The following is a 55,095-nucleotide window of genomic DNA, read 5'->3' as shown; positions in this document are numbered from 1 at the left end:
CACGACGACGGCGCCAGCGGCTTCCGCGTGGTCTACGCGTTCGCCGACCCGGCCACCGACCGGCGCACCGAGCTGACCGTCGCCGTGCCCCGCGACGACGCGTGGGTCCCATCCCTGTCCACGATCTCGTTCCCGGCCGGCCGGTTCGAGCGCGCCATCCGCGACGGCTTCGGCATCGAGCCCCGCGACCACGTCCGTCCCCGGCGCCTGACCCGGCACGCCCACTGGCCCGCCGGCTGGTACCCCATGCGTCGCGACGCCGCGACCGACCCGGCGTTCGGACCAGACGAGAGCGGCTTCGCCTTCGTGCCGGTCGAGGGCCAGGGCGTCTACGAGATCCCGGTGGGCCCCGTGCACGCCGGGATGATCGAGCCGGGTCATTTCAGGTTCTCGGTGGTCGGGGAGACCATCGTCCGGATGAAGGCCCGCCTGTGGTTCGTCCACCGCGGCCTGGAGAAGCACCTGCAGGGACGGACGCCGGAGCAGGCGCTGCCCCTGGCCGAGCGGATCAGCGGGGACACCGCCGTGGGGCACGCGGTGACGTTCGCGATGGCGGTGGAGGACGCGCTCGGCATCGAGGTCGGTGAGCAGGACCGGCTGGTGCGCGCGCTGCTGCTCGAGCTCGAGCGGCTGCACTGCCACGTCGCCGACCTCGGCGCGATGGCCAACGACGTCGGCCTCGGCATCCTGCAGACGCACACGCTGCGGCTGCGCGAGCAGCTGCTCCGGTCGAACGCCCTGGTCACCGGGCACCGGCTGCTGCGCGGCGGCATCGGGATCGGCTCGGCGCGACTGCGCGCCCTGCCGGACGTCGAGCTGGTCGGCTCCGTCGCCGCCGAGGTGGCCGAGCTGGTCCGCATCGCCCAGGGCACTGCCGTGCTGGTGGACCGCTTCACCGGCACGGCCGTGCTGCACCGCCAGCAGGCGGCCGAGATGGGCGTGCTGGGCTACGTCGCGCGGGCCAGCGGGCTGGACGTGGACGCCCGTCGCGACCACCCGTTCGTCGACCTCGACGCGTCGTTCCGTGTCTGCACGGCCGAGACCGGCGACGCGATGGCGCGGTTCACGGTGCGGGCCGACGAGATGGCGGTGAGCGCGGCCGTGATCGCGGATCTCGTGGACAGGCTCGGTGGGCACCTCGGCACCGGTGCGTGGGCCGCGGAGGACGCGTCGCACGCAGCGGACGAGGGCGACGCAGACCGTGACGACCACGACGCCGCGACCCCCGTCGCCCACGGGCTCGCGCTCGTCGAGGCCTGGCGCGGCACCGCGTGCCACCGTGTCGAGCTGGACGCCGCCAGCCGGCTGACCAGGGCCGCGATCGTCGACCCGTCGTTCTTCACCTGGCCGGCGCTGCCGGTCGCCCTGGCGGACACGATCGTCCCGGACTTCCCCCTGGCCAACAAGAGCTTCAACCAGTCCTACGCCGGCAACGACCTGTAGCGGCTGCGCGCGGCGACACCCCGCCCAGCCGCCGGAACCTCAGGCCTCCGTCGTCCCGTGCGTGCCGGCCGGCGCGTGCACCACGACCACCGGGCAGTGCGCATGCGTGACCACGTGCTGGCTCACGGAACCGAGCAGCAGACCGGTGAACCCGCCGTGCCCGCGGCTGCCAACCACGACGAGCGCTGCGTCACGGGCCGCGTCGAGCAGCACCCGTGCCGCGTGCCCCTGCTCCACCCGCTGCCGCACGTGCACCGACTCGTCGCCCTGGAGCACGTCCTTGACGGCGTTCTCGAGGACCAGCGTCGCGCTGCCCGCCCACTCGAACGTGCCGAGGGCGGCGACCGCGTAGTTCACGGGGTAGTCCCAGGACATCACCGCCTCGATCGGCTGCCCCGTGAGCCGGCCCTGGGCCACCGCCCACTGCAGCGCGGCCTTGGAGGAGGCGGACCCGTCGACGCCGACGACGATCCGCCCGGACGATTCCTTCTGATCGGCACTGGAGATGCTCACGACCTGTCCTCCCGCCTGTGGCGATCGGTGAGTCGGTCGAGCGGCCGGCTCGCACCCGGCGCCTGCGCCGGAGCGCAGCTCCAGCCTAGTGAGCGGGCGCGCAGGCGGCGTGGGCGGGGCCCACCTCACGCGCAGGTGCGCTCGACGGCCTCCAGCACCATCGCGTCCAGCCGGCCGTGGCGCGCCACCGACTCGCGCTGCACGCGCGCACCGGTGCCCTGCTCCACCACCCGCCGGATCGACTCGCGCACCACGTCCAGGTCACCGTTGGCCTGCAGCGCGGCCTCCACGTGGCCCACCAGCGCGGCGAGCACCTCGGCGGCCGGTCGCAGCCGGCCGGTCCGCGGGTCCACCAGCTCGCCGTCCGTCCCCGAGCGGCTGGACCGCCAGGACGCCAGCCGGAGCAGCGCCGCGGGCTCGCCGGACGCCGGGGCGCCGGCGCGCCACTCGCCGGCCGCCGTGTCCACCAGCGCGCGGCACAGCGCCGCGACCAGCACGGCGTCGGCCACGTCCAGGCACACGTCGGCGACGCGCACCTCGACCGTCGGGTAGTGCCGGGACAGCCGGGCGTCGAAGTAGACCATCCCCTCGTCCAGCAGGGTGCCCGTCCCGATCATGTCGTCCACCAGCCGGCGGTACGCGGCGGCGGAGCCGAACACCTCCGTCGGGCCGGTCGCGGGCCAGCGGCTCCACGACTGGGTCCGGTAGCTGGCGTAGCCGGTGTCGACGCCGTTCCAGAACGGCGAGTTGGTGGCGACGGCCGCCACCACCGGCAGCCAGGGCCGGATGCGGTCCAGCACCGCGACGCCCTCGTCCGGCGAGCCGACCGCGACGTGCACGTGGCAGCCGCAGGTCAGCTGCTCGTCGCAGGCGATGGCCAGCGCACGGCCGATCGCCTGGTACCGCGGCGACGGGCTGATCCGCGGCCGCGCCGGTAGCGGCGACGTGCCGAGCGCCGCTACCCGGAGCCCGGCTCGGCGTGCGGCGGCGTCGGCGGTGCGGCGCAGCCGGCGCAGGTCGTCCGACAGGCTGGCCAGCGACGTGCGCGGTGGCGTGGCCACCTCGATCATCTGCTGCTGCAGCTCCATGGTGAGCTCGCTGCGTCGGGGGGAGGCCGGCGCGGCGCTCGGTTGCGGGTCGTCCCCGGACTCGTCGGACCAGGCCGGCACGTCGTCCACCTCTGCCAGCACCTGGGGCGCCGCCGGGACGGCGCAGCCGGACTGCGGGTCGATGAGCAGGAACTCCTCCTCGACGCCGAACGTGCGCACGGACGCGCCCCTGCGATCCACGCCGACCACCTTCGCGACTGCCGCACAGAGACCGTCGGCGGGCCCGTCGGCGGGCGCTTCGATCGTCGACCGGTGCAGGTCAGCGGCGCAAGCCCCCGCCCAGCGGGATCAGCCGGCCGGATCCGCCGGTCAGCGGGAGACGAGCGGGCCCTCCAGCGCTGCCACCGCGGCGGGTCAGCCCTCTGCCGGCGGTCCGCTGCGGTCCGACTCCGCCCCGGTCCCCTCGTCCGGCGTGGTGGTGGCGCTGAGCGCGTCGAGGAAGCGGATCACCGTCTCCCGCTCGTCGGGCGCCAGCGCGGCCGCGACCTGGAACCGGCGCGCATGCTCCCGCCCGACCGTCCGCTCGGCAGCACGACGGGTCTCGGCGCTGACCACCACGGCGATCGCCCGGCGGTCGGTCGGGTGCGGGGTGCGCCGGATGTGCCCGCCCGCCTCGAGGCGGTCGAGCAGCTTGGTGGTGGAGGCGCTGGAGATGCCCAGGTGGTCGGCGATCTCCCGGGCGGTGACGTGGTGCCCCTGCTCGGTGCGGACGATGACGAACCGCAGCGCCTTCATGTCGGTCTCGCCGAGCTGCATGTACGCCCGCGAGGCGCGGCTGGACCGCTGCTCGGCCTCGCGCCAGCGGAACAGCGCGTCCATCACGCGGACCACCTGACCGACCTCCGCATCGGGCAGGCCGGACGTGTGCACCAGCCGCCCACCCCGGTCCACCACGCGCGGGTCGTGGAAGCCGAGGGCGATCTCGGTGATCGGTTCGTCGTCCGGCACGCGGGAAACACTAGCCGAATGGAAGTATCTCGCCTACCTTACTTCTCACCTGGCTAGCGAAATGAGATGAGCGATGGACGAGGTCGTGCTGCTGTCCGAGGACGGCACCCCGATCGGCACGGCGCCCAAGGCGCAGGTGCACGGTGCCGACACCCCCCTGCACCTGGCCTTCTCCTGCTACCTGTACGACACCTCCGGGCGGTTGCTGGTGTCCCGGCGGGCGCTGTCCAAGCGGACGTGGCCGGGGGTGTGGACCAACTCGTTCTGCGGTCACCCGGCGCCGGGTGAGCAGCTCGAGGACGCCGTCCGCCGGCACGGACGGCTCGAGCTCGGCGTGGAGGTCGAGGGACTCCACGCCGAGCTCCCCGACTTCCGGTACCTCGCCGTGGACGCCTCGGGCGTCGTGGAGAACGAGGTGTGCCCCGTCTTCTCGGCCGCCACGTCGTCCCTCGTCGTGCCGCACCCGGACGAGGTGATGGAGGCGGTGTGGGTCGACCCCGCCCGCCTGTCCGCCGCCGTGCACCTGGCGCCCTGGGCCTTCAGCCCGTGGTTCGCGCTGCAGATCGACCAGCTGCACAACTTCACCAGGGAGAACCCGGTATGACCCACGACCTCGCGGCCTCCGCCCCGCTCGTCGAGCCCGTCGCACGCCCGGCCGCCCCGCTGGTGCTGCCCAACCTCGCCGCGGCGACGGCGGAGGTCGAGCGGCGCCTGGACCTGGTGCTCGACGAGGCGCTACGCCGTTCCTCGGCGCACGGGCCGCACTACGAGCAGCTGTGGCGGGCGGTGCGCACCATGACGCAGGGCGGCAAGCGGCTGCGGCCCCGCCTGCTGCTCGCGACGTTCCTGCACCTGGGCGGCACCCGGCTGGAGCCGGCCGTCGAGCTCGCCGTCGCGGTGGAGCTGCTGCACACGGCCCTGCTGGTGCACGACGACGTGATCGACGGCGACGTGCAGCGGCGCGGCGTGCTCAACGTGGTCGGCGCCTTCGAGCAGGCCGCCCGTGCCGAGGGCCTGCCCGAGCAGCCCGCCCGCCGCTGGGGTGAGCAGGCGGCGCTGCTCGCCGGGGACCTGCTGCTGACGTCGGCCCTGCGCATCACCGCCCGGCTCGAGCTCGACCACGCCCGCCGCACGGCCCTGGTCGAGCTGGTGGACGAGAGCGTCTACCGCGCCGCTGCCGGCGAGCTGGCCGACGTGACCTACGCGGCCGGGCTCGCCACCCCGGCGCCGTCGGACATCCGCCGGCTGATGGCCGACAAGACCGCCCACTACTCCCTCGAGCTGCCGCTGCGCGCCGCCGCGCTGCTGGCCGGCGCCCCGGACTGGCTCGGCGACCGCCTCGGCGCGATCGGCCACCGTCTGGGCCTGGTGTTCCAGATGCGCGACGACCTGCTCGGAGTGTTCGGCAGCGCGGCCGAGACCGGCAAGAGCTGCTCGAACGACCTGCGGGAGGGCAAGCAGACCCTGCTGGTGGCGTACGCGCGCGGCACCGCGGAGTGGTCGGGGGCAGCGCACCTGTTCGGCCGGGAGGACCTGGACGAGGTCGGTGCGGACGTGCTGCGTGGCGCGCTCGAGGCGTGCGGTGCGCGGGCCCGGCTGGAGCAGGAGGTCCACGACGAGCGGGACGCCGCGCTGACGCTGATCGCCGGCGCCGACCTGCCGGCCGCCCTGGCCCGGCTGCTCGCCGCCGAGGCGGAGCGTGCGGCGGAGCGACGGTCATGAGCCGCCAGACGGGCCTGGCGCTGTACGACGGCACCGCGCGCGTGGCCGCGGCACCGGTGATCCGCCGGTACTCCACGTCGTTCCGGCTGGCGACCAGCCTGTTCCCCCGCCGGTGCCGGGCGGCGATCGCCTCGATCTACGCGCTGGTGCGGATCGCCGACGAGATCGTGGACGGCACCGCGGCCGAGGCGGGGCTCGACCGCGCCGCCCGGGCGCGGGTGCTCGACGAGCTGGAGCGCGAGACGGAACGCGCGGTGGCGACGGGGTTCAGCGCGAACCTCGTGGTGCACGCCTTCGCGGCGGTGGCCCGCGAGGCCACCATCGAACCGGCGCTGACCAGGGCGTTCTTCGCCTCGATGCGGCGCGACCTGGACGACGTGGCCTTCGACGAGGCCGAGTACCGGACGTACGTGCACGGGTCTGCCGAGGTGGTCGGGCTGATGTGCCTGCGGGTGTTCCTCGCCGGCCGGCCGGTGGCGCCGGAGGTCGCGGCCCGGCTGGACGAGGGCGCCGCCCGGCTGGGCGCCGCCTTCCAGAAGGTGAACTTCCTGCGGGACGTGGCGCACGACCGCGGGCAGCTGGGTCGGTCGTACCTGCCCGGGGTGTCGGGCTCCGGCCTGACGGACGAGCAGAAGACGGCCGTCGTCGACGACATCCGGGCCGACCTGCGGGCCGCCCGCGCCTCGGTCCGGTACCTGCCCGGCGACTGCCGCCGCCCGGTGCTGGTGGCCACCGCCCTGTTCGGCGAGCTGCTGCGTCGCCTCGAGCGGACGCCCGCCTCCCGCCTGGCGAGCACCCGGGTGTCCGTCCCCGCGCCCGTCAAGCTCGCGCTCGCGCTGCGGTGGACGCTCGCGCCCTCGCTGAACACCGGGGCGCTGTCATGAGCCGGCCGCTGGACACCGTCGTGATCGGCGGCGGCGTGTCGGGGCTGGCGACCGCTGCGCTGCTCGCGGCCGACGGGCACCAGGTGACGCTGCTCGAGGCGTTGCCGCAGCTCGGCGGTCGCGCCGGCTCGTGGGAGTCCGGCGGGTTCCGGTTCGACACCGGACCGTCCTGGTACCTGATGCCCGAGGTGTTCGACCACTTCTACCGACTGATGGGCACCTCGGCCGACGAGCAGCTGACGCTGCGTCGGCTGGACCCCGGGTACCGCGCGTACTTCCAGGACGACCCTGTGCCGTTCGACCTGCCGGCCGGCGGCCCCGCGGCCCGCGCGGCGCTGAAGGCCCTCGACCCCACGTCCGCCGACCGGCTGGACGCCTACTTCGACTCGGCGGCGGAGACGTACCACCTGGCGCTGGAGAAGTTCCTCTACAGCTCGTTCGACTCGGTGGGGCCGTTCCTGGACCCGGCCCTGCTGTCCCGGCTGCCTCGCCTGGCCCGCCTGCTGACCCGGTCGCTGGACGCCGAGATCCGCACCCGCAGCGGTGACTCCCGGCTGCGGCGGCTGCTCGGCTACCCCGCGGTGTTCCTCGGCGGCTCGCCGATGCGCGTGCCGAGCATGTACCACCTGATGAGCCACCTCGACGTGAACGACGATGTGCGGTACCCGGACGGCGGGTTCGCGCGGGTGATCCAGACGATCGCCGAGCTGGCGGCCGGCGCCGGTGCGCGCCTGGTCACGGGCGCGCGGGTGCACCGGATCCTGGTCAAGGACGGCGCCGTTCGCGGCGTGCTGTACCGGGACGGGCTCGGGGTGGAGCACCGGGCGGAGGCGGAGCTGGTGGTCTCCGGTGCCGACCTGCACCACACCCAGACCATGCTGCTGGACGCCCCGAACCGGGACCACGACGAGCGGTGGTGGCGGCACAAGGACCCCGGCCCCGGTGCCGTGCTGGCGATGCTCGGGGTCCGCGGACGGCTGCCGGAGCTGGCGCACCACACGCTGCTGCTGGCGGACGACTGGGACGGCGGGTTCGCCGCTCTGTCGCGCGGCCGGGGCCTGCCCGCGAACCCGTCGCTGTACATCGGCAAGCCGAGCGCCACCGACCCGACGGTGGCACCCGCCGACCACGAGAACCTGTTCGTCCTCGTGCCTGTCCCGGCCGACCCGGGCATCGGGCACGGCGGGATCGAGGGCGCCGGTGACCAGCGCGTCGAGGGGTTCGTCGACCGCACCATCGAGCAGATCGCCACATGGACCGGCGCGCACGACCTCGCCGACCGGGTGGTGGTGCGGCGCACCGTCGCACCTGGCGACTTCGCCACCGACCTGCAGTCGTGGTCCGGCAGCGCGCTGGGGCCGGCGCACACGCTGCGGCAGAGCGCCTTCCTCCGGTCGCCGAACGCGTCCCGACGGGTGTCCGGCCTGCTGTTCACGGGCGCCAGCACCATCCCGGGGATCGGCGTGCCGATGTGCCTGATCAGCGCCGAGCTGGTGGTCAAGCGGGTGCGCGGGGACCGGACCGCCGCGCCGCTGCCCGTGCTGGCGAGGGTGCCGGCATGAGGTTCGCGTACCTGGGCTCGTTGCTCCTGTCGGCGGCCGGCGTCGCGCTGGTGGACCGGCGGTGGCGGCTGTTCGTGTGGCAGAACGCCCGACGGGCGGCGATCGTGCTGGTCAGCGGCGTCATGGTGCTGCTCGCGGCCGACGCGGTGGGCATCGCGAACGGGCTGTTCTACCGGGCGCCCACCCGGGTGATGACGGGCGTGCTGCTGGCGCCGGAGCTGCCGCTGGAGGAGCCGGTGTTCCTGGCGTTCCTCTGCTACCTGGCGATGGTGCTGGTCACCGGCTCGGAGCGGCTGGTCGTGGGGGCTCGGACCGGGGTGCGCGCCGGCCGTGCGCAGGTCGCCCACGGCGAGCACGGCGAGCACAGCGCCGCACTGCACGCCGGGGGCCGGCCATGACGTACCCCCAGCTGGCGCTCGGGCTGGTCGCGTTCGCCGTCGTCGTCCGCCTGGTCGCCACCGTGGCCGCCCGACGAGCCGGCCGCCGCATCCCCCTCGTCCCCACCCTCGTCGCCGCGGTGGCGCTGGTGGCGCTGACCGCCGTCTTCGACAACGTGATGCTCGCTGCGGGCGTCGACGACTACTCCCGCCTGCACGCCTCGGGGCTGGCGATCGGCCGCGCGCCCGTCGAGGACTTCTCCTACCCCCTCGCCGCCGCCGTGCTGCTGCCGGCCGTGTGGGAGCTGACCCGCAGGAGGACCCGTGCTGACCACCCGTAGACCGCTGCTGCCACCCCTGGCCACGCGGCTGCTCGCCGCCTCCCGGCCGCTGAGCTGGGTGAACACCGCCTACCCCTTCGGGGCGGCCTACCTGCTGGCCGGCGGCCACGTGGACGCCCGATGGGTGATCGGCACGCTGTTCTTCCTGGTGCCCTACAACCTGGCGATGTACGGGATCAACGACGTGTTCGACTACGCGTCCGACGCGGCGAACCCCCGCAAGGGCGGTGTCGAGGGGGCGCTGCTCGAGCCGCGGGTGCACCGGGCCACGCTGGTGGCGGCCGTGGTGGCGTGCGTGCCGTTCGTCGTCGCGCTGGTGCTGCTGGGGAAGCCCGCGTCGTGGGCGGTGCTCGCCGTGTCGCTGTTCGCCATCGCGGCCTATTCGGTGCCGGGGCTGCGGTTCAAGGAGCGGCCGGTGCTGGACTCGCTGACGTCGAGCACCCACTTCACCAGTCCGGCGGTCTACGGCCTGGTGCTGGCGGGCGGAGCGTGGAGCCGTCCGGCGGTGGTGGCGCTGGTGGCGTTCTTCCTGTGGGGCGTCGCGGCGCAGGCGTTCGGCGCGGTGCAGGACGTGGTGCCGGACCGCGAGGCCGGCATCGGGTCGGTGGCCACCGTGCTCGGTGCGGCCCGGACGGTCCGGCTGTCGCTGACGCTGTGGGCGGCGGCCGGGGCGCTGCTGCTGCTCGAGCCCTTCCCGGGGGTGCTGGCGGCGCCGCTGGTGATCCCGTACCTGGCGCTGGCGTGGCCGTTCCGCTCGGTTCCCGACGTCGAGTCCGGTACCGCGAACCGTGGCTGGCGGCGGTTCCTGCTGGTGAACTACCTGGTGGGGTTCGCCGTCACCCTGATCCTCATCGCGATCGGGATGAACCGATGACCCGCCTCCGCACGTCGACCCCGCCCCCGAGCTCGACCCCACCGTCCGGCCCCGGCACCCGACCGGGCGCCCAGGGCATCACCGAGGAGACCCGCATGACGTCCGCCCGCACCACCGGTCCTGGCCGGGGCACCCGCACGCTGCGCATCGTGCTGCCGGCGGTGCTGGTGCTGGTGTGGCTGGCCGTCGGCGGCATCGGTGGGCCGTACTTCGGCCGGATCGCCGAGGTGTCGTCCAACGAGCCGACGGCGTACCTGCCGACCAGCGCGCAGGCGACCCGGGTGCAGGAGCGGCTGCCGGAGTTCCTGGGCGGGGACACGATCCCGGCGGTGGTGCTGGTCACCGCGGGCTCGCCGCTGACCGACGCGCAGAAGACGCAGCTCGCCCAGGTGCCGGCCGCGCTCGCGAAGCTCGACGGCGTGTCGGGCCAGCCGAGCCCGCCGATCGTGTCGCAGGACGGCACCGCGGCCCAGCTGTTCGTCCCGGTCAAGGCGTCGGCGGCGGTCGCGGACACCGTCGCCGCCATGCGGTCGGCGCTGCCGGGCCTGGTGCCGTCCGGCACCACCGCGTACGTCACGGGACCGGCGGGGTTCACCGGCGACCTGGTGACGGCATTCGGCGGGATCGACGGCATCCTGCTGCTCGTAGCCGTGGCAGCCGTGCTCGTGATCCTGGTGGTGGTCTACCGGTCGCCGCTGCTCCCGCTGGTGGTGCTGCTGACCAGCACGTTCGCGCTGACGGCCGCCCTGTTCACCGTGTGGTGGATCGCCAAGGCGGGGGTGTTCCCACTCAGCGGCCAGACCCAGGGGATCCTGTTCATCCTGGTGATCGGCGCCGCCACGGACTACTCGCTGCTGTACGTGTCCCGGTACCGCGAGGCGCTACGCGCCCACGAGCACCGGTGGGACGCCACGCGCGCGGCGCTGCGCGGGTCGTTCGAGCCGATCCTCGCCTCCGGCGGCACGGTGATCGCCGGGCTGCTGATGCTGCTGCTGTCCGACCTGCAGTCGAACCGGGCGCTGGGCCCGATCGCGGCCGTCGGCATCGTGTTCGCGATGCTCGCCGCGTTCACCCTGCTGCCCTCGCTGCTCCTGCTGCTGGGCCGGGCCGCGTTCTGGCCGCGCCGTCCGCGGTACGCGCCCGACGCGGCCGGCGCCGACCCCGTGCCGACGCGTGGGCTGTGGGCGCGGGTCCCGCGGTTCGTCGTCCGGCGTGCCCGGCCGGTGTGGGTGGTCGGCGTGGTGGTGCTGCTGGCCGCGAGCGCCGGGGTGCTGCAGCTGCGGGCGTCCGGCGTCCCGTCCAGCGACCTGGTGCTGGGCCACTCCGAGGCACGCGACGGTCAGCGGGAGCTCGCCCAGCACTTCCCGGGCGGCTCCGGCAGCCCGGCGCAGGTGATCGTCGCCTCCGACCGTTTGCAGCCGACCGCCGCGACGCTGCTGGCCACGCCCGGAGTGCAGTCCGTCGCCGTGGTGAGCGCCGCCTCGCCGAGCGGTCAGGCGCCGGTGACGGCCGACGGCGTGCAGCCGGTGGTCCCCGGCACCCCGGCCCCCGCGCCGACGGTGGCCAACGGTGACGTGCTGCTCGAGGCGACGCTCAAGGACGCCCCGGACTCCGCTGCCGCCGAGCGCACGGTCCGCCAGCTGCGCACCGCGCTGGGCGGCGACGTCCTGGTCGGCGGCGCGACGGCCACCGCGGTCGACTCCGACGACGCCTCCGTGCACGACCGGAACCTGATCATCCCGCTGGTCCTGGTGGTGATCCTGGTGATCCTGGTGCTGCTGCTGCGGGCCGTCGTCGCCCCGTTGCTTCTGGTCGGCACCGTGGTGCTGTCGTTCGGCGCGACCCTCGGCGTCTCGGCGCTCGTGTTCAACCACGTGCTGAACCTGCCCGGCGCCGACCCAGCCGTGCCCCTGTTCGGGTTCGTCTTCCTGGTCGCGCTCGGCATCGACTACAACATCTTCCTCATGACCCGCGTGCGGGAGGAGGCGCTGCACGCCGGCGCCCGCACGGGCATGACCCGCGGGCTGGCGATCACGGGCGGGGTGATCACCTCCGCCGGCGTGGTGCTGGCCGCCACGTTCGCCGCGCTGGCGGTGATCCCCATCCTGTTCCTGCTGCAGCTGGCGTTCATCGTGGCGTTCGGCGTGCTGCTGGACACCGTGCTGGTGCGGTCGCTGCTGGTGCCGGCGCTCGGTCAGGAGCTGGGCCGGTCGATGTGGTGGCCGTCGCGCCGCATCACCGCCTGATCTCGCACCCGCCCCCGCGACTGCCCACACCGGCTCGCCCCGCCCGGCCCTCACCCGGGCGAGATGGGCACTTTGACGCGAGATGGGCACTCCGAAGTGCTCATCTCGCGTCAAAGTGCTCATGTCGGTGCCGTCCCGGCTGGGTGGGTCGGGCCGTGCGGTGTCGCCAGCAGCGAACGTGTCGGGGTGCGCGCACCGTCGCGTCGCGCGAGCCTGGTCCCCAGGCCGACCAGGGTGGTGAGACGAGTGGCACGCGCGCACGACGACGCCGACTCGCAGGACGACGCCGAGCAGCGGCTCGGCCGGTACCGCGCCAAGCGGCACTTCGACCGGACGCCGGAGCCGTCGGGCGACACCCGCGCGGACGCGACGGCCGGCGCGGCACCTGACGCAACGGCGGCGTCCGCACCCCCGGGCGCCGGCTCGTCGAGCACCCGCCGCTTCGTCGTCCAGCGGCACCGCGCCCGCCGCCTGCACTACGACTTCCGTCTGGAGATGGACGGGGTGCTGGCCAGCTGGGCGATCCCCAAGGGTCCGACGCTCGACCCCGGCGTCCGGCGGATGGCGGTCCACGTCGAGGACCACCCGATGGAGTACGAGCACTTCGAGGGTGTGATCCCGGCCGGCCAGTACGGCGGTGGCGACGTGATCGTGTGGGACGCCGGCACCTGGGAGCCGAACCCCGACGAGGACCCGGTGGCGGCCGTCGCCGCCGGCGAGCTGCACGCCACGCTGCACGGCGAGCGGCTGAAGGGCCGGTTCGTGCTGGTCCGCACCGGCGACGCGGACGCGGGCGGCAAGGAGCAGTGGCTGCTGCTGCACAAGCACGACGAGTTCGCGTCCGACGGCTGGGACGCGGAGGACCACCCCACGTCCGTGCTGTCGGGCCGCACCAACGACGAGGTCGCCGCCGACCCGGACCGCCTGTGGCGCTCCGGCGTCCCCGCCGCGCAGGCCGAGGTCGACCTGCGCACCGTCGACCTGTCCCACCCCACACCCGACGAGCTCGCCGACCTTGACGCCCTCGGTACCGGCGGCACCTGGCACGTCCACGGCCGCGCCCTCAAGGTGACCAACCTCGACAAGGTGCTGTTCCCGGCCCGATCCGGTGAGCCTCCGGTGACCAAGCGCGATCTGCTGCGCTACGCCGCCCGGATCGGCCCGGTGGTGCTCCCCTACCTCACCGGCCGGCCGCTCAACCTGCACCGCTACCCGCAGGGCGCCGACAAGCCGGGGTTCTGGCACAAGCAGCTGCCGGACCACGCCCCGGACTGGCTGACCCGCTGGGACAACCCCGAGGCGGACGACGACGAGACGACGACGTACCTGGTGGTCGACGAGCCGGCGGCGCTGGTGTGGGCCGCCAACTTCGGCGGCCTGGAGTGGCACGCCTGGACCTCGACCACCGAGCACCCGCACCTGCCGTCGTACGCGATGGTCGACCTGGACCCGGGCACGTCCACGCGCTGGGAGGACCTGCTGGCGATGGCTCGCCTGCACCGCGACGCGTTCGCCCACCTCAAGGTGCGCGCCTACCCCAAGCTGACCGGCCGACGCGGCATCCAGGTGTGGATCCCGATCGCCGAGGGGCCGTCGTTCGACGAGACCCGGGACTGGGTGGAACGGGTGTCCCGCACGGTCGGCGCGGTGGTCCCCGACCTGGTCAGCTGGCGGTGGGAGGTTCGCGAGCGCGGCGGCAAGGCTCGCCTGGACTACACCCAGAACGCGATCAACAAGACCCTGGTCGCGCCCTACAGCCCGCGGCCCGCCGCCGGTGCGCCGGTGTCGACGCCGATCACCTGGGACGAGCTGGACGAGGACTGGCTGCGACCCGACGCGTTCACCGTCCGCACGGTGCTGGACCGGATCGCCGAGCGCGGCGACCCGTTCCGCGGCGTCCTGCTGCACGACCAGACGCTGCCGCGGCTGGGCTAGCTGGTCCGGGCAGCGCCCCGCGCGTGCTCTGCCCATCGAGATCCGGACGGCACGGACGTAGCCTCCCGTCATGGGACGGTCGGCGTCCGCGGTCCTGCCGAGCCTGCTGCTGGGCGGCCTCCTCTTCGCAGGCTGCACGGCCGGCGGGTCCACAGCGTCCCCGACGCAGCCAGCCGGTTCCTCGACGGCGACCTCGTCACCGTCAGCGGGCAGCACCGGCATGCCGTCCTCCGCGGCATCGGCAACGCCGTCCGACGCCGGCTGCCGCACCGACTACTCCCCCGTGCCGCTGCCGACGTGGGCGCGGGCAGGCTTCACGCCATCCGACCAGCCGGTGCCCTACGTGCTGAGCGACCGGGGCGACGTCGTCGCCATCCTCTGGGCCGACCACGACCCGCTGGTGGCCCCGCCGGTGGCCGGCCGGAACAACAAGATCCTCTGGGTGCCGCGGGTGGCCTCCCCCGTCGGGACACCCCTGCAGATCCGCGCCACCCTGACGTCCACCGGTATGACGGCCACCCGCGCCGTCGACGGCGGTCTGGGGCCGTCCACCATCGACCTGCCCGCGCCCGGCTGCTGGTCGCTCGACCTCACCTGGGGCGACCACCACGACCACCTCGACCTCGCCTACGCCGCGAGCTGAACGACCACACTCACCGAGCCCGCGACGCCGATGCGGAGAACCCCGCCGCCCGTCATTAGGCTGCCCTCACCGTTGAGCGCCACCGGAGGTACCCGTGCCGTACGTCGTCGACTTCGAGAACGTCTCCACCATCGGGCTCGAGTCGTCCCCGGTGGCCGACGCGCTCGCCGGCCTGCGCGCCAACGAGGCGCGGTACTTCCGCAACAAGTACCAGCACGTGTTCACCGTCGAGCCCGCCGCCGAGGCACCCGACGCCGTCGAGCGGGTCGCGCGGATCCTGTCCGAGGAGCGGGGCATCGTCATCGCGTCCCCGGCGCTGGAGGCGACCGACTTCGAGGTCGAGGGCATCCGCTGGACGTACGTGTTCTACGAGTCGGGGCTGTCGATCAACGTGCTGTGGACGCTGGCCGACGCCGGCAAGCGTGCGGTCGGCTTCAAGCTGTCCGACGGCATGGACGTGCCCGAGGAGCTGTCGGCGTTCAAGTTCGCGCGGCAGCGGTCCAAGCTGGCCGGCACCATCCGCGGCTCGTACTTCGTCATCAAGGGCGAGTACTGACCCCGGACCGACCGGGCGCGCGTCAGTCGCGCAAGGGCGAGCCGACGACGTCGAACCGGAAGCCGCCGAACTGACCGGACAGCAGCGGCCGCGCCTGCGCGATCGCGGCCTGCACGTCGGGATGCTGCAGCGACCCGCGATGCGCTGCGGCGCTGTCCCACAGCTCCACGACGAACGCCGTGTCCGGCTGGTCGTCGTTCACGCCCACCTCGTAGAGCAGGCACCCGAGGTCCCGCAGCACGTCGCTGCGGCGGGTCAGGTGCGCGACCAGCTCGTCCCGTCGCCCGGGAGCGGCCCCGAGGCTGCCTGCGTTCGCGAAGACCATGGGGCGACGGTAGGCGCCACCACCGACAGCGCGCCCGCGGGCCCCACCAGGGTGGTCAGCCCGCGGTGGTCACTCGCGACCCCGTCCGTTATGGTGGTCTAGACCACTCGCGCCGGCTCGTCGCCGGACCACACCAACGGAGGTGCCCATGCCCGAACGCCGTGCCGTCGTCGCCATCGCCGAAGGCCTCCACGCCCGTCCCGCCGCGCTGTTCGTCAACCTCGCGGCGCAGCAGCCGGTCGCCGTGACCATCCGCAAGGCCGACGGCGACCCCGTGCCGGCCTCGAGCATCCTGTCCGTGATGGGCCTCGGCGCCGGCCCCGGCGACGAGGTGTTCCTCGCCAGCGACGACGCGGCCGCGCAGCCGTCGCTCGACGCCCTGGCGCAGTACCTGGAGTCCGCCGGCTGAACCGGGGACCCGCACGACGTCGCCCGGCCGGGGCAGCGGTCCCGGCCGGGCGTCCGTCTGTGGCAGCCCTCGCTAGGCGGTCGCGCCGCCCCCTGCCGGCGCGGCCGGCGCAGCGGTGGCCGTCTTCTTCACCGGCTCGTCCGCGGGCTGGTCGACGAGGACCGACATGGAGTCGGACGTCGCGTCGTCGTCCTCCCGGCCGGGCGTCCGAAGGTTCCACTTGGTGATCACCCAGCGGAACAGGAAGTAGTAGATCGCCCCGTAGATGAGCCCGATCGGGATGATCCACAACGGCTTCTGCGCGATCCGGAAGTTCAGCAGGTAGTCGATCACCCCGGCGGAGAAGCCGAACCCGTCGTGGATGCCGAGCCAGTTCACGAGTGCGAGCGACGTTCCGGTCAGCAGCGCGTGGACCACGTAGAGCGGGTACGCGAGGAAGACGAAGGAGAACTCGAGCGGCTCGGTGACGCCGGTGACGAACGACACCAGCGCGGCGGAGCCCATGATGCCCGCGATCACCTTGCGCTTGCCGGGCTTGGCTGTGTGCACGAACGCGAGGGCCGCGCCGGGCAGGGCGAACATCATGATCGGGAAGAAGCCGGTCATGAACGTGCCGGCCGTCGGGTCGCCGTGCAGGAAGCGCAGGATGTCGCCGCTCCACACCTTGCCGCTGGGGTCGGTGTACGAGCCGAACTGGAACCACGGCAGCGAGTTCAGCAGGTGGTGGAGCCCGATCGGGACGAGCAGGCGGTTCGCGGTGCCGTAGACGAAGGCGCCGAGGATGGTCGAGCCGGTGACCCACGAGCCGACGGCCGTCAGGCCCGAGTCGAACCACTTGTAGACCAGAGCCGCGATCACCGCGACGACCACCGAGGCGCCCGCCGTCACGATCGGCACGAACCGGCGCCCGCCGAAGAACGCCAGGTACGGCGGCAGCTTGATCCGCGAGTACCTCTGGAACATCAGCGCGGCGACCAGGCCGATCACGATGCCGCCGAGCACGCCGTAGTTGATCAGCTCCTGCTTCGCGTCGCCGGTGGGCTTGCCCAGCACGTAGGGCGACAGAGCGTCGGTGACGCCCTTGAAGACGAGGTACCCGATCACCGCCGCGAGCCCGGTGGAGCCGTCCGACTTGCGGGCGTACCCGACGGCGACACCGATCGCGAACAGCAGTGCCAGGTTGGCGAAGAGCGCGTTGCCCGCCGCTCCCAGCACATCGGCCACGGGCTGCAGCCACGTGGCGTGCTTGCCGAGCCCGTCGGCACCGAGCATGTCCGCCTGGCCCAGCCGGAGCAGCAGCGCCGCGGCCGGCAGGGAGGCGATCGGCAGCATGAGCGATCGGCCGACGCGCTGCAGCTGCGCGAGGCCGGGGATCCCGCGCTTCACGCGGGTCGCAGGGGCGGTGGTGGCTGTCATGACAGGTGCACTCCTCGTCGTGTGCTCGTCATCGTGTGCATGTCGTTGCGTGTGGCTGTGCGGGTGGCCGGTCGCGCCGGCGGTCCGTCGTCGGCGACGGGACACTCGTCCGGACTAGTGCGCTAGATGTCTGGACCAGTTGCCCGCAACCATGATGGAATGGCCCGCACGGTGTCAAGAGCGGCATGCTTCGCACCGTCCAGACCAGTCGCGACGAGGGGACGAGGGTGGGTCGCTCCGTTCTGAAGTACGTGCGGGTGCGCGACTACCTGCGCTCCCTGGTCACCCACGAGCTCGCACCGGGTGACGCCATCCCGTCCGAGCGCATCCTGTGCGACCAGTTCGGCGTCTCCCGGATGACCGTGCGGCAGGCCGTCGACGCGCTCGTCGTCGAGGGTCTGCTGGCCCGGGAGCAGGGTCGTGGCACCTTCGTCGCGCCCACCAAGGTGGACCTCGAGGTGCGCCTGGCGTCCTTCGGCGAGGAGATGCAGCGCCGCGGCATGGAGCCGGCCTCCAAGGTGCTGTCCGCCGAGGTGGTCGCGGCCACGCCGGACATCGCCGACGCCCTCGACATCCTCCCTGGTGAGCGCGTGTTCTCGCTGCACCGGGTGCGCCTGGCCGACGGCGAGCCGATGGCGATCGAGCAGTCCTGGCTGCCGTGCCAGCTGGTGCCCGGCTTCTTCGACGGTCCCCTGCCGGACAGCATCTACGGCGAGCTGCGCCGCCGCGGCCTGGAGCCGGACTGGGGCGAGGACGTCGTCTCGGCGGCGGAGGTCGACACGGGCGACGCCGAGCTGCTGAGCGTGCCGACCGGCCGCGCGGTGCTGCGCGTGACCCGGCGGACCTTCGCGGGCGAGACGGCCTGCGTGTACTCACGGTCGACCTACCGGGCCGACCGCTACGTGCTCTGGGTGCCGTTGCGTGCACCGAAGCCGGCGCTCACCCCCAAGCGCGGCGCGGCGGAGCGAGCGGCACAACCTGCGACGGCGGAGGTCCTGTCATGAACGAGGGCAGTGTGGGCACGGACGACCGGCGGTACGGCGAGCGGGCGCAGGCGGCGGAGATCCTCGCGGCGCTCGGCGGGGTGGGCAACATCATCGAGATCGAGCCGTGCACCACGCGCCTGCGGTCGGAGGTGCACGAGACCGCCGCGGTGGACGTCAAGGCGCTGCGCGCGGCCGGCGCGCACGGCGTGATGATCTCCGGCCACGTGGTGCAGGTGGTCATGGGGCCGAACGTCGACATCATCGCGTCGGACCTCGAAGAGCTGCTCTGAACAGTCCGGACAGACGGCCCAGGGCCGTGGTCACCAGCAAGTCGGTCAGCAAGGAGATCGAGATGAGCAAGGCGGAGAACATCCTCGCGGCGCTCGGCGGGGCGGACAACCTCGTCGAGCTGGAGCCGTGCATCACCCGGCTGCGCGTCGAGGTGGTCGACCCGTCGCTGGTCGACGAGGCGGCGCTGAAGGCCAACGGCAGCTACGGCGTGGTGCGGTCCGGCAACGCGGTGCAGGTGGTCGTCGGCCCCGAGGCGGACACGCTCGCCTCCGAGATCGGGGACCTGCGCTGATGTCGGAGCCCCTGACGGTGCTCGCACCGGTCAGCGGCGTCGTGCGGGCGATGGCGGACGTGCCGGACCCGGTGTTCGGCGGCGAGCTCGTCGGGCCCGGCCTGGCGATCGACCCCGTCCGGGACGGCGTCGTCGAGGCGATCGCGCCGATCGACGGCACCATCGTCAAGCTGCACGCCCACGCCTTCGTCGTCACCGCGGACGAGCAGCACTCGGCGCTGGTGCACCTCGGGCTGGACACCGTCCAGCTGGGCGGTGCCGGCTTCACGCTGCACGCCAAGGAGGGCGACGTGGTGAAGGCCGGTGACGTGGTGGTCAGCTGGAACCCGGCCGAGGTGGAGGCCGGCGGGCGGTCGCCGATGTGCCCGGTGGTGGCGCTCGACGCGAAGCGTGAGCAGCTGACCGAGCTGGTCACCGTGGGGGCCGACGTCCGCTCCGGGGCGGCGCTTTTCGAGTGGAGCTGACCCGGGAACCGGTCGCCGCGAGGCCCGGAGCACGGCCCGCCGGCTGGCTCGCAGCCCGGCTCACGGGCCCGGGTGCGGGTCTGCTGGTCGACCTCGACGGCACGCTGGTGCTGACCGAGGCCGCCAACCAGCAGGCGTACCGGCTCTACTTCGCGAGCCGCGGCTGGGAGGTGCACGACGACGTGGTCCGCGCCTTCGCCGGCCGCCGCGCGCACGAGGTGTTCGCCAGCCTGCCCGGGCCGTGGGGCGACGAGGACCCGGAGCAGCTGCGGCAGGACGTGCTCGACGTCCTCGCGACGCTCGACGTCCGGCCGGAGGCGGTCCCCGGCGCCGCCCGGCTGCTCACCGGCTGCGTGTCCCGCGGTGTCCCCGTCGCCGTCGTCACGTCCGCCGGGCGCGACTGGACGCTCGCGGCGCTGGAGTGGCTGGAGGTCGACCCGACCGGCATCGGCCTGGTCACGGCCGAGGACTGCACCTGCGGAAAGCCGGACCCGGAACCGTTCCGCCGCGGCGCGCAGCTGCTGGGCCTCGACCCGGCCGGGCTGGTGGCGGTCGAGGACACCCCTGCGGGCATCGTCTCGGCGCGGCAGGCTGGTGTCGGCCTGGTGATCGGGGTGACCACGGGCCATCCGTCCGAGCACCTGCGCGCAGCCGGTGCCGACCAGACCGTCCCCGACCTGACGGAGCTGGCCGACGCCGTCGCCCGCACCCCGACCGAGGAGCCGAGCGCATGACCACCCTTCCCGCCTCCGTCCGGCTGGACACCACCGGCCCGCTGCCGATGCTGCACGTCGACGGCCCCGAGGGCTGGGCCGTCGTCTCGCTGCACGGTGCCCACGTCACCGCGTGGGGACCGCACGGTCAGCCGCCGGCGCTGTGGCTGAGCTCGCTGAGCCGGTTCGACGCCGGCTCGGCGATCCGGGGCGGCATCCCGCTCTGCTTCCCGTGGTTCGGCCCGCTGGCCGACCATCCCGAGGCGCCGCGGCACGGGTTCGCCCGCACCGCCCTGTGGACGCTGGACGGTGCGGAGGACGACGGCGCCGACGTCACGGTCCGCCTGTCGCTGCGCGACTCGGACCAGACGCGGGCCTCCGCCTGGCCGCACCCCTTCGAGGCGGTGTGCACGGTGGTGGTCGGCACGCGGCTGACGGTCGCGCTCGAGGTGACCAACACCGGCGACCAGCCGTTCCGCTACGAGGAGGCGCTGCACACCTACCTCGCCGTCACCGACGTCACCACCACCGAGGTGACCGGCCTCGAGGACGTCCCGTACGTCGACAAGACGGCCGACGGCGCCGAGCGCCCCGGCGACCCCGACGCGCTGCGCCTGACGGGTGAGACCGACCGGATCTACCCCGGTGCGCTGAAGCCCGTGATGGTCGTCGACGCCGGAGGCCGGTGGACCCAGGTGACCAAGCGCGGCTCGGCGAGCACCGTCGTGTGGAACCCCTGGCAGGACGGCGCCCGAACCACGGCCGACATCGACGACGACGGCTGGACCACCATGCTCTGCGTCGAGGCGGCCAACGTCGGCCCCGCCGCCATCGAGCTCGCCCCCGGCGAGCGCCACACCCTCAGCACCACGATCGAGACGAGCGTCGTCCCGACGGCCACCACGGAGGTCTGACACCCGCCATGTCCGAGCACAGGTCCGAGAACCGGTCCGAGCACAGCGCACCGACGTTCCTTCGCGGCCGCGTCGTCACCCCGGCGGAGGTGATCGCCGACGGGCTCGTCGTGCTGCGCGACGGCCTGATCGCCTGGGTCGGGGAGGCCGCGGCGGCCGCCGCGGCCGGCTGGTCCGACGTCCCGGAGGCGGACGCGAACCCGGCCACGCTGCTGCCCGGGCTGGTGGACGTGCACGACCACGGCGGTGGCGGCGCGAGCTTCCCCGACTCGGCGACGGCCGAGGAGGCGATGGTCGCGGTCCGTGAGCACCGCGCCCACGGGACGACGACGCTGGTCGCCTCCCTGGTCACGGCCGCACCGGAGACGCTGCGGCAGCGGGTCGAGGTGCTGGCGGGGCTGGCGGACGCCGGGGAGATCGCCGGCATCCACCTCGAGGGGCCGTTCGTCTCCACCGTGCGCTGCGGCGCGCAGGACCCGGAGCTGATCCAGGCGCCGGACGCGGACCTGACCAGCGAGCTGGCCAAGCTGGCCGGCGGCCACCTGGTCACCATGACGGTGGCGCCGGAGCTGGCCGGGGTGCCGGGCGACGGCGGGGTGGTCGACGCGCTGATCAGCAACGGTGCGCTGCCGAGCTTCGGGCACACCGACGCCAGCTGGGCGCAGACGGCGGCGGCGCTCGACGACGCGCGGCGGCGGCTGGCAGCCGGGCCGGTGCGGTCCGGGCGTCCGACGGTGACGCACCTGTTCAACGGCATGCGGCCGCTGGACCACCGCAACCCCGGGCCGATCCCGGCCTACCTGCTCGCGGCAGCCCGCGGCGAGGCGGTGCTCGAGCTGATCGGTGACGGCACGCACGTCGCGCCCGAGCTGGTGACCAGCATCTTCGGCCTGGTCGGTGCCGACAACGTCGCGCTGGTGACCGATGCGATGGCCGCCGCCGGCATGCCGGACGGCGCCTACCGGCTCGGCTCCCTGGACGTCTCGGTGGAGCACGGCGTCGCGCGGCTGGCCCACGGCGGGTCGATCGCGGGGGGCACGGCGCACCTGCTCGACGTGGTGCGCACCACCGTGGCGGGCGGGGTGCCGCTGGTCGACGCGGTGCGCGCCGCGGCCACCACGCCGGCAACGGTCCTGGGCGACCCGTCGGTCGGCGCGCTCGAGGCTGGCCGGCGGGCGGACGTCGTGGTGGTCGACGACCAGCTGCGGCCGATCACCGTCTGGCGCGCCGGCGTCGTCGTCGCCCCCTGACCCGGCCCACCCCTCCCCCAGAGCCGAGAGAGAGACCTGCCATGGAAGTCGTCATCGCCGCTCCCGACGAGCTGGCCAGCCTGGCCGCCGACGCGATCGAGCAGCTGCTGGCCGCCAAGCCGACCGCCGTGCTCGGCCTGGCCACGGGGTCGAGCCCGCTGGGCATCTACGACGAGCTGGTGCGGCGGTACGACGCCGGCCGCCTGTCGTTCGCGCAGGCGCGGGGCTTCACGCTCGACGAGTACGTGGGCCTGCCTGCCGACCACCCGGAGAGCTACCGCAACGTGATCGACCGGGAGATCGTGTCCCGCGTCGACTTCGCGCCCGGCGCGGTGCGCGGTCCCGACGGGCTGGCGGCCGACGTCGTGACCTCCTGCGCCGAGTACGAGGCGGCGATCGTCGCCGCAGGCGGTGTCGACCTGCAGATCCTCGGCATCGGCTCCGACGGGCACATCGGCTTCAACGAGCCGGGATCGTCGCTGGCCTCGCGGACGCGCATCAAGACCCTGACCGAGCAGACCCGCGGCGACAACGCCCGGTTCTTCGGCGGCGACATCGACCTGGTGCCGCGGCACTGCCTGACCCAGGGGCTCGCCACGATCATGTCGGCCCGGCACGTCGTGCTGATCGCCACCGGGTACGCCAAGGCGGAGGCGGTGCACCACCTGGTCGAGGGGCCGGTCAGCGCCATGTGGCCGGGCACCGTGCTGCAGCACCACCCGCACGTGAGCGTGCTGGTGGACCCGGCGGCGGCAGGACGGCTGCAGCTGGCGGACTACTTCCGGAGCACGTACGCGGCGAAGCCGGAGTGGCAGGGCCTCTGACCGGCGGCCTGCCACCGCACCGGCACCGAGCTCAGGGCTCGACCAGCAGCTCGACCCAGGCGATGGGCGGCACGGTGAGCACCAGGGCGCTTCCCTCGCGCGCGACCTCGAGGTCCCGCAGCACCACGCGCTCGGGCTGGGCCAGCGTGTTGACCGCCAGCGGGTCGTCGTCGGCCAGCACGTGCGCGGTGACCCGGGCGCCGTCGAGACGGCCGTCCAGCACCGACAGGTCGATTCGGAGCTCGGTCGGCTCCTCGAGCGACCGGTTCACGGCGTAGAGCGCGTAGCGCCCGGCGGCGTCGTCGTGCGCGGCGACCGCATCCACCAGCGGCACCTCGCCGAACCGGGCGTCGGGGTAGGTGCCGCACCGGACGTCCACCTCGATCGCCGTGCCGCGGGCGTGCGCCGACGTGGCGGCGAACGGGAAGAAGGTCGTCTGGCGCCAGGCCGGGCCGCCCGGCTCGGTCATGATCGGTGCGATCACGTTGACCAGCTGTGCGAGGGAGGCGCTGGTCACCCGGTCGGCGTGCCGCAGCAGGGTGATCAGCAGGCTGCCGAAGACGACGGCGTCGGTGACGGTGTACACGTCCTCGAGCAGCCGGGGCGCCTGCGGCCAGTTCTGGTTGCCGCGGATCTTGTCGACGTTCTCGAAGCGGGTGTTGTACCAGATGTTCCACTCGTCGAACGAGACGTCGACGGTCTTGTCGCTGCCCAGCGAGGCCTTCACCTCGTCGGCCGCGGCCGTGACCGACCGGATGAAGTGGTCCATGTCCAGGCCGGAGGCGAGGAACGCCGCCCGGTCCCCGAGGTCCTCGTAGTAGGCGTGGCAGGAGATGTAGTCCACCGAGTCGTAGGCGTGCGTGAGCACCACGCGCTCCCACTCGCCGAAGGTCGGCATCGACGAGCTGGACGACCCGCAGGCGACCAGCTCCAGGTCGGGGTCGAACTGCTTCATCGCGCTCGCCGTCTGCGCCGCGAGCTTGCCGTAGTCGTCGGCGGACCGGTGGCCCAGCTGCCAGGGGCCGTCCATCTCGTTGCCCAGGCACCACATCCGCACGCCGAACGGCTCGGTGCGGCCGTTGGCGATCCGCTGCTCGGCCAACGTGCTGCCCGTGCGCAGGTTGGCGTACTCGAGCAGCTGCAGCGCCTCGAGCGTTCCCCGCGTGCCCAGGTTGACGGCCAGCATCAGCTCGCTGCCGACGGCGTCCAGCCAGGCGGCGAACTCGTGCAGCCCCACCTCGTTGGTCTCCGTGGAGTGCCAGGCGAGGTCGATGCGGCGCGGTCGGCTCTCCCGCGGCCCGACGCTGTCCTCCCAGCGGTAGCCGGAGACGAAGTTGCCGCCCGGGTAGCGGATGGCCGAGACACCGAGCTCGCGGACCAGCTCCATCACGTCCTTGCGGAAGCCGTTCTCGTCGGCCAGCGGGTGCGACGGCTCGTAGATGCCGTCGTACACGGACCGGCCGAGGTGTTCGACGAACGAGCCGTAGAGACGGGGGCTGATCGCGCCGATCGGCTTGTCGGTGCGCAGGGTGAGGTGGGCGATGGTCATGGTCGGTCCGTCGTCTCGATGGGGATGCGGTGGCGGGCGGCGTGCTGCCGGTACCGGTCGGCCACCGGGTTCTGCACCCGCAGCAGGCCGTCGGCGCTCTCGACCAGGTCGTAGAGCCCCATCGTCAGCAGGTGGTTGGCGCGCGGCCGGTCGGTGTGCCGCCAGGTCCACTCGTACATGTCGAACAGCGGCCACCACGTGTACCCGACCAGGTCGACGCCCTCGTCGCGCAGCGTGTCGGCCAGTGCGACGGACTCGTCCAGCCAGCGCAGCCGCTCGGCCACCGTCGCGGTCACGCACGTCTCCGTGATCATCACCGGGGCCCCGTACCGCTCGGCGTACGCGAGCACCGCCTCGCGCAGCCCCTCGGTCCCCCGGTCCACGCTCGGCCGTGGGTCGGAGAAGCCGCCGACGTGCCGCACGCCCGCCTCGAACAGCTCGGTCGAGTGCCGGGGGTAGTAGTTGACCCCCATCACGTCGGGGTGCACGGCGTTGGCGGCGAACCACCCGAGCTCCTCGTCGCTCGCCGCCGCCAGCAGCCCGCGCAGCGGGTGCGCGTCGTCGACCCGTCCGGTGACCAGGTCCTCGACCAGGTGCACCTGGTGCCGCAAGCGGGTCGCCTCGTCCCGGTGCTCCGGCGCCCGGTCGTCGCCCACGAAGCTCATCGCCGCGTCGACGTGCACGAACGTCGATCCCGGCCCCGCGACCTCCCGGATGGCCTGCTGCGTCCCGACGAAGCCGCGGGCGATGTTCAGCGCCACCGTGGCGAACCCGTCGGCACCGGTCAGGTACGGCGGCCAGTAGCCGTACTCGCCGCAGAACAGCGCGTGCACGGTCGGCTCGTTCACGGGCGTCCAGTCGCTGACCCGGTCGCCGAACCGCTCGGCGATCCGCTGGGCGTACTCCGCGACGTGCTTGGGGTAGTCCGGGTTGGCGAACTGGTCCTCCAGCCACAACGGGGTGCCGTAGTGCAGCAGGTCGACGATCGGCCGCAGCCCGGCGCCGAGCAGGGCGTCCACCGCCCGGTCGGTCCACGACCAGTCCCAGCTGCCGCGCTCGGGGTTCACCCGGTACCACGGCACACCCCAGCGCAGCAGGTCCGCACCCGCACCGGCCGCGAGCGCGAAGTCGGCGGCATACCGCCTGTCGTGCTCCGTCAGCACGTACTCGTCGACCGCCCGCTCCCCCGGCCGGCTCTGCGGCACGAAGGTGTCCTCGATCCCGAGTGCGAAGTGCAGCCGTCCGTCGGCGAACCAGCGGGCGCTCACTTGAGCCCCGTGGTGGCGACCGACTCGATGAACCGGCGCTGCATGATGAGGAACAGCACCGCGAGCGGCAGCACGGCGATCAGCGAGCCGGCCATCATCGTGCCGTAGGGCACGATCCCGCTCGGTCCGGTGAGCAGCGTCAGCCCCGAGGTGATGGTGCCCATCTCCGGCGTGGTGGTGAACACCAGCGGCCACAGCAGGTCGTTCCAGTTGTTCACGAACGTGAAGATCGCCAGCGTCATCAGCGCCGGGACGGCGTTGGGCAGCACGATCGAGCGGAATATCCGCAGCTCGCTCGCACCGTCGATCCGCGCTGCGCTGTCCAGGTCCCGCGGCAGCGAGACGAAGAACTGCCGCAGGAAGAAGATGCCGAACGCGTCGGCGGCGCGCGGCACGATCATCCCGGCGAAGGTGTTCACCCAGCCGAGGTTGGCGACCAGCTGGTAGACGGGGATCAGGGTCGCCTGGAACGGGATCATCAGGCTCGCGACGATCGCCACCAGCAGCACCTTGTTGCCGCGGAAGTCCAGCCGCGCCAGCGCGTAGGCCGCTAGCGAGTCGAACACCAGGGCGAACGCGGTGACGCCGCCCGCGAAGACGAAGCTGTTCAGGCACAGCCGGGCGAACGGCAGGTCGGTGAAGATGCGGCCGAAGTTCGCCAGGGTCCACGAGCCCGGCAGCAGGGTGGGCGGGAACGCGTTGATCTCCGCCGTCGGCTTGAAGGCGGTGAAGACGATGACCAGGACGGGCAGCAGCACCAGGAGGGTCAGCACGCTGACCGCCGCGAGGACGAGCCAGCGCGAGGCGGTGCGGCCGGGCTGGAGGCGGGCGAACCGGCGTCGGGGCGACGTGACGGCGCTCATCAGGCGACGTCCTTCTCACGCTTGCCGAAGAACCTCAGCTGGACCAGGGAGAGGACCAGCGTCGCCAGCAGCAGCACGTAGGACAGCGCCGTCGCCATGCCGAGGTCGAGTTTCTTGAAGCCCTCCTGGTAGATCTCCATGACCACGGTCTGGGTGCTGCGGTAGGGCCCGCCGCTGGTCATCACGTAGATCTGGTCGAACGCCTGCAGGGCGGCGATCATCGCGAACACGACGACGAAGGTCAGGGTGCTGCTCAGCTGCGGCAGCGTGACGTTCCAGAACCGGCGCCAGGCGCCGGCGCCGTCGAGCTTGGCCGCCTCGTACAGGGCTACCGGGATCTCCTGCAGGCCCGCGATGAAGATCACCATGTAGAAGCCGATGTTCTTCCAGACGGCGACCAGCACCACCGTCGGCATCGCCCACGTCGGGTCCTGCAGCACGTTGCCGACGTGCAGGCCGAGCCCACGCAGCCAGTAGGTGAGCAGGCCGATCTGCGGGTCGAGCAGGTAGCTCCACGCGAACGCCGCCACGGCCAGCGACACGATGAACGGCACGAACAGGGCCGTGCGGAACACGTTGCGGCCGATCAGCGAGCGGCTGGTCAGCAGCAGGGCCAGCGCCAGCGCGCCGACCAGGGCCACCGGCGTGAACAGCACCGTGTAGAGCGCCGTGCTGCCGAGCGTGGCCAGGATCTTGTGGTCCGTGAAGATGCGCACGTAGTTCGCCAGGCCCACCCAGGTCTCGGCGCCGAAACCGCTGGCATCGGTGAACGACATGCGCAGCGCGGACACCATCGGCCAGGCGACGAACGCCAGCAGGATCACCAGCGCCGGCGCCATGAACAGCACGGCGACGCGGGTCTGGTGCCCCGCGGCGACGGGTCGACCGCCGAGCGGTGCGGGTGCCCGGTAGGACACCCGTGGACCGCGGGTGCGGGTGGATGTGGCCATGGTGGTTCTCCTGGGGAGGGGCGGTGGCCCCCGGCCCCGCGTCGTCGGGTCGGCGGCCCCCCCGGGGTGCGGCGGCNCCGCCGCGGGGTGGGGGTGCCGGGTTGCACACCGGTGGACCGCGGGTGGGGGTGGATGTGGCCTTGGTGGTTCTCGTGGGGTGGGGCGGTGGCCGCCGGCCCGTGGTCGTCGGGACGGGGGCCACCGCGGGATGCGTCGGCTCAGCCGGCCAGCGACTGCTGGACAGCGGTGGAGGCGGTCTTCAGCAGACCTGCGGGGTCCCCTCCGGCCAACGCCTTCTGGGTTGCCTCGTCCACCGACTTGAGGATGTCGCTGCTGGTGGCGACGCCGGGCAGCAGCGGCTTGGCGGTGCCGGCGATGTCGGTGAGGGACGCGACGACGGGGTTGGACGAGACCGCGCTCGACGGGATGTCGGTGCGCAGCGGGGGCCAGCCGGAGCCGAGCGACCACTGGGTGGCGACGTCCTTGGAGAACAGGTAGTTGAAGAACTTCTCGGCAGCGGCCTTCTTGGCGGCACCGGCCTGGGTGGTCACCGCCGCGGAGATGCCGATGGCCGAGGCGCCCTGACCCTTCGGTCCGGCCGGGATGCCGGCGATGCCGTAGTCGATCTTGTTCTCGGTGGCGACGCTCGCCATCCACGGGCCGCCGATCTCCATCGCGGCCTTGCCGGAGGAGAACAGCTTGTCCGAGGCCACGCCGTCCAGACCGGTCGGCGAGATCTTGTCCTGCGTGACGGCCTTGGCCCAGTAGGTCAGCGTCTGCACGTTGGCGTCGGAGTCGACCACCGACTTGGTGCCGTCCACCAGGGCGCCGCCGTTGCCGTAGAACAGGCTGGCCCACACGCCGTTGCCGACGGTGGCGTGGTCCGGCAGCGCGAGCCCGTACTGCTCCGGGGTGCCGTCGTTGTTCTGGTCCACCGTCAGCTTCTTGGCGTCGGCCACCCACTCGTCCCAGGTGGTGGGGAAGGTGCTGATGCCGGCCTTGGCGAACAGGGCCTTGTTGTAGATGACCGACAGGGGCACGAAGCCGGTGGGCACGCCGTAGTAGGAGCCGTTCACCTTCTCCATCTCGACGGCGTTGGGGTTGAGCGAGGCGCTCTTGGTGGTGGCGCTGGAGTAGAAGTCGTCGAGCTTGGCGAAGGCGCCCTTGGCGGCGTAGACGGGCAGGTTCTCCGCGGGCAGGGCGACGATGTCCGGCCCCTGCTTGGCGGAGAGGGCGGGGAGCAGGGTGTCGCCGATGACGGCCCACGTCTTGGTGGTCGTCGTGATCTTGACGCCGCTCTGGGACGCGTTGAAGTCCTGGACGATCTTGTCGAGGACCTTGCCGTCGGCCTCGGTGTAGCCGTGCCAGAACGTCAGGTTCACGGGTCCCGCCGACGCTGTGCTGGAGGAGCCGGCCGGGCCTGAGCACCCGGTGAGTGCGACGGCCGCACCGAGGGTGACGACCGCGAGTGTCGCGACGGTGTTCTTCATCGAAGGCCTCTCTCGGATCGACCACTTCGTCGATCGTCGGTTTACAACGTTGCAATTGCAACGTTTGAACGGGACTGTAGCCACCGCCTCGAGAGGTGTCAACGGAGCGCCGGGACGCTGTGCGGTCGAGTGGCTCCTCATCGTCGCGCGGGCGTGCCGTTCCCGCATGTCACCTCGGCCACAGAGCCGGCCACCGCCTTGGAGGGCCGCCGTCCTGGCGGTGATCTCGGTCGGCGATCCGGTGCCGCTACGGCTTGCAACGTTATAACATCTGGGCGTGGCAGACAGCACTCGAGCCGGAGACGGCGCCCCGACCCTGCACGACGTCGCGGCCGCCGCGGGGGTCTCCTTCTCCACCGTCTCCAACGTGATCCGCAACCACCCCCACGTGCGCGAGACCACCCGCAAGCGCGTGATGGATGCGATCGCCGCGGTGGGCTACCGCCCCAACCTCGTCGCGCGCAACCTGCGGTCCGGACGCAGCGGCGTGATCGGCCTCGCCGTGCCGGAGCTGAACCAGTCGTACTTCGCGCAGCTGGCCGACGACGTGATCCGCGCGGCCGGCGCCGAGGGCTACGTGGTGCTGGTCGAGCAGACCGGTGGCCGCCGGGAACGGGAGCGCGAGCTGCTGCGCGACCCCCGCTTGGCGCTCACCGACGGCACCCTCATCAGTCCCCTGGGCCTCACCCGCGACGACGCGAAGGACATCGCGCTCGGCCGGCCCGTGGTCGTGCTCGGCCAGCCGCTGCTCGACGAGGCCGACCACCTGACCATGCAGCACGAGGCCGCCGCCCGAGCCGCCACCGCGCACCTCGTCGAAGGTGGCCGCAACCGGATCGTGCTGCTCGGCGCCCACCCGGCCGAGCAGGGCACCACGGCGTCCCTGCGGCGGGACGGGTACCGGGCGGCGCTCGAGGCGGCGGGACTGGCGACGCCGGACGAGCTGGTGGTGCCGATCGACGTGTGGGACCGGCACCACGGGGCGGCGGCGATGTGGGAGCTGCTGCGCTCCGGCACGGTGTTCGACGCGGTGTTCGCGATGAACGACGACCTGGCGCTCGGCGCGATGCGCGCCCTGCACGAGCGTGGCGTCCGCATGCCGGCCGACGTCGCCGTGATCGGGTTCGACGACATCGACGAGGGGCGCTACTCCTACCCGAGCCTGTCCACCGTCGACCCGGGTCGCCGGCAGATCGCCGAGCTGGCCGTCGCGATGCTGCTCGAACGCATCATGGGCACCACCGACGCCGCCCCCGGCCGCATGGTGGCGCCGGACTTCCGCATCGTGGTGCGGGAGTCCAGCACCGTCTGACGTCCCGCGCTACAACGCGGTGGGCGCTCCCGGGGTCAGCACCCGCAGCCGGTCTCCGATGCCGGCCGCCTCGAAGGCCGTCACCACCTCGCCGACACCCTCCGTGAAGTGCTCCCAGCCCTCGGCGTGCACGGGCACCACCACGGAGGCGTCGAGCAGCGTCGCCGCCCGCGCCGCCCGCTCTCCGCTCAGCGTCACCGGCTCCGCACCGAAACGGCCCACGTTGGCGGCGCCGACGAACAGCACGGCGACGTCGACCCGCCCGATGCGCGCCGCGATGCCTTCGACGACGTCCACCCCGGCGTTGTCCCCGGACACGTACACCGTGGGCAGTCCCTCCCCCCGCAGCAGGAAGCCGGTGACGTCACCGGACAGCGCCTCGGCACCCACCGGACCGTGCCGGGCCGGGAGGGCTGTGACCGTCAGCGGGCCGACGGTCACCTGCTCCCACGGCGCCAGGCCGGTGACGTGCTCGATGCGCTGCGCCGCGGCCGGCGTCGACAGCACCAGCGGGACACGGTCCAGGAAGGCCCGACCGGACACGTCCAGGTTGTCGAAGTGCTGGTCGTGGGACAGCAGGACGGCATCGACGGAACCCAGCTCGTCAGGCCCGACGGCCGGCCCGGTGAGCTTGGTCAGAACCCGCGGCGCCTGGTAGGAGCGCGGTTCGTCGAAGGTCGGGTCGGTGAGCAGCGTGACGCCGCCCAGTCGGAGGAGCAGGGTCGGGCCGCCGACCAGCAGGGCCTCGACCGCGGAGGTGGACGACGTGCGGGGATCCTGGGTCACCCCGCGATTCTGCAGTCGGTCGCCCACACTGTCGCCCGCTTGTGGGCCCTCGACCGGGTCGGCGGTCGACGCGGTCCGGGTGCGTGGTCGCCACCGCCTCCGTACCGTCGAACGATGACGCCTCTCGCCCGAGCCGCCGACGCCGCCATCGGCTGGTACCAGCGCTCGATCTCGCCGCGGAAGGGATGGTCGTGCGCAGCCCGCGTCGTCACGGGCGGCCCGTCCTGCTCGGCGGCGGCGCGGGAGGCCGTCCGCACCCGCGGCGCGCTCGGCGCCGTGCTGCCGACGATGGCACAGCTGCTGCTCTGCTACCGCGCCGCGCTGATGGTGACGCCGGCCCGCCTGCACGGCGAGGGTGTCTGCTGCTGCGGGCCGATCCCGGTCCCGTTCCGCTTCTGAGCCCAACGGCGCCGGCGATGGGCCGGCCGGCACGATCCCAAGGTCCCGAACCGCCAGCGCGGCACCCTGTCCCTACCGTCGAAGTAACTATCCCCGATGAGAGCATCGACCCAGCGTGACCAGCGGTTTCGCGCACCTTCTGACCCGAACGCAGGCTCGACGGCCACGAGGATCCCAGTCAACGTGTGTCGCCGGTCAGCGCGTCGAGCAGGTGCTGCAGCTGGCGGCGCTGGGCCGCGTCGAGCGGCGCGAACAGCTGGTCGAGGGTCTCGTCGACCGCTCGTCGGCCCTCGTCCAGCAGGCGTCTGCCCTGGTCGGTCAGGGTGTGGTGGATCCGTCGCCCCCCGCCTGGCCGACGCTCGATCAGGCCGGCGCGCAGCATCCGTGCGGCGAGCGTGGCGAACGCCTGGTCGCTCATGAAGGTGAGCGCCGCCAGCTCGTGGCCAGACGCGTCCGGGTGTGCCTCGACGGCGCGCAAGGCGTCCCACTGGACCAGGCCTATGCCCACGCTGCGCAACGCGGTGTCGAGCGAGCGGTGGTCGCGCCACTGGGCGCGCTTGAGGCTCTGGCCGAGCCGCTGGAGGTCCGAGATCACGGGACGATCTTAGTATCAACTTGTTGATATCAATGTGTTGATTTACGGTCGGCGCATGACGACGCAGCTCTTCCCCACCACCCCGTCCACCTCCGTCTCGGCACCGGAGGCGGCACCGGGCAGCCAAGCGCCGACCTTGGTGCCGTCCTGGACGGTCACTCTCGCCGACGGCGCAACGCTCCTCCTCGCCGAGGGCGGCACCGGCCGCCCGGTGCTCCTCCTGCACGGCGGTGGCGGCCTGCCGACGGTTCTCGGCCTGGCCACCCACCTCGCCGAGCACGCGCACGTGCTGACGCCGACGCACCCCGGCTGGGACGGGACACCGCGGCCGGAAAGCATCGCCTCGATCGCCGACCTCGCCGTGCTGTACGGCGGCCTGCTGCGGCAGCTCGACCTGTACGACGTGGTGGTGGTCGGCTCGTCGCTCGGCGGGTGGATCGGTGCGGAGCTGGCGGCGCACGACGCCGAGGGGCGCATCGCCCATCTGGTGCTGGTCGATGCCGTGGGGATCGAGGTCCCGGGCGAGCCGATCACCGACTTCTTCGCCCTGGACGCCCGGGGCGTGGCCGAGCACAGCTTCCACGACAGCGAGCGCTTCTTCACCGACCCGGCGACGCTGCCGGCCGCGGAGCTCGCCCGGATGGGCGGCAACCGGACGACGATGCAGGCCCTGGCCGGCGACCCCTACATGCACGACCCGTCGCTGCGCGACCGCCTCCGCTCCGTCGCGACACCGACCACGGTGGTGTGGGGCGAGAGCGACCGGATCGTCACACCGGCGTACGGCCGCGCGTACGCGGACTCGTTCGGCACCGGCGCCGAGCTCGTCGTCGTCCCTGCGGCAGGTCACCTGCCGCACCTCGAGCAGCCGTCGGCCACGTACGCGGTGCTCGACCGGATCGTCGCCGCGCGCGGCTGACCTGCGCCGCCCCTCAGACCCCGGCGGAGCGGGCGCCCCCGTCCAGGGCGACGGCGAGCCACTGGTCCAGACCGTCACCATCGAGCTGCTCACCCGCGACGGCCAGCCAGGCGTCGCCCATGCGCCGACCCGTCCCCATCACCGCCGGCGCGGCGCCGGGCCGCGAGCACAGCTCGTCGCGGCGGGCGGGATCGATCCGCACCAGCAGGTCCCCCTGGCGGCGCGACGCCGCGACCAGCCGGCCGTCCACCATGAAGGAGACCCCGCCGAACATCGGCACCTCACGGACGTCACGCCCGGCCAGCGCCGTCCTGATCCGGTCCACCAGCTGCACCGCGGCCATCGCCAGAGCCCTCTCGCAGTTCGGTCGGTGCTTGAAGATCGCCGGCCCCGCGGGTGATCGTCAAGGGGTGGGCGACGACGTCCGCGGGAGGGACGACGCCGTGACACCCGACGACCAGCGCGAGGTGCTGGACCGCATCGCCCGCGGGGAGCTGTACACCGAGTCCGAGGCGGCGTTCCAGGCGCCGCAGCGCCGCGCCGACCTGGTGTTCGCCTACAACCAGACGCCACCGGGCGACACCTCGGCCCGCCGGGCCCTGCTCGAGGCGATCCTCGGCTCCGTCGGCGAGCGCACCGTGCTCCTGTCGCCCTTCCACGCCGGGTTCGGCAGCAACGTGCACATCGGCGACGACTTCTTCGGCAACGTGAACCTGACGTTCGTCGACGACGTGGAGATCCGCATCGGCGACGGCGTGATGATCGCGCCGAGCGTCACGCTGACCACGACGGGCCACCCGGTGCACCCCGGGCAGCGCGAGGACTTCCGCCGGTTCTCCCGGCCGATCGTGATCGAGGACAAGGTGTGGATCGGCAGCAACGCGGTGGTGCTGCCCGGCGTGCGGGTCGGCTACGGCGCCGTGGTGGGCGCGGGCGCGGTGGTGAGTGGCGACGTGCCGCCGATGACGGTGGTCACCGGGGTGCCGGCCCGCGTGGTGCGCGAGATCACGGACGACGACCTGGGCTGACCGCAGGGATCGGTGGCCGGCCCAGGCGCCGTCGTGCCCCTCAGGCGACCAGCGTCACCCGGGTCCACGAGCCGGGGGCCAGCTCGATGGCGGCACCCTCGTCCGACAGCTCGACGGCCGTCTCGCGCGGGCTCCACGCGGACTCGTCCGAACCGGCCGCGGCACCGGCGCCGCCCACCGCCATCTGCACCGCCGTCGCGGTCCGCACCGCCGGCAGCCCCTGCGTGGCGATGGTCAGCCGCACGGACTCCTCCGGCGACCGGTTGACGGCGAACACGCTGGTGGTGCCGCTCGCCTGGTCCCACGTGGCCACGGTGTCCACCGTCGGGATCTCGCCGAACTCGGCCGTCCTGATCGTCGGACCCTCGGCCGCCGTCTGCAGCACCACGCCCTGCGCACCCTCGGCGGTCAGCGCGAACGGCGCGAAGATCGGCTGCCGCCAGGACCGGCCGCCCGGCTCGGTGCGGATCGGCGCGATCACGTTGACCAGCTGCGCGAGGCAGGCGACGCCCACGCGGTCGGCGTGCTTGAGCAGCGAGACGAGCAGGCCGCCGACCACCACGGCGTCGACCACGCCGAAGTCGTTCTCGATGATCTGCGGCGCGACCGCCCAGTCCAGGGAGTCCTCGCCGCCGAACTCGCCCTGGAACCACACGTTCCACTCGTCGAAGGACAGCCGCAGCCGCTTGCGGCTCTGCAGCCGGGCGCCCACCGCGTCGGCCGTGGCGGCCACCGCCTCGATGAACCTGTCCATGTCCACGCCGGACGCCAGGTAGCTGGCGACGTCGTCCCCGTGCTGCTCGTAGTACGCGTGCAGGGAGATGTAGTCGACGACGTCGTAGCAGTGCTCCAGGACGGTGGACTCCCAGCTGCCGAAGGTCGGCATCTTCGAGTTGCTCGACCCGCACGCGACCAGCTCGATGCTCGGGTCCAGGCGCTTCATCGCCTTGCCCGTCTCCTGCGCCAGCCGGCCGTACTCCTCGGCCGTCTTGTGCCCGATCTGCCAGGGACCGTCCATCTCGTTGCCCAGGCACCAGAGCTTCACGTCGTGCGGCTCGGCGTGCCCGTTGGCCACCCGCTGGTCCGCGAGCGCGGTGCCGGCGTCGGCGTTGCAGTACTCGAGCAGGTCGACGGCCTCGGCGACGCCGCGGGTGCCGAGGTTGACGGCGACCATCGGCTCCACGCCGGCCCGCCGGGACCAGTCGACGAACTCGTCGATGCCGAACTGGTTGGTCTCGATGGACCGCCACGCCAGGTCGCGCCGCACCGGCCGCTGCTCCTTGGGCCCGACGCCGTCCTCCCACCGGTAGTTGGAGACGAAGTTGCCGCCCGGGTACCGGATGGTCGAGACGCCGAGCTCGCCCGTCAGCGCGAGCACGTCCTTGCGGAAGCCGTCCTGGTCGGCCAAGGGGTGCTCCGGCTCGTAGATGCCGGTGTAGACGCAGCGGCCCATGTGCTCGACGAACGAGCCGAACAGCCGCCGGTCCACGGGGGCGACGGTGAACTGCGGGTCGACGACGATCCTTGCCTTGCTCATGCTCTCGATCCCTCGGTCGGGTGGGCTGGGGTGGGTCGGCCGGAGGGGCCGTACGTCTGGGCGAGCTGGCGGAAGCGGTCGACGGCGGCGGTCGTCTCGCGACGCAGGGAGTCGGCGGGCTCCGCGGAGAGGCGGTACAGGCCGAGCGGCTCCAGGTACTGGGCGGCCGGTCCGGTGCCCGTGCGGTACGACCAGTCGAGCAGGTCGAACAGCGGGAACCACGTGTACCCGACGACCGGCAGGCCGGCGGCCCGCAGCTCGACGATCCGGCCGACGGACGCCTCGAGCCAGGCGATGTGCGCCTCGGCATCGCCCCGGCTGCTGGTCTCCGTGAGGAACACGGGCGCGCCGTACCGCTCGTGGAACCGGCGCAGCACCTCCTCCAGCCCGTCCGCGCCGCTGAGCCCGCGCGCCGGCGCCTCGCGGCTGACGTCCACCTCGACGACGCCGGTCGACAGGTGCGGGTAGAAGTTCACGCCCATCACGTCCGGCGGCATCGGGAGGGCCCGGTGCCAGTCGAGGGTGGCGTCACCGACCCCGTGCCGGTGCAGGAACGGCACCAGCGGGTGGTCGCCGTCGACCACGCCGCACACCAGGTCCTCGATCAGCAGGTCCCGCTGGGCGCGCAGCCGGGTCGCCTCGACCACCTCGTCCGGTGCGTCGTCGGCCAGCTCGTAGCGGAACGCGGCCTCGACGTGCACGAACGTCGGCGCCGCCACGGCCGCGGCGACGGCCTGCTGCGTCAGCACGATGCCCCGCGCGACACCCGTCGCCACCTTGGTCCAGCCGTCCGGCCCCGTCAGGTACGGCGGCCACGCCGCGGTCTCGCCGCACCACTCCGCGTTCACCGCCGGCTCGTTGGCCGGCGTGTACACGTGCAGGCGGTCGGCGTACCGGGAGGCCACCGCGTACGCGTAGGCCGCGACGCGTTCGGGGTACGACGCGTTGATCGCGGCGTTGTCCAGCCACAGCGGCGTGCCGTAGTGCACCAGGTCGACCACCGGCACCGGCCCGCGCTCCAGCAGGTGGTCCACCACCGGGTCGAGCCAGTCCCACACGAACCGGCCGGGCTCGGGCTCCACCCGGTACCAGGGGACTCCGTACCGGATCGCGTCCGCGCCGCTGTCGGCGGCCAGGTCGATGTCCGAGCGCCACTGCCGGTAGTGGTCCGTCAGCTCGTACTCGTCGAGCGCGCGGTGCCCAGGGCGCACCTGCGGGACGAACGTGTCCTCGATGCCGACCGCGAAGTGCAGCGCGCCGTCGTCGAACGCGCGCCCGGCCCCGCGGTCCGCGGCTCCGGCCCCGCTCACTTCAGCCCCGTCGTGGCGATGCCCTCGATGAACCGGCGCTGCACCACCACGAAGGCCAGCAGCATCGGCACCATCGCCATGGTCGCGCCGGCCATCAGCAGGCCGTACTCCACCACGTGCTGGCCCATGAACATCGCCAGCCCGGCGGGCAGCGTCTGCATCGCCGTGTCGGTGGTCAGCACCAGGGGCCACAGCAGGTCGTTCCAGTTGAACATCAGGTGGAACAGGCCCAGCGTCAGCAGCGCCGGCATGGCCAGCGGCAGCACGATGCGCGAGTAGATGCGGAACTCCCCCGCACCGTCGATCCGCGCGGCCTCGCTCATGTCGTTGGGGATGCCGAGGAAGAACTGCCGCATGAAGAAGATGCCGAACGCATTGGTGGCCCTCGGGATGATCAGCCCGGGGAACGTGTTCACCAGGTGCAGGTGGCTCAGCAGCTGGTAGACGGGCACCAGCGTCACCTGGGCGGGCAGCATGAGGAACAGCAGCACCGCCAGGAACAGCAGCCGCTTGCCCGGGAACTCCAGGCGGGCCAGCGCATAGCCGGTCATCGAGTCGAAGAACAGCGAGAACAGGGTCACGGCGCCGGCGAACAGGACGGTGTTGCCGAACTGCCGCAGGAACGGGATCTGCTTGAAAACCTCGGAGTAGTTGGTGAACGTCACGTGCGTCGGCCACAGCTGCGCGGGGTGGGCCAGGATGTCGTGCTCCGGCTTGACGGAGCTGAGCAGCATCCAGATCACCGGCAGCAGCACGGCGAAGGCCACCACCGCGAGCGAGACGTAGAGCAGCACGCGCAGCGCGGTGCCGGACGGGCCGTGCCGGCGCTCGGCGACGGGGCCGGGCTCGGGCAGGGACAGCGTGGGGGCGTCCACGGACACGTCGGTCATCAGTACGTCACCTGCCGGCGGGAGAAGAAGGCGTTCTGCGCGACGCTGACGATCAGCACGATCACCAGCAGCACCCAGGACACGGCCGAGGCGTACCCGAACTGGAAGTCCTGGAAGCCCTTGCGGTAGATCAGGTAGACGAGCGTCTCGCTCTGGAAGAAGGGGCCGCCGCGCGTCATCACGTACACCTGGTCGAACGCCTGCAACGAGGCGATCGCGGCGATGACGAAGACGAAGGCCGACGTGTTGGCCAGCAGCGGCCAGGTGATCGACCGGAACTTCTGCCACGGCCGGGCACCGTCCACCTCGGCCGCCTCGTACAGCTCCTTGGGAATGGTCGCCAGGCCGGCCAGGTACATCACCATGTAGAACCCGACGTTCTTCCAGACGCCGACCACCATCACGTAGATCAGTGCGAGGTGCGGGTCCGCGGCGCCGTTGCCGAACGAGATGCCGAGCGGCCCCAGCCAGTGCGGCAGCAGGCCGATGTTCGGGTCGAACAGGAAGTCCCACGCGATCGACATCACGCCGAGCGACAGCACGGCGGGCACGAAGATCGCCGCCCGGAAGAACGACCGGCCGGCGAGCCTGCGGTTGAGCATCATGGCGAACAGCACCGCGAGCCCCACGGTCACCGGGGTGACGACGACGGCGTACAGCAGCGTGCGGAACAGGTCGCCCCGGAACACCTGGTCGCCCAGCAGCGACCGGTAGTTGTCCAGGCCGACGAACGTGTCGGCGCCGAACTGGGAGCTGTCGAAGAACGACAGCCGCAGGGACGAGACCAAGGGCCACGCCATGAACGCACCGAGGATCACGACGGACGGGGCGATGAACCCGTACGCGCGCAGCGCCTGCCGTCGCCGCAGACCGTTGCGCCGGCGGACCGGCACCGGAGCTGCGGTCCCGGTCCCGGCCGGGCGCTCACCGAGCAACGACGTCATGGCAGGTGCTCCTTGCGACAGCGATCGAGGGCGGGTCCGGTGCGGACCCGTGCGGTCGGTACCCGTGGGGGCCGCTGCCGGGCGGCCCCCACGGGTCTCGGTTCGGGCGTCAGCTGTTCTTCTGCAGCAGCGACTTCAGCTGGTTGGCGGCGGCGTCGAGCGTCGCGTTGACCGAGCTGGGGTCGTTCTCGATCTTCTCCATGGCCGGGTCGAACACCTCACCCTGGATGGAGGCGAAGTTCGGCTGGCCGGGAGCCAGGCTGCGCGCGTACTTGGCGTACTTGGAGAACATCCCGACGTCGGGGTTCGACGCCAGCGCGGAGTCCGGCACGTTGCTGGTGACCGGCGGGAAGCCCGTGTTCAGCGCGAAGTACGTCTGCGAGTCCACCGTGGTCCAGTACTTGTAGAACTGGGTGGCCGCGTCGGTCTTGGCCTTGTTCGCCTTGGCGCTCAGCGCGAGGCTCGTCGTGTTGCCCAGCGTGATCTGCTGGCCGTTGGGGCCGGTGGGCACCATGGCCAGGCCGTAGTCGATGCCGGCGTTCTTGTAGCCGGTGGTGGCCCACGGACCGTTGACCTCCATCGCGGCGGTGCCGGCCGAGACCAGCTTGTCGGCGTCAGCCCCGGACAGACCCACCGGGGAGATGTGGTCGTTGGCCACCAGGCCGGCCCACTGCGAGGCGACCTTCTTGGTGGCGTCGCTGTTGAGCAGCACCTGGCTGCCGTCGTCGGACGCGATGCCGCCGCCGTTCTGCCACATCAGGATGGGCAGCACCTCGATGGTGTCGTGCACGCCGAGCGCCATGCCGTACTGGGTCGGCTTGCCCTCCGGACCGGAGCCGGTGGTGAGCTTCTTCGCGTCGGCGATCCACTCGTCCCACGTCGTCGGCGGCTTGGTCGGGTCGAGGCCGGCCGCCGTGAACTCCTTCTTGTTGTAGTACAGGAGCACCGGGGTGTTCTCGATGGGCAGGCCGTAGATCTTGCCCTTGTACTTGCCGGCGTCCACCGCGGGGCCGACCAGCGTGGACTTGTCCACCCCGTCGGAGCCGAGCAACGCGTCCAGCGGCTGGATGACGCTCTTGCTGGCGTACACCGGGATCTGGTTGCTGTCGATGCCGATCAGGTCCGGCCCGTTGCCGGAGCCGTACGCGGGCAGCAGCTTCTGGTACAGCACGTCCCACGGCGTGATCTGCATGGTGACGTGCACCTTGGACTGCGACGAGTTGAACCCGTCGACGATGTGCTCCACCGCCGGGCGGTCGGGGCCGGTCAGGCCCGTCCAGAACGTCAGCTCGGTGGTGCCACCACCACCGGCGCCGCCGCTGCTCGACGAGGCGGAGCTACCGCCGCTGCTGCAGCCGGCGAGTGCGAGCGCTGCCGCGCCGACCAGCATGGTGGCCACGGCCTTGTGCCGTCCAAACATGATCTCTCCTCATCGAGAACCAGTTCCAACGTTGGAACCAAGGATGCACTGACCTTCGAGGATCGGTCAACCGGGCCGAAGATAACGATCTGGCAGCGAGGCGGCTGCCCTCAGCGACCCCGAGCGCGCTACGCTCGTCTGACCAGGGGAGAGACCACGCCGACCGCTCTCAAGGGCGCGTCGAAGGAGACGGATCAGCGATGGCAGCCAGCGTGAAGGACGTCGCGGCGCGGGCCGGCGTGTCTCCGAAGACCGTTTCCAACGTTGTCCACAACCGGCCCAAGGTCGCCCCGGAGACCCGCCTGCGGGTGCAGGCCGCGATGGCCGAGCTGGGCTACCAGCCCAACCTGACCGCCCGCTCGCTGCGCTCGGGCCGCACTGGCCTGCTGACCCTGGCGATCCCCAACATCGCCGCCCCGTACTTCGCCGAGCTGGCGCACCTGGTCATCGAGGCGGCCGCCGCGCGCGACTACACGGTGCTGATCGAGGAGACCGAGGGCCTGCGTGCGCGTGAGGTCGACGTGCTCAACGGCGTGCCGCCGCGGCTGTCGGACGGCACCGTGATCAGCCCGCTGGCCCTGAACGCCGACGACGTCCGGGACTTCGCCCCGCGCGGCCCCATCGTGCTGCTCGGCGAGCGCATCGGCGACGGCCCGGCCGACCACGTCGCCGTGGACAACGAGGCGGTCGCCCGGGACGCCACCGCGCACGTCGTCGGCCTCGGCCGGCGCCGCGTCGCCGCCGTCGGCTACCAGGACGACCCGCTGGCCGGCACCTCGCAGCTGCGGTACCGCGGCTTCTGCACGGCCCTCCGCGACGCCGGCCTGGAGGTGCCAGCACCGGTCGCGGTGGACACCTACGAGTGGTCCGACGGCGCGGCGGCGGTGGACGCCCTGCTGCAGCGGGAGACCGTGCCGGACGCGCTGGTGTGCTTCAACGACGAGCTGGCGATCGGCGCGATGCGCCGGCTGTCGGAGCTGGGCTACTCGGTGCCGGGCGACGTCGCGGTGATCGGCATCGACGACATCCCGGAGGCGCGGCACATGATCCCGTCGCTGTCGACGGTCGCGCCGGACAAGGGCGTGCTGGCCGCCACGGTGGTCGACCGGCTGCTCGAGCGGATCGACGGCGCCGCCGAGGGGCCGCGTGACGTGGTGATCCCCCACCGCCTCGTCGTCCGCGAGAGCACCCGCGGCCGGCGGCCCACGACGGCCTGACGCCAGGCCCCGCGCGTCGGGCCGCACGGCAGCACCCTCGACGCTCCTCGGGCGGGACGCCGCCGAAGCTCTTCCACCACGTCACCAATCGTTTGGCGTCCAGGGCGAGCTCGATCCCCGGACCAGCTCGCACGACTGCAAGGTCGCGATGCGGGGCTCGCGCCATTCCTGTTGACAGGTTTGCCAAGCGCTTGGCATGCTCACCATGCTCCACCCTGGAGCACCGGTCGCGAAGGAGCGGTCATGGTCGCCACGCTGCAGACCGTCGCAGCCCGCCTCGGGCTCGACCCGTCCACCGTGTCGCGCGCCTTCAACGAACCGGAGCGCGTGAGCCTGCGGACCCGCCGGCGCATCGCGGAGGTCGCGGAGGAGCTGGGCTACCGCCCCAACAGCGCCGCGCGCGCCCTCGTCACCGGCAGGACCGACACCATCGGCGTCGTCGTGCCCGACGTCGCCAACCCGGTGTTCCCCGAGTTCGTCAAGTCGGCCCAGGCGCACGCCTGGGGCAACGGCCAGGCGGTGCTACTGGCGGGCACCGACGAGAGCCCCGACCGGGAACGGGAGATCGTCAAGCGGCTGCTGCGCCAGGTCGACGGACTCGTCCTGTGCTCCTCGCGCCTGGACCAGGAGGAGATCACCGACCTCGCGGCCCAGACGCACCTGGTGCTGGTCAACCGACGCTTCCCGGGCGTCTCAGCCGTCCTGGTCGACGCCACGGACGGCGTCCGCCAGGCGATGGAGCACCTCGTGGCTCTCGGGCACCGGCGGATCGTCTACGCCGCCGGTCCCGAGCGGTCGTGGTCCGACGCGGAGCGGCGGCGGCTGCTCGCCCAGCAGGCCGAGCGGCTGCGCATCGACCTGGTGGTCGTCGGACCGTTCGTGCCGACGCACGAGGGCGGGGCGGGTGCCGCGGAGGCGGTGCGCGCCACGGGGGCCACCGCGGTGGTGGCCTACAACGACCTGATGGCGCTCGGCATCCAGTCGGCGCTGGCAGTGGCCGGGGTTGCGGTCCCCGACGACATGAGCGTCATGGGCGTGGACGACATCAGCACGTCGGCGATCTCCACGCCGGCGCTCACCACGATCCGGGTCTCGATGGGCGCCGCGGGAGAGGCGAGCGCCCGGCTCATGGCGGAGGTCGCCTCCGGCGCCGTCGCCGACCCGACCGTCGTCACCCTCAGCACCCAGCTGGTGGTGCGCGCCTCCACCGGGCACGCGCCGAGCGCCACGTCCGTCACCGGCTGACCGGCCCAGCACGACACCCGTCACGGCGCCCCGCCGCCGTGACCGTCCCGAGCCATGCCCTGGCTCGCACGTGCCGCACCTCGGCACAGGCAGACGAACGCATCCACCACCGACCCGAGGACACGACCATGGGACTTCAGCTCGAACGCAACGAGGCGTTGGCGCACGAAGCCATCAGCCACGTCATCCAGAAGTACAGCCCGACCGGCAAGCGGATCGGCTGGATGATGATCGCCTCGATCTTCATCGAGGCCTGGGACCTCTACTCCATCTCCTTCCTGCTGATCTTCCTCAAGCAGGAGTTCCACCCGTCGGCCCTCATGCTCGGCTTCACCGCTGCCGGCACCCAGGCCGGGGCGGTCGTCGGCGCGTTGATCGGCGGCTGGCTGTCCGACCGGTTCGGCCGACGCAAGATCTTCCTCAGCACGATGGTGATGTTCATCGTGCTCGGCCTGGCCCAGGCGTTCGCGCCGTCGATGGCCGCGCTCGCCGCCATCCGGCTGCTGCTGGGCATCCCCCTCGGGAGCGACCTCGCCGCTGGCTACACCTACATCATGGAGTCGATGGAGGCCGGCAAGCGCGAGGTCATGGGCAACCGGTGGCAGGCGATGTTCGGCATCGGCGAGGTGGTCTCCATCGGCGTGATCACCGCGATGTTCGGCCTCGGTGTCGCGCCGCACCTGCTCTGGCGGATCGGCCTCGGCCTCGGCGCGCTGCCGGCGCTCGCGCTGCTGCTGCTCCGGCTCGACCTGCCGGAGACCTCGATCTGGCTCATCCAGAAGGGGCGGTTCCGGGAGGCGAAGGCCGTCACGCTGAAGATGTACGACGACCCGCTCGACATGCTGCCGGACACCGACGTCGAGATGGACAAGCCGAAGCTGACCGACTTCCTGCGCGACATCATGAGCGACCGCACCAAGCGGCGCGCCACGATCTTCAGCTGGGTGGCCTCCTGGGCGCAGGCACTGGAGTTCTCGACCTTCGCCTTCTACCTGCCGATCATGTTCGTGCTGGTCGGCGTCTCGGGGATCGTCGCGACGAACTTCCTGAGCATGGGCATCTACCTGATCGCCGTGGTCTCGGGCCTCGTCGGGCCGCAGCTGCTGCCGCGGATCGGCCAGCGGCGGCTCAGCATCTACGGGTTCTCCATCGTCCTGGTGTCCCTGCTCGTCGCCGCCTTCGCGATCGAGAGCAAGACCCTCTGGCTGGTTCCCGTCGCCGCGGCCGCCATGCTCTGGGGCCACTACTGGGACGCCGAGAACGTGATGACCATCCCGTCGATGGTCGCCGCCCCCCGGCAGAAGGGCCTGGCCACCGGGTTCGCGTACATCCACAACAAGCTGCCCGCATTCATCGGGATCTTCCTGTTCCCGACGTTCTTCGGGAGCCTGGGCCAGGCGCGCGCGACCCTGTTCACCGCGGTCTTCCCGCTGGTCGGCCTGATGGCGGCGGTGTTCATCCTCCCCGAGGTCTACGGCTACGTGGAGGTCCGCAGCCGGCGCGCGGGGCTGGCGACGGTGGACGTGGCGGAGGTCCAGCCGTGACGTCGAGGTCACCGCTCACCCGGGCCGGACGACGAGGGGGGCAGCGCCGGTGAAGGTTCTGGTCACGGACCGCAACCTGCAGCCCTACCAGCAGCTGCTGGCCCAGCACGGCCCCACCGGCACCACCTGGTCGTTCGCAGACCCGTCCGACGGGCCCGCTGTGCTCGAGGAGCTGGCGGACGCCGACGTCCTGGTCGGGGCGTCGTTCACCCCGGCGATGGCGGAGGCGGCACCCCGCCTGCGCCTGGTCCACGTCGCCGGCGCCGGTACCGACGGCGTCGACCGCGACGCCCTCGGCTCGCACGTCGCCCTGGCGAACACCTTCCACCACGGCCGCTCGATCGCCGAGTACGTCGTGATGTCGCTGGTGTTCCTCGGCCGGCGCATCGGCGAGGCGGACTCCGCCCTCCGCCGCGGGAGCTGGCGGTCCCCGGTGTACGACCCCGCGCAGCCGCAACCGTCCACCCTCCGGGGTTCGACGGTGGGGTTCCTCGGTTTCGGCAGCATCGGCAGCGAGACGTGGCGGGTGCTGCACGGGTTCGACGTCGACGGCGTCGCGCTCGTCAGACGGCCGGACCGAGTACTCCCGGACGACCGGCTCGACGTGCTGCATGGGCCCGGTGCGCTCGAGGAGCTCCTGGCGCGGGTCGACCACCTGGTCGTCAGCGTTCCGCTGACGGCGCAGACGCAGGGCATGCTCGGCGCGGCAGAGCTGGGCCGGATGCGGCGGACGGCACTCCTGGTCAACGTCGCTCGAGGGCCCGTGGTCCAGGAGCAGGCGCTCTTCGACGCTCTGCAGTCCGGCGCCATCGCCGGCGCCGCGATCGACGTCTGGTACTCGTACCCGGCGGAGGGGTCGCTCGCGCTCCCGAGCAGGCTGCCGTTCGCGGCGCTGCCGAACGTGCTGATGACCCCGCACCTGTCGGGCGTCACGGCGGAGACGTTCCGCCGGCGGGCGCTCGACATCTGCGACAACCTCCACCGCCTCGCGGAGGGCCGAGCTCTGGAGCGCCTCGTCGTACCCGGGCGCCCGGCAGCCGCGCAGGCGGCGCCCGCCACCGCACAGTGAGCAACGGCCGGCCGCGTCGTCGAGGCGCGGCTAGCCCCAGAAGGGAAGCCACGCATGGACAGGATCGAGCGGGTCGACGTCCTCGTCGCAAGCCCGGGGCGCAACTTCGTCACGCTGAAGGTCACGACGGCCGACGGCCTGGTCGGCTGGGGCGACGCAACGGTCAACGGTCGGGAGCTGGCCGTGGCCAGCTACCTGCGCGACCACGTCGCCGAGCTGCTCCTCGGCCGTGACCCGGGCCGGATCGAGGACCTGTGGCAGTACCTGTACCGGGGGGTGTACTGGCGGCGCGGGCCGATCACCATGGCGGCGATCGGGGCGGTGGACATGGCGCTGTGGGACATCCTCGGCAAGCGGACCGGCCAGCCTGTGTACCAGCTCCTGGGGGGACGGGTGCGCGAGGGGCTGCTGGCCTACCGGCACGCGTTCGGATGGGAGACGTCCGAGCTGCTGGACGCGGTAGACCGCCAGCTGGCGGACGGGTACCGCGCGGTGCGCGTGCAGACCGGCGTGCCCGGGCTGCGCACGGTGTACGGCGTGTCGCGAGAGGCCCGGTACGAGCCGGCGGGTCGGGCGGCCGTCCCGTTGGAGGAGGAGTGGGACTCCGCGGCGTACCTGGCGTCGGTGCCCGCGGCGATCGGGGCGGTGCGTGAGCACGTCGGGTCGGGGGTCCGGCTGCTGCACGACGCGCACCACCGGCTGACGCCGATCCAGGCGGCGCGGCTCGGGAAGGCCGTGGAACCGTACGACCTGTTCTGGCTGGAGGACGTGACGCCGGCCGAGGACCAGGAGGCGTTCCGCCTGGTGCGCGAGCACACCACCACCCCGCTGGCCGTCGGCGAGGTGTTCAACACGGTGTGGGACGCCCAGCACCTGATCTCCCACCGGTACATCGACTACATCCGCGCGGCCGTGGTGCACGCGGGCGGCATCAGCCACGTGCGCAAGCTGTTCGCGTTCGCTGACGTGTACGGGGTGAAGGCCGCCCCGCACGGGCCGTCGGACATCTCCCCCATCGCGTTCGCCGCGAGCGTCCACCTGTGCACGGCCACCCACAACTTCGGCATCCACGAGTACATGGGCTACCCGCAGCAGGTGCACGAGGCGTTCCCGCACGCCTGGCACGTCGCCGACGGCTACCTGCAGCCGGGTGACGAGCCGGGGCTCGGGGTGTCCTTCGACGAGTCGCTGGTCGAAGGACACCCCTACCAGCCGGCTTACCTGCCCGTTGCTCGATCGCTGGACGGCACGTTGGTGGACTGGTGAGCATGCGCCCGCTGAGCAGGTCGACCCTCCCGGCCCGAGCATTGATCGGCGCGTCGGCACCCGCGCGGACCGGCATCGTCCACCTCGGCCTGGGCAGCTTCCACCGAGCCCACGCGGCAGTCGACACCGCGCTCGCCATGGCCGTCGGCGGAGGCGATTGGGGCATCCTCGGTGTCGCCAACCGGTCCCGCCGGGTCGTGGAGGGCCTGCGCGCGCAGGACCACCTGTACTCGGTGCTCGAGCTCACCCCGCACGGGCAGCGCGCCGGGGTGGTCGACGTGCACCGGGGCACGCTCGTCGCCGCGGACGACCCGGACGCGGTGCTCTCGGCGGTGGCCGACCCCGCACATCGGATAGTCACCCTCACCATCTCGGAGAAGGGCTACCACCGCTCGGCCTCCACCGGCCTGCTCGACGTGGACGACCCCCGGCTCGCCGCAGACCTGGCCACCGGCCGGCCCCGCACCCTGCTCGGTCAGCTGGCCGTCGGGCTGTGGCACCGAGCGCTGTCGTCCCAAGCGCCGGTCACGGTGCTGTCGTGCGACAACATGCAGCTGGCCGGCACCACCACCGCGCCGATCGTCCACCAGTACCTGGCCGCCGCAGGTGCGCCCGACACCGTGCTCGACACCCTCGCAGCGACGGTCACGTTCCCCAACGCCATGGTCGACCGCATCGTTCCGGCCACCACCGACGCGACCCGAACCGCGGTCGAGCGGCTCCTGGACCTTCACGACGAGGTCCCGGTGCCGGCCGAGCGGTTCTCCATGTGGGTGCTCGAGGACCGGTTCGCCGCGGGCAGGCCGGCGTGGGAGGCGGCCGGCGCGATCTTCACCGACGAGGTCCAGCGCTACGAGCTCGTCAAGCTGCGCCTGCTGAACGGGTGCCACTCGCTGATCGCCTACCTCGGTGCCCTCGACGGTCGGGCGACGATCCCCGAGGCCAGCGCCCAGGACGTCGTCGCCGCCTGCGTCCAGGCGGCGATCGACGACGAGTACCTGCCGAGCATCGAGCTCCCCACCGGCTTCGATGCCGCGGCCTACGTCGTGCAGCTGTTCGACCGATGGTCGAACACCGCTCTGGCCGACGCCACCGCGCGGGTCGGCTCGGACGGGTCCACCAAGCTGCTGCAACGCGTCCCGGAACCGGCCCTGCGCCTGCTGCGCCAGGGCTGCACCCCGCAGCAGCTCGCGCTCACCGTCGCCGCGTGGATCGCCTGCGTGGCACCCCCGGACGGGTTCGACCCCGGCCCGATCGCCGCCCAGATCGACGAACCCCACCGCGCCGACCTGGCCCGCGCGACCGCCGGCACGACGACCCTCGCGGGCCACGTCGAGGCCATCATGACCGGCGGGTTCTTCCCCACCGCGCTGGCCGAGGAGCGCCGGTTCACCGACCGCGTGACGCAGCTGCTCGACGTCATCGTCCGCCACGGCATCCGGACCGCCGCGGCCGACGCCCTCGCCTCTCGCGACGTCTGCACGCCGCCAGGCGCCCGCACGACCCCCGAGCACGAGGTGGCACGTCGATGAGAGCCCTGACCATCCACGGCAAGCAGGACCTGCGCCAGGACGAGGTGCCCACCCCCGAACCAGGACCGGGCCAGGTGCGCCTGCGCATGGCCTACGCCGGCATCTGCGGCTCCGACCTGCACTACTACTTCCACGGCGCCAACGGCCAGTTCGTCGTCCGCGAACCCCTGGTACCCGGCCACGAGCTGTCCGGGACCGTCGAGCTCGACCCGTCCGGCGCCCTGCCCACCGGGACGCCCGTGACCGTGCACCCGGCGACCTTCGGACCGGCGCTGCCCGAGGTCCCCGGCAAGCGGCACCTGTGGCCGGGCGGCAGCTACCTCGGCAGCGCCTCCGGCTGGCCCCACACCCAGGGCGGCATGTCGGAGTATCTCGTCGTCGACCGCGAGATGGTCCGCACCCTTCCCCCCACCCTGTCGTTGGCGACCGCGGCTCTCGCCGAACCCCTCGCAGTCGCCCTGCACGCCATCCGGATCGCCGGCGGGGTCCGGGCCAAGGACGTGCTGGTCAACGGTTCGGGTCCGATCGGCCTGCTGGTCACCGCGGCCGCGGTGGCTCTCGGCGCCCGGGTGACCGCGAGCGACGTGCTGCCCGAGCCGCTCGAGCGCGCCTCCGCTGTCGGGGCGCACCGCGCGGTGCAGGTCGGCCTGGAACCCGTCGGCACCGAGGCCTACGACGTCGTCTTCGAGTGCTCCGGCGTACCGGCCGCGATCTCGTCCACCTTCGTCGCGGTCCGGCGCGCCGGCGTCGTGGTTCAGGTCGGCATGGTCCCGGACGAGCCGGCTCCGGTGGCGGTGGCGCCGCTGATCGCCAAGGAGGCCGAGTACCGCGGCTGCTTCCGGTTCGACGACGAGATCGACGATGCCGTCCGGATGCTCGACGACAACCCGGCGTTCGCGCAGGTGATCACGCACACCGTGCGGGCGCAGGACGCGGTCGAGGCCTTCACCGTGGCGCGGGACTCCCGCGCGTCGGGGAAGGTGCTCGTCTCGCTCTGGCGGGACTGACCCTGGCGGCTCGTGGGCCGGTGCGACGTCGTCGCCGGGCCGGCCCTAGGGCCTCGGCGTGAGCTTGATCGCCCGTGCGCCCGCGGCCCACGCCAGGTGCAGGTCCACCGGGTCGGGCTGACCGGCCGCGTCCAGGCCGATGCGGTTGAACGCCGCGAACTGGTGGTTGCGGCTCGCCATCAGCGCGTACGCGGCGACGACACCGGGCTCGTCGGTCACCACCTCGACGTCCGCCGAGCGCCGCAGGCCCTTCAGCCGGACATCGACCTTCTCGCCGCTGCGCAGGTTGCGCGCCCACGCGAAGGGCGTGCCGATCAGCAGCGCACCCTCGTCCGGGACGTAGGCGACGGGGACGGTGTAGCGGCGCCCGGTCTTGCGGCCCACCACGTACAGCGTGATCAGCCTGCGGCCCACCACCCGGCACACCAGCGGCGTCCGCAGCAGGCCGCGCACCAGGCGGTTCGCCAGCCGCTGCCCCGGCAGGGTCCGGGCCCGGACCTCGGGGGCGCGTGCGTCGTCCGTGGCGGTGCGGTTCTCGTCCATCTGGCTCCTTGGGTGTCACCTTGAGGGCGTGCGGTTCGTCACCGTGATGACGGACTGGGACGAAGGAAGGTGACGAAGGAAGGTGACGGTGGACGACGGCGACGGGGTGGCGGCGACCTTCGAGGCGCAGCGCGGGCACCTGCACGCGGTGGCCTACCGGATGCTCGGCTCGCTCAGCGACGCCGAGGACGCGGTGCAGGAGACGTGGCTGCGGCTGGCGCGCTCGGACCCGGACGAGATCCGCAACCTCGGCGGCTGGCTCACCACCGTGGTCAGCCGCGTGTGCCTCGACATGCTGCGGACCCGGCAGACGCGACGCGAGGACCCGCTCGAGGTCCACCTGCCCGACCCGGTGGTCACCCAGGCGCCGCGGACCGGCCCGGAGGAGCAGGCGGTGGCGGCCGACTCGGTGGGCCTCGCGCTGCTCGTGGTCCTCGACACCCTGTCGCCCGCCGAGCGGCTCGCGTTCGTCCTGCACGACGTCTTCGCGGTGCCGTTCGACGAGGTCGCGACGATCCTCGACCGCACCCCGGACGCCGCCAAGCAGCTGGCCAGCCGCGCACGACGACGCGTCCGCGGCGCCGAACCGAGCGGGCGGGTCGACTCCCGACGGCACCGGCAGGTGGTCGACGCCTTCCTCGCGGCGTCCCGCGAGGGCGACCTCGACGGGCTGCTCGCCGTCCTCGACCCCGACGTGGTGCTGCGCGCCGACGCGGGCAGCGGGCCGCTGGGACCGTCGCAGCTGGTCCGCGGCGCGCCCGCGGTGGCGCGTCAGGCGCTCCGGTTCGCCTCGCTGGCCGTGCACGCCCGGCCGGTGCTGGTGAACGACAGGCCCGGACTGCTCGGCGTCCGGGACGGCACCCCGTTCACCCTGCTGAGCGTGGCCGTGCGAGGCGACGTGATCGTCGAGATCGACATCCTCGCGGACCCGCAACGGCTCGCCCGGCTCGACCTCGCGGGCCTGACCGACCGCTGAACGGGCGCCGGCGCGCGATCCGCCGTCAGTCGGACGGCCGAGCCTCGGCGCGGTGGGTGCGCAGGCCGTCCATCAGCAGGTCGAGCAGCCGGGCGCCCTGGCCCTCCCGCGCCGACGTCCCGGCGACGGTGAACACGCCGATCAGCGCGGCGGCCACGTCGTCCGCCCGCACGTCGGCCCGCAGCTCTCCGGCGTCCCGGCCGGCCCCGAGGATGCTGTCGATCGCCGCCAGCAGCTGGTCCCGCGTCTGCAGGTGCGTGACGGACCCGGCGTCGACCATCTCGCGCAGGGTGTCGACCATGCCGTGCTTGGTGACCAGCCAGTCGCCGAACAGGTCCATCCAGAGGCGCAGGGCGTCGGCCGGCGCGTGCTCGGCGAGCAGCTGGTCGGCGCCACGGGTCAGCCGGTCCACCTGGTCGCGGTAGACCGCGTCCACCAGCGACTCCCGCGTCGGGAAGTGCCGGTACAGCGTGGCGATGCCGACGCCGGCCTCACGGGCGATCGCCCGCATGGACGGCTCGGCGTCGGCGGAGGCGAACACCCGGGTCGCGGCCGCGAGCACCACGTCGCGGTTGCGGGCGGCATCGGCGCGCAGGCCGGGGTTCCCACTCAAACGGATCATGCTCCACTTATGCACTAGGCTCGTCGTACAACCGGAACACGTTCCACTTTACCTGTTCTCTTCCCGACGAGAGCGAGACCGCGATGCCCATCAAGCCCACCACCGCTCCGCAGACCATGCGCACCGTCCGCTTCCACGAGTACGGCGACGCCGCCGACGTGCTCCGGCTCGAGACAGCGCCCGTCCCCGAGCCGGGCCCGGGCCGCATCCGCGTCACCGTGCACGCCTGCGGCCTCGCGCCCGCCGACTGGGCGCTGTGCGGCGGGCTCTTCGCCGGCCTGCTGCCGCGCGGCATCGGCATCGACGTGTCCGGCACGGTCGACGCGGTCGGTCCGGACGTCACCGGCGTGGCGATCGGCGACCTCGTCGTCGGCACCGCCGACTGGCGTGAGTCCACCACCGCGGGCGCCTCCGACCATGCCGTGATGAACCGCTGGGTGCCGGTCCCGGCCGGCCTGGACCTGACGGAGGCCGCCGCGTTGCCGATGGCCGTCGACACCGCCTACCGGCACCTGGCGCTGCTGGGCCTCGAGCCCGGCACGACGCTCCTGGTCAACGGCGCGGGCACCACCATCGGGTTCGCCGCCGTGCAGATCGCGCTGGTGCGCGGCCTGCGGGTCGTCGCCACCGCCGGCCCCACGCACACCGCCGCGCTCCACCAGCTGGGCGCCACCGTCACCTCGTACGGCCCCGGGCTGGCCGACCGGGTGCGGGCCGCGATGGGCGGCCCGGTCGACCTGGTGCTCGACACCGCGCCGGTCACGGGGGTGCTGCCGGAGCTGGTCGCCGCGGCGGGCGGCCAGGCGCAGCACGTGCTGACCATCACCGACATCGAGCACGCGCCCGCGCTCGGCGTGCGGGACAGCTTCCACGAGGACTGGTCGCACTCGGTCGATGGGCTCGCCGAGTTCGTCGGCCTGGCCGGGCAGGGGCGGTTCAGCGTGCCGATCGCCCGGACGTTCGCACTCGAGGACTGGCGTGCGGCTCTGGAGCTGAGCCGCAGCAACCAGGCGCACGGCAAGCTGCTGCTGCTCCCCGGCGCGTGAGGACCGAGGCGATGCGGCGGTTCCGACGACCGTCGGCTTGACCATTTCGATAATGGTTCTCACTATTGACCCATGACTCTCCCCCGGTGCCGGCTGTCCCGGCTCGCTCTGGCCGTCCCCGCGATCACCGTCGTCGCGACCCTCGCCGCCTGCGCGGGCAGCCCCGCCGCCGGGACGACGGCGGGCGCGTCGGGCAGCACGGCGACCGCCGGTGCGGTGCCGGTGGTGGCAAGCACCAACGTCTACGGGAGCCTGGTCACCGCGGTCGGCGGCAGCGCGGTCAGCGTGACCTCCCTGATCAGCGACCCGTCGGCCGACCCGCACTCGTACCAGGCGAGCGCGCAGACGCAGCTCGTGCTGTCCAAGGCGAAGCTGGTGGTGGAGAACGGCGGCGGGTACGACGACTTCGTCGACACCATGCTCGGCGCGCTGCCCGACCGTCCCACGGTGATCAACGCGGTGGACGTGTCCGGCAAGGCAGCCTCCGCCGGCAAGCAGCTCAACGAGCACGTCTGGTACGACCTGCCGAGCATGGTGCTCGTGGTGCAGCGGATCAGCAGCGCCCTGCAGCAGCTCGCCCCCGCTCAGTCGGCCCAGATCTCGGCCAACGCCGCGGCGCTGACCACGCAGCTGCAGGGCATCGAGAGCTCGGTGGCCCAGCTCAAGGCCGCCCACGCCGGGCAGGGGGTAGCCATCACCGAGCCCGTGCCGCTGTACCTGCTCGACGCCGCCGGCCTGGTGAACCGGACACCGCCCGAGCTGTCGGCGGCCATCGAGGACGAGACCGACGTGTCCCCCGCCGTCCTGCAGCAGACACTCCAGCTGTTCACCTCGCACTCCGTGGCGGCCCTCGTCTACAACGCGCAGACGACGGGCGCCCAGACGGACCAGCTGATCGCGGCCGCCAAGCAGGCCGGCGTGCCCACCGTCCCGGTCACCGAGACGCTGCCGCCCGGCGACACCTACGTCACCTGGATGCAGGCCAACGTGGCCGCTCTGAGCCAGGCGCTGGGCCGATGAGCGCCCCGCTGGAGCTGCGCGGCGCCGGGCTGGCGTTCGGCGGCCGCACGCTGTGGTCGGGTCTGGACCTGACCGTGGAGCCGGGTGAGCTGGTCACCGTGCTCGGCCCCAACGGCGCAGGCAAGACGACGTTGCTGCGCGTGGCCCTGGGCCTGCAGCCACTGACCTTCGGCGAGGCGCTGGTCGACGGGCGTGCCCTGCGGCGTGGCAGCCGGTCGGTGGGCTACGTGCCGCAGCAGCGGCGCATCGACCCGGCCGTGCCGGTCCGCGCCCGGGACCTGGTGCGCATGGGTCTGGACGGTGACCGCTGGGGACCCGGTTGGGGCCGCCGGCACCGGCGCGAGGTGGACGAGCTGCTGGCCGCCGTCGGCGCGAGCGACTACGCCGACGCCCCGGTGGGGCTGCTGTCCGGGGGTGAGCAGCAGCGCGTCCGCATCGCGCAGGCGCTGGCCACGCACCCGCGCCTGCTGCTGTGCGACGAGCCGCTGCTGTCCCTGGACCCCGGTCGGCAGCAGGAGATGGTGGCGCTGATCGACCGGGTGCGGCGCACCACCGACGCCGCCGTGGTGCTGGTCACCCACGAGGTGAACCCGGTGCTGCGCTACACCGATCGGCTCCTGTACCTCACGCCGAGCGGCCACGCCGCCGGCACCCCGGACCAGGTGCTCACCACCCGCCGGCTCAGCGCGCTGTACGGGACGCGCGTGGAGGTGCTGCGTTCCGGTGACCGCCTGCTGATCGTCGGCGGCGAGTCCGGCGTGCACCACCTCGACGAGCGGGACGACGAGACGCAGGACGGGATGATCGCGTGACGGACTGGTGGAACCACCTGGTCGACTTCCACGACTACGGCCAGCTGCTGGCCCTGGTGCACAACTCGCTCATCGCGGGGGCCGTGCTCGGCCTGGTCGGCGGGCTGGCCGGGGTGGTGGTCGCCCAGCGCGACCTGCCCTTCGCCGTGCACGGCATCAGCGAGCTGTCGTTCGCCGGCGCCTCCGTGGCGCTGCTCGTCGGCGCCGATGTGGCCGCCGGCTCGGTGGTCGGATCCGTGCTCGCCGCGGCGCTGATCGGCGTGCTCGGGGTGCGGGCCCGCGAGCGCAGCTCGATCATCGGCGTCCTCATGCCGTTCGGCCTGGGCCTGGGCGTGCTGGCGCTGTCGCTCTACCAGGGCAGGGTGGCCAACAAGTTCGGACTGCTCACCGGGCAGATCGTCGCCGTGGACAGCACGCGGCTCGGCGTGCTGCTGGGGATCTCCGCCGTCGTGGTGGTGGGGCTGCTGGTGCTGTGGCGCCCGCTCGTGTTCGCAGGCGTCGACCCGGAGGTCGCGGAGGCCCGCGGGGTTCCCACCCGGGCACTCTCACTGGCGTTCATGCTGCTGCTCGGGCTGGCGGTGGCCCTCGCCGTGCAGGTGGTCGGCGCCCTGCTGGTGCTGTCGCTCCTGGTCACGCCAGCCGCGGCGGCCGCCCGGGTGACGGCGTCGCCCCTGCGGATGACGCTGCTCAGCATCACGTTCGCGGTGGTCAGCGCGGTCGGCGGCATCCTGCTGGCGCTGGGCGCGAGCGTGCCGATCAGCCCGTACATCACCACGATCTCGTTCGGCATCTACCTGGTGTGCCGGGTTGTGGGTGCGCGGCGGCTGCGGCGCGGAGGGGGCCCCCGGTTGGTGAGCCCGAGCCGGTCGCTGGAGCCCGTGGGTCAGCGAGCCTGAAGG

The 55,095-nt window shown here is 72.8% G+C and carries 58 protein-coding genes (2 of these 58 cut by a window edge); 37 read left to right on the top strand and 21 right to left on the bottom strand.

Annotation, left to right across the window (positions count from 1 at the left end; all coding sequences use genetic code 11):
- Positions 1-1,443, top strand: the 3' portion of a protein-coding gene (locus tag ACFQTY_RS10490) for an NADH-quinone oxidoreductase subunit C (RefSeq protein ID WP_378100109.1). It extends 177 nt beyond the left edge of the window; the window shows 1,443 of its 1,620 coding nt (coding positions 178-1,620); its start codon lies beyond the left edge, outside the window; it ends in the stop codon at positions 1,441-1,443.
- Positions 1,444-1,482: 39 nt separating this feature from the next.
- Here the strand turns inward: ACFQTY_RS10490 and ACFQTY_RS10485 are convergent, their stop codons facing one another.
- The 3 genes from ACFQTY_RS10485 to ACFQTY_RS10475 all read right to left on the bottom strand — a co-directional run bounded on the left by ACFQTY_RS10485 (position 1,483) and on the right by ACFQTY_RS10475 (position 4,013).
- Entirely contained in the window at positions 1,483-1,956 is a 474-nt protein-coding gene (locus ACFQTY_RS10485) for a universal stress protein (protein ID WP_378100107.1), read from the bottom strand.
- Positions 1,957-2,081: 125 nt separating this feature from the next.
- Positions 2,082-3,245, bottom strand: a complete 1,164-nt coding sequence (locus tag ACFQTY_RS10480) for a glutamate--cysteine ligase (RefSeq protein ID WP_378100105.1) — start codon at positions 3,243-3,245, stop codon at positions 2,082-2,084.
- Between the two features lie 174 nt (positions 3,246-3,419).
- The gene (locus ACFQTY_RS10475; protein ID WP_378100103.1) at positions 3,420-4,013 is read right to left on the bottom strand and encodes a MarR family winged helix-turn-helix transcriptional regulator; all 594 of its coding nucleotides are present in this window, start codon (positions 4,011-4,013) and stop codon (positions 3,420-3,422) included.
- 73 nt (positions 4,014-4,086) lie between these two features.
- On the opposite strand from ACFQTY_RS10475, the gene idi reads away from it, so the two are divergent.
- The 11 genes from idi to ACFQTY_RS10420 all read left to right on the top strand — a co-directional run bounded on the left by idi (position 4,087) and on the right by ACFQTY_RS10420 (position 15,153).
- Complete coding sequence (gene idi / locus ACFQTY_RS10470) at positions 4,087-4,617, top strand: isopentenyl-diphosphate Delta-isomerase (RefSeq protein ID WP_378100101.1); 531 nt, start codon at positions 4,087-4,089, stop codon at positions 4,615-4,617.
- On the top strand, positions 4,614-5,735 hold the full coding sequence (locus tag ACFQTY_RS10465; RefSeq protein ID WP_378100099.1) for a polyprenyl synthetase family protein: 1,122 nt from the start codon (positions 4,614-4,616) through the stop codon (positions 5,733-5,735). The genes idi and ACFQTY_RS10465 overlap by 4 nt, the downstream gene beginning before the upstream one ends.
- Positions 5,732-6,619, top strand: a complete 888-nt coding sequence (locus ACFQTY_RS10460) for a phytoene/squalene synthase family protein (RefSeq protein ID WP_378100097.1) — start codon at positions 5,732-5,734, stop codon at positions 6,617-6,619. Before ACFQTY_RS10465 ends, ACFQTY_RS10460 begins: the two co-directional genes overlap by 4 nt.
- Positions 6,616-8,181: a phytoene desaturase family protein gene (gene crtI, locus ACFQTY_RS10455; protein ID WP_378100095.1), complete on the top strand. Its 1,566-nt coding sequence runs from the start codon at positions 6,616-6,618 to the stop codon at positions 8,179-8,181. The genes ACFQTY_RS10460 and crtI overlap by 4 nt, the downstream gene beginning before the upstream one ends.
- Positions 8,178-8,579, top strand: a complete 402-nt coding sequence (locus ACFQTY_RS10450) for a lycopene cyclase domain-containing protein (RefSeq protein ID WP_378100092.1) — start codon at positions 8,178-8,180, stop codon at positions 8,577-8,579. The genes crtI and ACFQTY_RS10450 overlap by 4 nt, the downstream gene beginning before the upstream one ends.
- Positions 8,576-8,899, top strand: a complete 324-nt coding sequence (locus tag ACFQTY_RS10445) for a lycopene cyclase domain-containing protein (RefSeq protein WP_378100090.1) — start codon at positions 8,576-8,578, stop codon at positions 8,897-8,899. The genes ACFQTY_RS10450 and ACFQTY_RS10445 overlap by 4 nt, the downstream gene beginning before the upstream one ends.
- Positions 8,883-9,773: a prenyltransferase gene (locus ACFQTY_RS10440; protein WP_378100088.1), complete on the top strand. Its 891-nt coding sequence runs from the start codon at positions 8,883-8,885 to the stop codon at positions 9,771-9,773. The genes ACFQTY_RS10445 and ACFQTY_RS10440 overlap by 17 nt, the downstream gene beginning before the upstream one ends.
- Positions 9,774-9,868: 95 nt before the next feature.
- Complete coding sequence (locus tag ACFQTY_RS10435; protein WP_378100086.1) at positions 9,869-12,019, top strand: MMPL family transporter; 2,151 nt, start codon at positions 9,869-9,871, stop codon at positions 12,017-12,019.
- Positions 12,020-12,265: 246 nt separating this feature from the next.
- Positions 12,266-13,954, top strand: coding sequence for a non-homologous end-joining DNA ligase (gene ligD / locus ACFQTY_RS10430; RefSeq protein WP_378100085.1), 1,689 nt, complete (start codon positions 12,266-12,268; stop codon positions 13,952-13,954).
- A 70-nt stretch (positions 13,955-14,024) separates the two neighbouring features.
- Complete coding sequence (locus ACFQTY_RS10425) at positions 14,025-14,597, top strand: hypothetical protein (RefSeq protein ID WP_378100083.1); 573 nt, start codon at positions 14,025-14,027, stop codon at positions 14,595-14,597.
- Positions 14,598-14,691: 94 nt separating this feature from the next.
- On the top strand, positions 14,692-15,153 hold the full coding sequence (locus tag ACFQTY_RS10420; protein ID WP_378100081.1) for a phage tail protein: 462 nt from the start codon (positions 14,692-14,694) through the stop codon (positions 15,151-15,153).
- Positions 15,154-15,175: 22 nt separating this feature from the next.
- On the opposite strand, the gene ACFQTY_RS10415 is transcribed toward ACFQTY_RS10420, so the two are convergent.
- Entirely contained in the window at positions 15,176-15,478 is a 303-nt protein-coding gene (locus ACFQTY_RS10415; protein ID WP_378100079.1) for a putative quinol monooxygenase, read from the bottom strand.
- 148 nt (positions 15,479-15,626) lie between these two features.
- On the opposite strand from ACFQTY_RS10415, the gene ACFQTY_RS10410 reads away from it, so the two are divergent.
- The gene (locus tag ACFQTY_RS10410) at positions 15,627-15,887 is read left to right on the top strand and encodes an HPr family phosphocarrier protein (protein WP_378100077.1); all 261 of its coding nucleotides are present in this window, start codon (positions 15,627-15,629) and stop codon (positions 15,885-15,887) included.
- Between the two features lie 72 nt (positions 15,888-15,959).
- On the opposite strand, the gene ACFQTY_RS10405 is transcribed toward ACFQTY_RS10410, so the two are convergent.
- Entirely contained in the window at positions 15,960-17,303 is a 1,344-nt protein-coding gene (locus tag ACFQTY_RS10405; RefSeq protein WP_378100075.1) for a PTS transporter subunit EIIC, read from the bottom strand.
- A 227-nt stretch (positions 17,304-17,530) separates the two neighbouring features.
- Here ACFQTY_RS10405 and ACFQTY_RS10400 point away from each other — a divergent pair, with 227 nt between their 5' ends.
- The 8 genes from ACFQTY_RS10400 to nagB are packed head-to-tail and all read left to right on the top strand — an operon-like array spanning position 17,531 to position 23,037.
- On the top strand, positions 17,531-18,307 hold the full coding sequence (locus tag ACFQTY_RS10400) for a GntR family transcriptional regulator (RefSeq protein ID WP_378100073.1): 777 nt from the start codon (positions 17,531-17,533) through the stop codon (positions 18,305-18,307).
- Positions 18,304-18,579, top strand: a complete 276-nt coding sequence (locus ACFQTY_RS10395; RefSeq protein WP_378100071.1) for a glucose PTS transporter subunit EIIB — start codon at positions 18,304-18,306, stop codon at positions 18,577-18,579. Before ACFQTY_RS10400 ends, ACFQTY_RS10395 begins: the two co-directional genes overlap by 4 nt.
- Positions 18,576-18,872 (top strand): PTS glucose/sucrose transporter subunit IIB, encoded by a 297-nt coding sequence (locus ACFQTY_RS10390; RefSeq protein WP_291764049.1) that lies wholly within the window; start codon positions 18,576-18,578, stop codon positions 18,870-18,872. The genes ACFQTY_RS10395 and ACFQTY_RS10390 overlap by 4 nt, the downstream gene beginning before the upstream one ends.
- Entirely contained in the window at positions 18,872-19,336 is a 465-nt protein-coding gene (locus tag ACFQTY_RS10385; RefSeq protein WP_378100069.1) for a PTS glucose transporter subunit IIA, read from the top strand. The genes ACFQTY_RS10390 and ACFQTY_RS10385 overlap by 1 nt, the downstream gene beginning before the upstream one ends.
- Complete coding sequence (locus ACFQTY_RS10380) at positions 19,327-20,070, top strand: HAD family hydrolase (protein WP_378100067.1); 744 nt, start codon at positions 19,327-19,329, stop codon at positions 20,068-20,070. Before ACFQTY_RS10385 ends, ACFQTY_RS10380 begins: the two co-directional genes overlap by 10 nt.
- A complete protein-coding gene (locus tag ACFQTY_RS10375; RefSeq protein WP_378100065.1) occupies positions 20,067-20,963 on the top strand; it encodes a D-hexose-6-phosphate mutarotase in 897 nt (298 codons plus the stop codon). The genes ACFQTY_RS10380 and ACFQTY_RS10375 overlap by 4 nt, the downstream gene beginning before the upstream one ends.
- Positions 20,964-20,971: 8 nt before the next feature.
- The gene (locus ACFQTY_RS10370) at positions 20,972-22,213 is read left to right on the top strand and encodes an N-acetylglucosamine-6-phosphate deacetylase (RefSeq protein ID WP_378100063.1); all 1,242 of its coding nucleotides are present in this window, start codon (positions 20,972-20,974) and stop codon (positions 22,211-22,213) included.
- A gap of 41 nt (positions 22,214-22,254) precedes the next feature.
- Positions 22,255-23,037, top strand: a complete 783-nt coding sequence (gene nagB, locus ACFQTY_RS10365; protein ID WP_378100061.1) for a glucosamine-6-phosphate deaminase — start codon at positions 22,255-22,257, stop codon at positions 23,035-23,037.
- A 31-nt stretch (positions 23,038-23,068) separates the two neighbouring features.
- Here nagB and ACFQTY_RS10360 read toward each other — a convergent pair whose 3' ends face one another.
- From ACFQTY_RS10360 to ACFQTY_RS10340, 5 genes are all read right to left on the bottom strand, one after another.
- Positions 23,069-24,586 carry an alpha-N-arabinofuranosidase gene (locus ACFQTY_RS10360; protein ID WP_378100059.1) on the bottom strand — a complete coding sequence of 506 codons (1,518 nt, stop codon included), beginning with the start codon at positions 24,584-24,586 and terminating at the stop codon, positions 23,069-23,071.
- Positions 24,583-25,854: a family 1 glycosylhydrolase gene (locus ACFQTY_RS10355; protein WP_378100057.1), complete on the bottom strand. Its 1,272-nt coding sequence runs from the start codon at positions 25,852-25,854 to the stop codon at positions 24,583-24,585. The genes ACFQTY_RS10360 and ACFQTY_RS10355 overlap by 4 nt, the downstream gene beginning before the upstream one ends.
- On the bottom strand, positions 25,851-26,717 hold the full coding sequence (locus ACFQTY_RS10350) for a carbohydrate ABC transporter permease (protein WP_378100055.1): 867 nt from the start codon (positions 26,715-26,717) through the stop codon (positions 25,851-25,853). Before ACFQTY_RS10350 ends, ACFQTY_RS10355 begins: the two co-directional genes overlap by 4 nt.
- Positions 26,717-27,667: a carbohydrate ABC transporter permease gene (locus ACFQTY_RS10345; RefSeq protein ID WP_378100053.1), complete on the bottom strand. Its 951-nt coding sequence runs from the start codon at positions 27,665-27,667 to the stop codon at positions 26,717-26,719. The genes ACFQTY_RS10350 and ACFQTY_RS10345 overlap by 1 nt, the downstream gene beginning before the upstream one ends.
- Positions 27,668-27,885: 218 nt before the next feature.
- On the bottom strand, positions 27,886-29,157 hold the full coding sequence (locus ACFQTY_RS10340; protein WP_378100050.1) for an ABC transporter substrate-binding protein: 1,272 nt from the start codon (positions 29,155-29,157) through the stop codon (positions 27,886-27,888).
- Between the two features lie 277 nt (positions 29,158-29,434).
- Here ACFQTY_RS10340 and ACFQTY_RS10335 point away from each other — a divergent pair, with 277 nt between their 5' ends.
- Entirely contained in the window at positions 29,435-30,469 is a 1,035-nt protein-coding gene (locus ACFQTY_RS10335) for a LacI family DNA-binding transcriptional regulator (protein WP_378100048.1), read from the top strand.
- A 9-nt stretch (positions 30,470-30,478) separates the two neighbouring features.
- Here ACFQTY_RS10335 and ACFQTY_RS10330 read toward each other — a convergent pair whose 3' ends face one another.
- Positions 30,479-31,255 carry an MBL fold metallo-hydrolase gene (locus ACFQTY_RS10330; RefSeq protein ID WP_378100046.1) on the bottom strand — a complete coding sequence of 259 codons (777 nt, stop codon included), beginning with the start codon at positions 31,253-31,255 and terminating at the stop codon, positions 30,479-30,481.
- Between the two features lie 114 nt (positions 31,256-31,369).
- Here ACFQTY_RS10330 and yidD point away from each other — a divergent pair, with 114 nt between their 5' ends.
- Positions 31,370-31,654, top strand: a complete 285-nt coding sequence (yidD, locus tag ACFQTY_RS10325) for a membrane protein insertion efficiency factor YidD (protein ID WP_291763778.1) — start codon at positions 31,370-31,372, stop codon at positions 31,652-31,654.
- A 178-nt stretch (positions 31,655-31,832) separates the two neighbouring features.
- Here yidD and ACFQTY_RS10320 read toward each other — a convergent pair whose 3' ends face one another.
- Positions 31,833-32,249: a MarR family winged helix-turn-helix transcriptional regulator gene (locus ACFQTY_RS10320; RefSeq protein ID WP_378100044.1), complete on the bottom strand. Its 417-nt coding sequence runs from the start codon at positions 32,247-32,249 to the stop codon at positions 31,833-31,835.
- A gap of 55 nt (positions 32,250-32,304) precedes the next feature.
- Between ACFQTY_RS10320 and ACFQTY_RS10315 the strand changes: the two genes are divergently transcribed.
- Positions 32,305-33,168 (top strand): alpha/beta fold hydrolase, encoded by an 864-nt coding sequence (locus tag ACFQTY_RS10315; protein ID WP_378100042.1) that lies wholly within the window; start codon positions 32,305-32,307, stop codon positions 33,166-33,168.
- A 13-nt stretch (positions 33,169-33,181) separates the two neighbouring features.
- On the opposite strand, the gene ACFQTY_RS10310 is transcribed toward ACFQTY_RS10315, so the two are convergent.
- Positions 33,182-33,511, bottom strand: coding sequence for a TfoX/Sxy family protein (locus ACFQTY_RS10310; RefSeq protein WP_378100040.1), 330 nt, complete (start codon positions 33,509-33,511; stop codon positions 33,182-33,184).
- A 100-nt stretch (positions 33,512-33,611) separates the two neighbouring features.
- Between ACFQTY_RS10310 and ACFQTY_RS10305 the strand changes: the two genes are divergently transcribed.
- Positions 33,612-34,196 carry a maltose acetyltransferase domain-containing protein gene (locus ACFQTY_RS10305; RefSeq protein WP_378100038.1) on the top strand — a complete coding sequence of 195 codons (585 nt, stop codon included), beginning with the start codon at positions 33,612-33,614 and terminating at the stop codon, positions 34,194-34,196.
- Positions 34,197-34,236: 40 nt separating this feature from the next.
- On the opposite strand, the gene ACFQTY_RS10300 is transcribed toward ACFQTY_RS10305, so the two are convergent.
- From ACFQTY_RS10300 to ACFQTY_RS10280, 5 genes are all read right to left on the bottom strand, one after another.
- On the bottom strand, positions 34,237-35,733 hold the full coding sequence (locus ACFQTY_RS10300) for an alpha-N-arabinofuranosidase (protein ID WP_378100036.1): 1,497 nt from the start codon (positions 35,731-35,733) through the stop codon (positions 34,237-34,239).
- Positions 35,730-37,043, bottom strand: a complete 1,314-nt coding sequence (locus ACFQTY_RS10295) for a family 1 glycosylhydrolase (protein WP_378100034.1) — start codon at positions 37,041-37,043, stop codon at positions 35,730-35,732. Before ACFQTY_RS10295 ends, ACFQTY_RS10300 begins: the two co-directional genes overlap by 4 nt.
- Positions 37,040-37,933, bottom strand: a complete 894-nt coding sequence (locus ACFQTY_RS10290) for a carbohydrate ABC transporter permease (RefSeq protein WP_378100032.1) — start codon at positions 37,931-37,933, stop codon at positions 37,040-37,042. The genes ACFQTY_RS10295 and ACFQTY_RS10290 overlap by 4 nt, the downstream gene beginning before the upstream one ends.
- A complete protein-coding gene (locus ACFQTY_RS10285) occupies positions 37,933-38,877 on the bottom strand; it encodes a carbohydrate ABC transporter permease (protein WP_378100030.1) in 945 nt (314 codons plus the stop codon). The genes ACFQTY_RS10290 and ACFQTY_RS10285 overlap by 1 nt, the downstream gene beginning before the upstream one ends.
- A gap of 109 nt (positions 38,878-38,986) precedes the next feature.
- Positions 38,987-40,297 (bottom strand): ABC transporter substrate-binding protein, encoded by a 1,311-nt coding sequence (locus ACFQTY_RS10280; protein ID WP_378100028.1) that lies wholly within the window; start codon positions 40,295-40,297, stop codon positions 38,987-38,989.
- A 200-nt stretch (positions 40,298-40,497) separates the two neighbouring features.
- On the opposite strand from ACFQTY_RS10280, the gene ACFQTY_RS10275 reads away from it, so the two are divergent.
- The 7 genes from ACFQTY_RS10275 to ACFQTY_RS10245 all read left to right on the top strand — a co-directional run bounded on the left by ACFQTY_RS10275 (position 40,498) and on the right by ACFQTY_RS10245 (position 49,177).
- Positions 40,498-41,514, top strand: coding sequence for a LacI family DNA-binding transcriptional regulator (locus ACFQTY_RS10275; RefSeq protein WP_378100026.1), 1,017 nt, complete (start codon positions 40,498-40,500; stop codon positions 41,512-41,514).
- Between the two features lie 243 nt (positions 41,515-41,757).
- On the top strand, positions 41,758-42,759 hold the full coding sequence (locus ACFQTY_RS10270) for a LacI family DNA-binding transcriptional regulator (RefSeq protein WP_378100024.1): 1,002 nt from the start codon (positions 41,758-41,760) through the stop codon (positions 42,757-42,759).
- A 128-nt stretch (positions 42,760-42,887) separates the two neighbouring features.
- Positions 42,888-44,303, top strand: a complete 1,416-nt coding sequence (locus ACFQTY_RS10265) for an MFS transporter (RefSeq protein WP_378100022.1) — start codon at positions 42,888-42,890, stop codon at positions 44,301-44,303.
- 49 nt (positions 44,304-44,352) lie between these two features.
- Positions 44,353-45,372: a 2-hydroxyacid dehydrogenase gene (locus tag ACFQTY_RS10260; RefSeq protein ID WP_378100020.1), complete on the top strand. Its 1,020-nt coding sequence runs from the start codon at positions 44,353-44,355 to the stop codon at positions 45,370-45,372.
- 54 nt (positions 45,373-45,426) lie between these two features.
- Entirely contained in the window at positions 45,427-46,638 is a 1,212-nt protein-coding gene (manD, locus tag ACFQTY_RS10255; protein WP_378100018.1) for a D-mannonate dehydratase ManD, read from the top strand.
- 2 nt (positions 46,639-46,640) lie between these two features.
- Positions 46,641-48,170, top strand: coding sequence for a mannitol dehydrogenase family protein (locus ACFQTY_RS10250; RefSeq protein WP_378100723.1), 1,530 nt, complete (start codon positions 46,641-46,643; stop codon positions 48,168-48,170).
- Positions 48,167-49,177 carry an L-idonate 5-dehydrogenase gene (locus tag ACFQTY_RS10245; protein ID WP_378100016.1) on the top strand — a complete coding sequence of 337 codons (1,011 nt, stop codon included), beginning with the start codon at positions 48,167-48,169 and terminating at the stop codon, positions 49,175-49,177. Before ACFQTY_RS10250 ends, ACFQTY_RS10245 begins: the two co-directional genes overlap by 4 nt.
- A 45-nt stretch (positions 49,178-49,222) precedes the next feature.
- Here ACFQTY_RS10245 and ACFQTY_RS10240 read toward each other — a convergent pair whose 3' ends face one another.
- The gene (locus tag ACFQTY_RS10240) at positions 49,223-49,720 is read right to left on the bottom strand and encodes a nitroreductase/quinone reductase family protein (protein WP_378100014.1); all 498 of its coding nucleotides are present in this window, start codon (positions 49,718-49,720) and stop codon (positions 49,223-49,225) included.
- An 82-nt stretch (positions 49,721-49,802) separates the two neighbouring features.
- Between ACFQTY_RS10240 and sigJ the strand changes: the two genes are divergently transcribed.
- Complete coding sequence (sigJ, locus tag ACFQTY_RS10235; RefSeq protein WP_378100012.1) at positions 49,803-50,696, top strand: RNA polymerase sigma factor SigJ; 894 nt, start codon at positions 49,803-49,805, stop codon at positions 50,694-50,696.
- Positions 50,697-50,721: 25 nt separating this feature from the next.
- On the opposite strand, the gene ACFQTY_RS10230 is transcribed toward sigJ, so the two are convergent.
- Entirely contained in the window at positions 50,722-51,318 is a 597-nt protein-coding gene (locus ACFQTY_RS10230) for a TetR/AcrR family transcriptional regulator (protein WP_378100010.1), read from the bottom strand.
- Between the two features lie 83 nt (positions 51,319-51,401).
- Between ACFQTY_RS10230 and ACFQTY_RS10225 the strand changes: the two genes are divergently transcribed.
- From ACFQTY_RS10225 to ACFQTY_RS10210, 4 genes are all read left to right on the top strand, one after another.
- The gene (locus tag ACFQTY_RS10225; protein ID WP_378100008.1) at positions 51,402-52,364 is read left to right on the top strand and encodes an NADP-dependent oxidoreductase; all 963 of its coding nucleotides are present in this window, start codon (positions 51,402-51,404) and stop codon (positions 52,362-52,364) included.
- Between the two features lie 72 nt (positions 52,365-52,436).
- A complete protein-coding gene (locus tag ACFQTY_RS10220) occupies positions 52,437-53,384 on the top strand; it encodes a metal ABC transporter solute-binding protein, Zn/Mn family (protein WP_378100006.1) in 948 nt (315 codons plus the stop codon).
- The gene (locus ACFQTY_RS10215; RefSeq protein ID WP_378100004.1) at positions 53,381-54,196 is read left to right on the top strand and encodes a metal ABC transporter ATP-binding protein; all 816 of its coding nucleotides are present in this window, start codon (positions 53,381-53,383) and stop codon (positions 54,194-54,196) included. Before ACFQTY_RS10220 ends, ACFQTY_RS10215 begins: the two co-directional genes overlap by 4 nt.
- On the top strand, positions 54,193-55,092 hold the full coding sequence (locus ACFQTY_RS10210) for a metal ABC transporter permease (protein ID WP_378100002.1): 900 nt from the start codon (positions 54,193-54,195) through the stop codon (positions 55,090-55,092). Before ACFQTY_RS10215 ends, ACFQTY_RS10210 begins: the two co-directional genes overlap by 4 nt.
- Here the strand turns inward: ACFQTY_RS10210 and ACFQTY_RS10205 are convergent.
- Positions 55,080-55,095: the 3' end of a siderophore-interacting protein gene (locus tag ACFQTY_RS10205; protein WP_378100000.1), read on the bottom strand. 764 nt of this gene lie beyond the right edge of the window; 16 of the gene's 780 nt are visible here — the last part of the coding sequence; its start codon lies off the right edge, out of view; it ends in the stop codon at positions 55,080-55,082. The genes ACFQTY_RS10210 and ACFQTY_RS10205 overlap by 13 nt on opposite strands.

The organism is Cellulomonas sp. T2.31MG-18 (assembly GCF_964266755.1).
Lineage (GTDB): Bacteria > Actinomycetota > Actinomycetes > Actinomycetales > Cellulomonadaceae > Cellulomonas.
The sequence above is the reverse complement of the archived record's forward strand: the minus strand, read 5'-3'. Positions and strand labels throughout refer to the sequence as shown.

Coding starts and splice junctions, on each gene's coding strand:
- ACFQTY_RS10215 (WP_378100004.1), top strand. CDS start 53,381: ATGAGCGCCCCGCTGGAGCTGCGCGGCGCCGGGCTGGCGTTCGGCGGC.
- ACFQTY_RS10285 (WP_378100030.1), bottom strand. CDS start 38,877: ATGACGTCGTTGCTCGGTGAGCGCCCGGCCGGGACCGGGACCGCAGCT.
- ACFQTY_RS10370 (WP_378100063.1), top strand. CDS start 20,972: ATGTCCGAGCACAGGTCCGAGAACCGGTCCGAGCACAGCGCACCGACG.
- ACFQTY_RS10225 (WP_378100008.1), top strand. CDS start 51,402: ATGCCCATCAAGCCCACCACCGCTCCGCAGACCATGCGCACCGTCCGC.
- ACFQTY_RS10275 (WP_378100026.1), top strand. CDS start 40,498: ATGGCAGCCAGCGTGAAGGACGTCGCGGCGCGGGCCGGCGTGTCTCCG.
- ACFQTY_RS10410 (WP_378100077.1), top strand. CDS start 15,627: ATGCCCGAACGCCGTGCCGTCGTCGCCATCGCCGAAGGCCTCCACGCC.
- yidD (WP_291763778.1), top strand. CDS start 31,370: ATGACGCCTCTCGCCCGAGCCGCCGACGCCGCCATCGGCTGGTACCAG.
- ACFQTY_RS10415 (WP_378100079.1), bottom strand. CDS start 15,478: ATGGTCTTCGCGAACGCAGGCAGCCTCGGGGCCGCTCCCGGGCGACGG.
- ACFQTY_RS10465 (WP_378100099.1), top strand. CDS start 4,614: ATGACCCACGACCTCGCGGCCTCCGCCCCGCTCGTCGAGCCCGTCGCA.
- ACFQTY_RS10360 (WP_378100059.1), bottom strand. CDS start 24,586: ATGACCATCGCCCACCTCACCCTGCGCACCGACAAGCCGATCGGCGCG.
- ACFQTY_RS10405 (WP_378100075.1), bottom strand. CDS start 17,303: ATGACAGCCACCACCGCCCCTGCGACCCGCGTGAAGCGCGGGATCCCC.
- ACFQTY_RS10265 (WP_378100022.1), top strand. CDS start 42,888: ATGGGACTTCAGCTCGAACGCAACGAGGCGTTGGCGCACGAAGCCATC.
- ACFQTY_RS10315 (WP_378100042.1), top strand. CDS start 32,305: ATGACGACGCAGCTCTTCCCCACCACCCCGTCCACCTCCGTCTCGGCA.
- ACFQTY_RS10245 (WP_378100016.1), top strand. CDS start 48,167: ATGAGAGCCCTGACCATCCACGGCAAGCAGGACCTGCGCCAGGACGAG.
- ACFQTY_RS10445 (WP_378100090.1), top strand. CDS start 8,576: ATGACGTACCCCCAGCTGGCGCTCGGGCTGGTCGCGTTCGCCGTCGTC.
- ACFQTY_RS10240 (WP_378100014.1), bottom strand. CDS start 49,720: ATGGACGAGAACCGCACCGCCACGGACGACGCACGCGCCCCCGAGGTC.
- ACFQTY_RS10460 (WP_378100097.1), top strand. CDS start 5,732: ATGAGCCGCCAGACGGGCCTGGCGCTGTACGACGGCACCGCGCGCGTG.
- ACFQTY_RS10290 (WP_378100032.1), bottom strand. CDS start 37,933: ATGACCGACGTGTCCGTGGACGCCCCCACGCTGTCCCTGCCCGAGCCC.
- manD (WP_378100018.1), top strand. CDS start 45,427: ATGGACAGGATCGAGCGGGTCGACGTCCTCGTCGCAAGCCCGGGGCGC.
- ACFQTY_RS10345 (WP_378100053.1), bottom strand. CDS start 27,667: ATGGCCACATCCACCCGCACCCGCGGTCCACGGGTGTCCTACCGGGCA.
- ACFQTY_RS10395 (WP_378100071.1), top strand. CDS start 18,304: ATGAACGAGGGCAGTGTGGGCACGGACGACCGGCGGTACGGCGAGCGG.
- ACFQTY_RS10425 (WP_378100083.1), top strand. CDS start 14,025: ATGGGACGGTCGGCGTCCGCGGTCCTGCCGAGCCTGCTGCTGGGCGGC.
- crtI (WP_378100095.1), top strand. CDS start 6,616: ATGAGCCGGCCGCTGGACACCGTCGTGATCGGCGGCGGCGTGTCGGGG.
- ACFQTY_RS10300 (WP_378100036.1), bottom strand. CDS start 35,733: ATGAGCAAGGCAAGGATCGTCGTCGACCCGCAGTTCACCGTCGCCCCC.
- ACFQTY_RS10220 (WP_378100006.1), top strand. CDS start 52,437: ATGACTCTCCCCCGGTGCCGGCTGTCCCGGCTCGCTCTGGCCGTCCCC.
- ACFQTY_RS10375 (WP_378100065.1), top strand. CDS start 20,067: ATGACCACCCTTCCCGCCTCCGTCCGGCTGGACACCACCGGCCCGCTG.
- ACFQTY_RS10310 (WP_378100040.1), bottom strand. CDS start 33,511: ATGGCCGCGGTGCAGCTGGTGGACCGGATCAGGACGGCGCTGGCCGGG.
- ACFQTY_RS10450 (WP_378100092.1), top strand. CDS start 8,178: ATGAGGTTCGCGTACCTGGGCTCGTTGCTCCTGTCGGCGGCCGGCGTC.
- idi (WP_378100101.1), top strand. CDS start 4,087: ATGGACGAGGTCGTGCTGCTGTCCGAGGACGGCACCCCGATCGGCACG.
- ACFQTY_RS10230 (WP_378100010.1), bottom strand. CDS start 51,318: ATGATCCGTTTGAGTGGGAACCCCGGCCTGCGCGCCGATGCCGCCCGC.
- ACFQTY_RS10385 (WP_378100069.1), top strand. CDS start 18,872: ATGTCGGAGCCCCTGACGGTGCTCGCACCGGTCAGCGGCGTCGTGCGG.
- ACFQTY_RS10350 (WP_378100055.1), bottom strand. CDS start 26,717: ATGAGCGCCGTCACGTCGCCCCGACGCCGGTTCGCCCGCCTCCAGCCC.
- ACFQTY_RS10340 (WP_378100050.1), bottom strand. CDS start 29,157: ATGAAGAACACCGTCGCGACACTCGCGGTCGTCACCCTCGGTGCGGCC.
- ACFQTY_RS10250 (WP_378100723.1), top strand. CDS start 46,641: ATGCGCCCGCTGAGCAGGTCGACCCTCCCGGCCCGAGCATTGATCGGC.
- nagB (WP_378100061.1), top strand. CDS start 22,255: ATGGAAGTCGTCATCGCCGCTCCCGACGAGCTGGCCAGCCTGGCCGCC.
- ACFQTY_RS10270 (WP_378100024.1), top strand. CDS start 41,758: ATGGTCGCCACGCTGCAGACCGTCGCAGCCCGCCTCGGGCTCGACCCG.
- ACFQTY_RS10435 (WP_378100086.1), top strand. CDS start 9,869: ATGACGTCCGCCCGCACCACCGGTCCTGGCCGGGGCACCCGCACGCTG.
- ACFQTY_RS10280 (WP_378100028.1), bottom strand. CDS start 40,297: ATGTTTGGACGGCACAAGGCCGTGGCCACCATGCTGGTCGGCGCGGCA.